The following is a 57671-nucleotide window of genomic DNA, read 5'->3' on the forward strand; positions in this document are numbered from 1 at the left end:
CAACAATAACTGTTGCCTTTTGTGTTTCTTTTAATGCTGGGGAAAGCGTGATTTGAAATTCGCCTTGAGCATTTGCTGTACCAGTACCAATTACTTTACCATCAGCATCTTTTATTTGAACTTTTGCATTAGGCTCAGTTTGTCCTTCTACCGTGCTACCTTCTTTATTGACTTCAATTAAAGGAACATCTGGAGCAAAAGTATCCTTTCCGGCAATAATTTTAGTTGGTTCAGATTTATTGCCTGCAGCATCTTCAGCTATAACTTTTCCACCCGTATCACTCGTCAATGGAGGAGTAAGCTTTAAAGAAAAAATACCATCTTTATTTGCAGTTACAGTACCTAATACCTTATCACTAGCATCATAAACAGTAATTTTTGCATTTGCTTCGGCTTTACCTGTTACTAATGAGCCATCATCACTCAGCTGAGTTTGGGGAGCATCTGGAGCGATTGTATCTTTTGGACCTGTAATAGAATAAGCACTAGACTCTCTACCACCTTCACTTTGAGCTGAAACATTTAATTTATTTCCATCTGTTAAAGGTTTATCGAGCTTAATCGTAAAATTACCACTTGCATCTGCGTTACCTGAAGCAATTACATTTCCACTTAAATCTTTAATATAAATTTTTGCATTAGCCTCTGCCTTACCAGTCACTGTAACCGCATCGTCTGCAAGTTTTACTTCGGTTGGTTTCGCAGTGTTTGGGACATCAACAGGTGAATCATCTTTGTCGTCTTTATCAAAAGCCCAAAGGTACAAACCTTCAGCGGCTAAAACTGCTAAGCCTGCTTTTAGGACATTACCCATCGAAAAACTTGGATCATTATCAACTGCCATTGTTGAAGCTGGTTGACTAGTACTTGTATAGGCTAAATCTGTGACATGATTTAAACCTGTATAGTCGATCACCTTACCTTGTGCATCGAATTGGGCTTCAACAAATTTTCCGTGTTCAGTCGGAAAAACAAGTGAATGGTCTGTTGTATTTGTTGCTTCATTAAAGAAATTTTCTAAAACAAGGGTTTCACCATTTTTTAAATGGATGATAAGACTTCCACCTTGCTTTTCCATCGATGCTATATCTTTTTGACTTACACCAATTTGAATGATTGCTGGTTGCTTTAAAACTACTTTATTGAGCTGACCATCTTGTAGAACGTCCAAACCCTCTTTGGATGCCACAATTATTCTTGTCATTATTTCCTATCCTGAATTTCAATTATATTTTTAAATGTCTAACTTTTTAAATGATTCATCTAAAAGCTATTTTATTGCTGTTTAAAATATCAAAACCATGTGTTTATCACAATTCAAAAAGCATGTTTATCAATAATTATTTTTGACTTTTAATTAAAATATCTATTTCTGATAAAACTCATATCAACCTTAAATTTCACCGTGTTCGAGTATTTACTAAATCTCTCATATATTAATTCCATCATTTACATTCGTAAGTAAAAGAAGCTAAAGGTGCCTATCAGAATCAAAAGACATAAAGCAGCAAATTTAGTTATTTTCGCATCTGATAAGGTCATTTTTAGCATACTCCAGCCCTGAAAACGTTTTGCAAAAATACTATTTAGAATAAGAGTTGAAACATGCAACAAAACCAAAGCTAAAAACAAGTTTGCAAAAAATTCGTGTAGGTCTTTCAAAGAAAAATTAACATGCTCAGTCGCATACCCTAGACCCACCACAATTGGAATCACGAGAAATATAAGTACAATTGAAATTTGAAAAAGTGCAATGCTAGCTGAATGAATTGAATTTTTTGAAAAAATACTCTTAAAGTTTGCATGACTTAAGGATTTTTTGATCGCATTTATCGCTATGTTACTTCGTTTTTTAATACCGAATGGTGTTGTACTTGAAATATGTGGACTCAAAAAATGCCAGATCACTCTCACGGAAATACTAATAAGAAGTACGTAACCAAACATCATATGGACTTGGTGTAGATCTTCATTATCTCCTGTGAAGTAAGCACCAACAAAACCAAGCATAATAATGATATGTAAAATACGTATGAAAATATCAATGTGTGGCCATGTTTTTGACATCACAAAAACTCAGAAGTGAAAGATTAACTATAACTCTGACAATAGAAACTTAAACAAATATTAATCAAATTTCTTTCATCACTCACATAAAAAAAAGAGCACCTATGTAGGTACTCTCTATTTCAAAATCTAGCTTAATTAAAATCTAGTATCACGCATTTGCACTAAGGTTGAATTGGCTTTGGCCAACGTGTCTGCAACTTTATTCATTACAGCCGGAATCAAGCTATCTGCCATTTGAGCCGCTTGCAAACCTAACTTTTCACCTAATGTTGCTTTCTTACGTGTATTAATCACATAAACATCATGCTGTGGTAATAACGCTAATAGATACTCATCAGATGTTTGTAATTTATCAACAAGATTTAAATCTAGCGCATCTTCACCATACCAATGCTCACCTGTAGCGACTTTATCAACATTAAGTTGTGGACGGTACTTCTCTACAAAATGTTTAAATAACACATGAGTTTGTTGAAGCTCTTCTTCGAACTTCGCTTTACCTTCAGGGGTATTTTCACCAAACATCGTGACAGTACGCTTATATTGCCCTGCTGTGTAAAGCTCGAAATCCACATTGTGTTGTTTTAAAAGACGGTTAAAGTTTGGAACTTGAGCAACCACACCAATTGAACCAACAATAGCAAACGGCGCCGCAATAATTTCATTTGCAATACATGCCATCATATAGCCGCCACTTGCTGCTACTTTGTCTACGCAAATCGTCAAATGGAAGCCCGCATCGCGTAGACGTACCAATTGAGCTGCTGCTAGACCATAACCATGTACCATGCCTCCTGGGCTTTCAAGGCGAACCACAACACGGTCACGGCCTGCTTTAGCGGTTGCTAAAATGAGGGTAATTTCTTCTCGCAAGTTTTCAACTGCTGAGGCCTGAATATCACCCTTAAAATCTAAAACAAAGATTTTCTGATTGTTTTTACGGCGAATTTTAGCTTCTTTAGCAAGTTGTTGAGCCAATTGTAAAAGTTCTAAACGGCTTGCAGTTGTTTGTGCAATTTTTTTTCTCTGTTCATTTACACGTGCATTTAAATGACTCACACGTATTTCTGCAGGGAGTTTAGGCAAATGGAATAACATAAAATTCTAAGCTCATAAGTTATCTTTTATAGCCTTAAGATGTGGTCCTTTTGATTAAAATTCAATAGCGTTTTTGCAAAATAGAGTCATTTTCATTTATAAAATAAAAAAAGAGCACATGGCTCTTTTTTTATATGGAAGACTAATTAACCGAATCGTCCAGTAATATAAGCTTCCGTTAACTGATGGTCAGGTTGAGTAAAGACTTTTTCAGTTGAGTTAACTTCAATCAAATCACCTAAATGGAAATAAGCAGTACGATCTGAAACACGTGCCGCTTGTTGCATTGAGTGAGTCACAATTACAATTGTATATTGCTCTGATAGATCAGAAATCAATTCTTCGATTTTTGCTGTTGCGATTGGGTCAAGTGCAGAACATGGCTCATCCATCAAAATCACTTCAGGACTTACTGCAATTGTACGAGCAATACATAAACGTTGTTGCTGACCACCTGATAAACCAGTACCTGGTTGATTCAAACGATCTTTCACTTCTTCCCATAAACCCGCTTTACGCAAGCTATTTTCAACAATTTCTTCAAGATCATATTTATCGCGCGCGAGACCATGAAGTTTAGGGCCATAAGCTACGTTATCAAAAATAGTTTTAGGGAACGGGTTTGGCTTTTGGAATACCATACCAACCTGAGCACGTAATAATACGACATCAAGGTTTGGATCATAAATATTGTGGTTATCGAGTGTAATTTTACCTGTCACACGGCAACCATCAATAGTGTCATTCATGCGGTTTATCGTACGAAGAAAGGTCGATTTACCACAACCTGACGGTCCAATAAAAGCAATAACTTCGTTCTTGTAAATATCAAGGTCAATACCTTTAATCGCTTCAAAATCACCATAATAAACATGGGCATCTTGTGCACTAATTTTGATTTCGGTTGAGTTCTGCTTTTTTGAGGTTTGTGGTTCAAAATGCGAAACATACGAAGTGCCATGATTCTGCGATTTATCTGTAAATTGAGATTGTTCAGTGTTCACTAACTTATCCTTTTCTAAGGAATTCGTAATATCAATAGTATTCATTATTTATCCTCTATTACCAACGCACTTCGAACTTTTTACGTAACCAAATTGCAAGACTGTTTAAACCAATCATTAGTGCAAGTAGTACGATAATCGCAGCGGCAGTACGGCCTTCGAAGAAGTTACGCAACTCATTACCTTGCCATAAGTAAACTTGAACAGGTAATGCAGTTGATTGATCAAATGGTGTTGTTGGAATACTTGCAACGAATGCACTCATTCCAATTAAAAGTAAAGGTGCCGTTTCACCAAGCGCATGAGCAACACCAATAATTGAGCCTGTCATAATGCCTGGTAAAGCTAATGGTAAAACGTGGTGGAAAATAGTCTGGAACTTTGAAGCTCCCAAACCAAGTGCAGCTTGACGAATAGAAGGTGGCACTGCTTTTAATGAAGCACGCGTAGTAATAATGACTGTTGGTAATGTCATCAAACTTAAAACTAAACCACCGACTAACGGAGCAGATAACGGTAAATGCATCCAGCCAATAAAAATTGCCGCACCGAGTAAACCAAACACAATTGAAGGAACAGCAGCAAGGTTATTGATGTTAACTTCAATAATGTCTGTGACAATATTCTTTGGAGCAAATTCTTCAAGATAGATTGCGCTGGCAACGCCAATTGGAATCGCAATAATGATCACAATCAGCATCATGAATAATGAACCCATAAATGCGCCAGCAAGACCACTAATTGCTGGTGAACTACGAGAGTCCGGATTCTTAAACAAGTTCAAATTGAACGTATTTTCAAGAACACCTTTTGCTTTTAGTTCATCTGCAAGTTTACGTACTTCTGGTTCAAGTTGCTGCTGATCATCTGGCAATGAGCGGTCAATATTACCTTTTAACCAGACATCAACATTGGCATCGCCCAAGAAATTAATATTTTCTTTTTTACCAATGAGTGAGGGGTCTGCAAAAACCATGTCACGTAAACGATAAGCCTCTGAACTTGCATAAAGACTACTTAAGTAATCACGCTCACTAGCAAGTGCCGGGTCTTTGGCAATCATTCCATTTACAATAATGCCATCCCAATCCACCATACCCATTTTAGTTTGCCAATCGACATAACGCTCTTGGTAATGAGCAGGTGTTTCACCTTGAGTACGTACAGGTACTGGACCTGCATCAATGACTTTCGGATCGAAGTAAATTGGAACATTCATGCTCGTTTGCCAAAAAGCAGGTAAACCTTTTGCCAAAATACTGCTAAACAACAGCGCAACGAATGCAAGACCAATGATGACCGCCGATAATCCAGCATAACGAAAAGCTTTTTCTTTACGATGACGTTTAGCCAAAGATTTTTGGATGACCTGTTTACGTCGTTCACGTGATTCAGCAGCAGCTTTTGGATCAAATACGTTCTGATCCATAGGAGACGATGTATTTGATGTACTCATTCGTATTGCTCACGGTATTTACGCACAATGTACAGTGCAACAATGTTTAAACATAAGGTAATCACAAAGAGTGTTAGACCTAACGCGAATGCAACCAAAGCTTGTGGGCTGGCAAAGTCAGTATCACCAGTTAACTGTTTTACGATCGTAACGGTCACTGTCGAAACAGCTTCAAATGGATTTGCATGTAAAAGTGGGCTATTCCCTGCTGCCAAAACCACAATCATGGTTTCCCCTACGGCACGAGAGACAGCTAATAAAAAGGCACCAGTAATACCCGGTAAAGCAGCAGGTAAAACGACTTGACGAATTGTTTCAGACTTCGTTGCTCCAAGTCCTAAAGAGCCGTCACGCATTGCACGAGGTACTTGGGTAATAATGTCGTCTGATAAAGAAGAAACAAACGGAATAATCATAATCCCCATCACGAAACCAGCAGTTAAAGCACTGGTCGCGTTAATTTCAAGACCAACGTAAGCACCAGCTGTCTTGAAAAATGGTCCAATAATCATCATGGCAAAAACACCATAAACAATTGTTGGAATACCCGCTAAAACTTCAATTGTTGGTTTTGCCCACGAGCGCAACCAAGGAGAGGCATATTCAGCTAAATAAATGGCAATCATTAATCCAATGGGTACGGCAACTAATAAAGCAATGCCGCTGACCATGAGTGTGCCCCAGAGTAATGGCAATAAACCATAACTACCTTCAGCATTACCCGAAGTACTAAAGCCTGGATTCCACTCTGTCCCGAAGAAGAAATCAAGCGGGCTTACAAAACGGAAGAAGTGCATTGCTTCACCAAACATCGACATCACAATACCGATGGTTGTTAAAATCGCAACACCAGAACATAAAATCAAAGCAACATTAATCGCACGTTCAACTTGGTTACGTGCACGATATTGTTGATTAATCTTTTTCTTTGCCCACACTAAACCTAATAAAGCTGCACAAACGACAACAGCAAATTTGGCAAAAGAGCCAATGGTTTGAAATTTTGCAAACTGTTGTGCAGCAGCTAATTCATAAGCTGCTGGCTTATCACTTACTCCAAAACCTGAAGCAATCGCTTGAACACGATCAATCAAGACACTTCTGCCAGCTTCATCAAGTGATGCACTTACAGATGCAGGAATATTATTAAAGATAATGTGATTTAAAATACTTGGTTCAACCAAGCTCCAAATGATCAAAATTAAAAAAGCAGGGATACCGCACCAAAGACCAACCAGTGCACCATAATAACCAGGACGAGAATGTAATGTCGCCGAGTTGCTTCCCTTACCTGCTAGGCTACGGCTCTTTCTCAGCCCAAGTTGATATGCGATTGCCACAAGGGCTAACAACACACCGATAAGTAGCAGATTCATGTACTCTCCACTGTTTTCTCAATTGTCATAATTTGGAAAAAACAAGTTAGACAAAAAGGCTGATGAACTCTCAAGATCACCAGCCTTCATTCAAACTAACTTATTTAACAGTTTTACCTGCTTTAAAGTCAGCCAAAACTTTTGCACGTTCAGCATCAGACATTGCGATTAAGCCATCACGTTCAGCTTTAGAACCTTTACCTGTTGCTTTTTTGCTTACGAAATATTCTACATATTGCGGTAAGCCTTTAACTGATTTTAAATGTTCGCCTTTCACGTAGAAGAACAATGGACGAGACACAGGATATGTACCGTTCAATACAGTTTTCTCAGATGGAACAACGTTATTTACTGTTGCTACACGTAACTTGTCACGGTTCATATCATAGAAACTTAAACCAAACACACCTACTGCACTTGGAGAAGTCTTTAAGCGAGCTAGAGTTTCTGTATAGTCGCCAGCAATTTCAATTACACGGCCATCTTTACGGAAAGTAGAACATGCTTTCTTCTGAGCATCTTTATCTAAGTTCTTGAAGTATTCATATGATTCACAACCAGCATCAACCATTTTCTCTTGGAAAACTTCACGAGTACCGTGGTTAGACGCAGGAATTACAAGTGTAATTGGTTCATTTGGAAGTGATTTGTCAATCTGGTTCCAGTTTGTATATGGGTTTGGAACCAACTTACCTTTTGAAGGTAACTGTGCAGCTAAAGCAGCAAATACATGGTAAGGTTTTAATTTATAAGCTGCTTTGTGTGAGTTAGACGCAAATACGATACCGTCGTAACCAATTTTAATTTCTTGAATTTGTTTTACACCAGCTTTGTTACAAGCTTCAATTTCAGTGCTTTTAATTTTACGAGAAGCGTTAGCAACGTCGATTGTGTTATCGCCAACACCTTGACAGAATTGTTTCAAACCAGCAGAAGAACCGCCAGAACCAACTACAGGAGTTTTAAATTGAGGAAATGTATTACCGAACTCTTCAGCTACAACGCTGGCAAATGGTAGTACAGTTGAAGAACCAGCAATTTGAATCGTATCACGAGCTGCATTTGCAGTCGTTGTTACAGCTGCCCCAGTTACTGCTAACGCAATTGCGATTTGACGTGGATTTAAGCGCATTCTGTTCTCTCTCATTAATGCAATAGGTTGTACGTCACTTTTTGTTGAGTGCTTGTACGCTCTTCGATAGCTGCATTGTGAATAGAAAATATGACAATTAAGTTACAGTATGATGACGCTTTAATGATTTCGATATTGTTAATTGTCACATTATTATTTTTTATCTGTTATCAAATATTTAATTCAACTTGAGCGGATATTTTACTCTGTATATTAGTCTCTATTATGACACTGATTAAAAATATAGATTTTAAGTATTCATAAAATATAAAACCAAAAGATATTATAATTATTTTAAAAATCGATAATTTAACTATATTTTTACTTTTACTACTAAAAATAATTTTATTACTAAAATTCTGATCAAAAATTACGGTAGATAATAATTTCTTTGTAACATGAAAATATTATGACAAAAGATAAAGGGTTACCTACCGTATGTAAGGTAACCGCAATATCGTTGTAAATTTAATGGATTAATTCGATTGCACTTCTGGCATTGCGACCATTTTTTTACGATATTTTAAGAAATACATCAGTGCTAAAACAGCAAGCCAAATTGGGCCTAAAATAACGGCCAATCTCATATCTGGCGTCATTGCCATAATAATAAGAATAAAGCATACAAAGCTAATGGTTAAATAATTACTCCATGGACTCATAATGCTTTGAAATTTGGTTTGACGTTTTTGCAATTTCATTGCTTTGGTAAATTTCAAATGTGTGACTGAAATCATAAGCCAGTTAATGACAAGTGCAGCCACAACCAACATCATAAAGAGTTGAAAGGCTTGTCCAGGAATTAGGTAATTTACGACCACACATATTGCTGTGATTGATGCAGAAACAACCGCTGCCGGAACTGGAATACCACGGCTATTTACTTTTTTCAAAATTGCCGGAGCATTGCCCTGCTCTGCTAAGCCATGCAGCATACGGCTATTACAATAGATACAGCTGTTATAAACTGAAATAGCAGCAATCAAGACCACAAAGTTCAAGACATTCGCAACACCATTACTGTTTAATGACTGGAAAATCATAACAAATGGGCTACCACCTTCTGCCACCATATTCCAAGGGTAAAGGCACAGCAAGATCCCAATAGCACCGATATAAAAAATTAAAATACGATAAACAATCTGATTTACTGCTTTAGGAATAGTCGTTTCAGGTTTTTTCGTTTCAGCAGCAGCAATACCAATAAGTTCTAGACCACCAAATGCAAACATAATAACAGCTAAAGCCATGACAAAACCGTGAATCCCGTGCGGGAAGAAACCACCGTGTTGCCATAAATTTGCAATACCTGCTTGCGGACCAGCAGAACCTGTAAATAAGAGATAAGTACCAAAACCAATCATGCTTAAAATTGCAACAATCTTAATGCAGGAAAATAAGAATTCGGATTCCCCAAAAAATCGGACATTCACTAAGTTAATGCCGTTAATTAAAATAAAGAAAAATAAAGCAGTCAGCCATGTCGGAATTTCAGGCCACCAAAACTGAATGAAGGTTCCAATTGCACTGAGTTCAGCCATGCTTACCAGCACATACAACACCCAGTAATTCCAGCCAGACATAAAACCAGCCATTTTGCCCCAATACTTGTTCGCAAAATAACTAAAAGAACCACTTACTGGCTCCTCTACAACCATTTCACCTAAATGACGCATAATTAAGAAAGCGATAATTCCAGCAATCGCATATCCTAATAAAATTGAAGGACCTGCCAGTTTAATCGTTTGAGAAAGACCTAAGAATAACCCTGTTCCGATCGCACCTCCTAGCGCGATGAGTTGAATATGCCGATTGGATAAGCCTTGTTTTAACTCGTGCTTATTGTTTGCATCCATAACATTATCTCCAATGTTGGTGTCACTTCCTGTACACCTTTATTCAGCACCATATCCGAAGGCCAGAAACCGACCTTCGGAAATACGTTTGCTTTAATATGAGTCCATTTAATTTTAAGAAGACTTGTCCTATCTTCTATTTAAAACGAGCTTGCATCCTTACATTTAATAGGCTGGGAACGCTCCTTTAAAATTTCGTAGCCACGATCGCCGTAATCAAAACGCGCGATGACTGAAGCAAATTTTTTCAAACTTACTGGTGCATCCATTGCTGGTAGTTTTAATTCAATAAAAGTTAACTGATCATTTAAATGAACATTGTCTAAAACACTTCTAAGCTGTCCGGCAGTTTCAACCACATAAGTGGTATGGCCTTTTTTACCGTTAAATACCGCAGGAATTTCGGTGTATTTCCAGTTTTGCACGTCGTTATAAGCTGCGTTTTCACCCATAATTAAGCGCTCAATGGTGTAGCCGCCATTGTTCAGCAAGAAAATAATAGGTTTTAAACCGTGACGGATAATTGTAGAAAGCTCTTGTACCGTAAGCTGGAAAGAACCATCGCCAATAAACAAAATTTGACGGCGTTCAGGAGCTGCCAACAAGCTACCAAGTAAAGCTGGCAAGGTATAACCGATTGAACCCCAAAGCGGCTGAGCAATATATTTAGCTGTAGCAGGAAGTTTTAAACCAGACAAAGCTGAGTTTGAAGTTCCTACCTCACCAATAATCACATCATCTTCTTTTAAGAAACCTGAAATGTAGTTCCAAAGTACATCTTGGCTTAGCTTTTGTTGGGCTGGAGCTTCAATTACTTTCTGTGGCTGTTTTTCAAGAAGAGGCATTGATGATTTACGTGGTGCAACTTTTTTATTTAGCTCAACAAGTAACTGTCCAATTTCAATACCCGGAAAATCCTGACCGAAAATGTTCAGACCATAAGATTTAATTTCGATGTAATTCTTGGTCTCAATTTGATGAGTAAATACAGCTGAACCAACATCTGTAAAACGTGCACCAATACCAATTAGGCAGTCAGATTGCTCAATAATATTTTTTACATGCGGTTGGCTTGCCCCACCTACATACGTTCCGATATAACGAGGTGAGCCTTCATCCATAATATTTTTTGCAGTATTCATGCCCGCAAATGGAATTGAGCATTTTTGAGATAAATCATTTAAAAGTGAAGTTACACCAAAAACTGAAGCTTCATTATCAATAAGAAGAGCTGGACTTTTTGCATTATTCAAAATGTCACAAAGTTTGCTTACCACACTTTGCAATAAGTCTGGCTCAACAGATGGATAACTTAAATCAAGTGGGCGGTCAGTAACTTCAATTTTAACGTGAGTAATATCTCCCGCTAGCTGGATGTGCACAGGACGGCGTTCAAGGAAACACTGACGTAATACACGATCAATTTCAAAAGCTGCATTGGCAGGAGTTAAACGTGTTTGAGCAACTGTGAACTCTTTCATACAGTTCATAATATTGTCGTAATTACCATCGACAAGCGTATGGTGAATTAAAGTACCCTTTTGAACTGCATGTAAAGGCGGAATACCTGAGATATGAATAAGAGGTACATTTTCTGCATATGCACCCGCAATGCCATTAATCGCGCTTAAATCACCTACACCATAAGTGGTTGCTAAGGCAGAAAAACCGTTAATTCGTGCATAACCATCTGCTGCATAGGCAGCATTTAATTCATTACAATTTCCGATAAATTCGAGTTCTGGATCTGCTTCAACTTGTTCTAGATATGAAAGGTTAAAATCACCAGGTACACCAAAAAGATGTTGGATACCCATTTGTTTTAAACGAAGATTTAAAAAGTCACCGATTTCTATGAACATTGCTCTATATCCTTTGAGACCAATTTTTATTCCATAGAAAAATAATATTTCATCTACCTTTTAGATTTCGTGCATAATGAAAACGCATTTCAATAAAAATACATGATTTGTGTATCATAAAAGGATTTTATGCAATGGATAAGTTCGACTGGCAAATCATTCAGGCACTACAAAAGAATGGACGGCTCACCAATCAGGAAGTTGGAGATTTAATCGGTTTATCTGCTTCTCAATGTTCTAGAAGAAGACAGCTACTTGAGCAAAAAGGCATAATTTTGGGTTACACCGCCCGCATCCAGCAACAAGCGTTAGGGCTGGAAGTCACAGCGATGATTCACATTAATTTAAGAACACATGAGGCAAAATCTCAGCAAGCATTTCAGGAACTCATTGAAGCGGAAGATAACATTCAAGATGCATTTTCAATTAGTGGCGATGCGGATTTTATTTTAAAAGTCGTTGCTGAAAACTTAGAACAGCTCTCTCAATTTGTGACTGAAAGATTACTTTCTTATAATTTTATAGGTCATATAAAGTCTTACATTGTTCTAAAAAAAATTAAAGAACAGAATCATTTTTTAATCAAACCTAAAAGTCACGGTTACCATCACACGACTTAAGCAGGTTAGTATTTAATAAGATAATTTAAAATAAAAAGGCGGATCTATGATCCGCCTTAAAATCAATATTTAGACTTTACTGATATGAACTGTTTGCCCGATCGTATTTTCAAGTAAACCTTCTAAGCCAAACTCAGCACCTAAGCCTGACATTTTCCAGCCCCCAAAAGGCGCATGAGGCAGGACTTCTGCATGGGTATTAATCCAAACAGTACCGCATTGAAGCTGTGTAGCATAAGTTTGAGCAGCTTTTAGATCAGAAGACCAGATTGAACCACCTAGACCAAATTCACTGTCATTGGCACGGGCAATTGCATCGTTAATATCTGTATATTTTAAAACAGGTAACACAGGACCAAACTGTTCTTCTTGCACCACACGGCAAGAGTCAGAAACTTCAGTCAAAATAGTAGGAGCAATAAAGTAACCTTGCTCTGGTAACTGCTGCTGACCAGAAAGTGCTTTTGCACCCTGCTCTATGGCTTCAGCAATAAGGGTTTTCACCTTGTTATATTGCATGTGGTTTTGCACTGGACCAAACGTTGTAGAAGATTCCATACCATCACCCACAACTTGAGCATTAGCAATTTCAGCTAACTTTTGAGATAAAGCTTCATATTGGCTTTCATGCACGTATAGGCGCTTTAAGGCGGCACATGTTTGACCAGCGTTTAAGAATGCCATGTTAAAAATCTTAGCTGCAATTTCATCTATATTTGCATCAGGTAATACAATACCCGCGTCATTACCACCAAGCTCTAAAGTTAGGTGTTTTAACTGTTGAGCTGCACCAGCCATGATGTGCTGACCTGTTCGAGTTGACCCCGTAAACACAACTTTTTGTACATCTGAATGAGAAGAGAGTGCTTCACCAATCTCACCAGCACCGACCACAATTGAGATCACGCCTGCTGGAACTTCTTGTTGAATAATTTCACATAAACGCAAAGTTGAGAGTGGCGTGTATTCAGAAGGTTTGCTAATGACCACGTTACCTGCACGCAAGGCAGGCATGATATGCCAAACTGCAATCATCAGTGGCCAATTCCAAGGAGTAATTGAAGCCACTACACCCAATGGTTGGCGATGACGCTCAATACGCTTGGTTTCACTGTCTTCAATCACTTCAACAGGTAAATCCATAGCAGCGGCATAGCGAGTCCAACCAATTGCACCCTGCACTTCCATTTGCGCTAGTGCCAGTGGCTTACCTTGCTCAAGCACAACCAGCTCTGCGAGCATTTCAGCGTGCTTTTCAATACCATCTGCAATTTTGTTTAAGATTGATTTACGTTCATCGTGTGAAACTTGTTGCCAAGCTTTAGATGCTTGTTTAGCTGCACTTACTGCTTGATTTACTTGCTCAACCGATGCTTTTGCACAGCGTGCTGCAGTTAGACCTGTAGCAGGGTTAATAACTTCTAGTTCACCCTGTTCACCTGAACAAGATTGACCGTTAATAATCAGTTTAAATTCATTAAGCACATTAACTTGTTGCATTTCTTCTTCCTTGTCTTAATTGTAATTACAGCCACTTACTTTTTTCAGTTAAAACGGGATGATTTCAAGTAAGTACGATATTGATATATCAATGTGACCAAAAATATTGGGGACATACCAATACAATAAGAAATTTGCATAAGATAGATCATGCATAATTATTTTTGTTTTTGAAAAATATGCATGGTTTGTGCATATTTTTATTTACTCATACACATTTTGAATAAAAGAATCTGTAATAAAAAAGCCCAGCAAGAAGCCGGGCTTTTTTCGTTATCAACTCAATTAGTCGATTGGTGGTACATAATTACCAGAAGCAATCGCATCTTTAATGCGGTCAGCTTCAGCCAATACTTGACCTAAAAGGTTTTTAACATTTTCGAATGTCACAACTGGGCTTAATGTGGTCATTTTCAATGACTGCACATTACCCACTTTTGTTACACCGATATTTGCTTCACCACGTGCAAACAATTCGTCTGCTACGTTTTGGTTCAAGCTATCGATAAACTCAACTGGATAGCCTTGTGGCACAACACGAAACAATACTGAAGCAAACTGAGGTTCAACTAAAAGCTCTAAACCATCAGTTGCCTTGATGTAATCTGCAACTTCACGAGTAAGTTTTACACCATGGTCGATCATTGAACCGTAAAGGTCTTCACCAAGTGATTCAATTGTCATCCACAATTTCAATGCATCAAAACGACGAGTCGTTTGTAATGACTTAGAAACAAGGTTTGGTACACCATGCTCTTCATCATAAGCAGAGTTCAAGTATTCAGCTTCGTAGTGCATAAAGCGATAATTCGCTTCATCTTTCAACAAGAACGCACCACAGCTAATGCTTTGGAAATAATGCTTATGGAAGTCGAGGGTAATCGAGTCAGACAACTCAATACCATCAAGCATTGCACGATAGTCATTTGACAGAATCAATGCACCGCCCCATGCCGCATCGATATGCATCCATGAACCATATTTCGTTGTGATTTCACGAATTTTCTTCAATGGATCAATTGCACCAGCATCAGTTGTACCTGCTGTCGCAACAACACAAGCAACCACTTTGCCTTCTGATTGCAAATGCGCCATCGTTTTTTCGAGAGCATCTACATCCATTTGTGCATTTTCATTCACAGGAACAGTCACAACTGACTGGAAGCCCATGCCCATCATTGCCATGTTCTTTTGCACAGAGAAATGCGCATTTTCAGAACAAATAACTTTGACGTTTTTCATTGCTTCAGCTGGAATACCATCACGCTGTACAGACCACGGATTACCGTTTTCGTCTTTCCAGTTTTTCGAAATGCACCAGTCACGAGCAAGTAACACACCCATTAAGTTAGATTGAGTACCGCCAGAAGTGAAAACACCTGCCTGACCAGAACCATAACCAACTTTTTGACGCAACCAATCAATCAGCTGAACTTCCATTAATGAACCGGCTGGGCTTTGATCCCATGAGTCCATAGACTGGTTAGTTGCATTGATTAACACTTCCGCAATCTGGCTCATCACCATGGTTGGGCAGTGTAAATGTGCTAATGAATGTGGATGATGTACTTTTAAGCTTTTATTTAAGAAAAGCTCAATCATACGTTGAAGTGATTCTTGTACACCCATACCTTCTTTTGAAGGTTGGAAAGAAATTGCTGAACGCAATTCTTTAATGCTACCGCCTGTGTACATCTTTTCATTTTGCAACCATGCTGAAACGGCTTTTACCGCTTCGCCCATTGCTGACTCATAGTCAGCAATGGATTGTGCATCATTGCAGAGTAACGCTTTACGATGTTCTGCAAAATCCACCATACTTATGCGCCTCGTACTGCAACCAATGCTTCTGCAATTGCTTTCTTAAAGCGAGCAACTACTTCAACACACTCTTCTTGAGTGATGATAAGCGGGCAAAGTAAACGAATTACTGTACCGTTACGGCCGCCTTTTTCAAGCAATAGTTTATTGTTGAAACAAGCAGTTTGAATTGCAGCAGCTAATTGTGAATCAGCAGGATGCGAACCGATACGATCAGCTGGTTTACGCTCGTCAACAATCTCAACACCGATCATTAAACCGCGACCACGTACGTTACCGATACATGGGAATTCTTGAGCTAATTTTTTAAATTCAGCTTGTAAGTAATCACCACGTTCTTGCGCATTTTGAGCAAGATTTTGTTCAGTAATCGTTTTTAATACGACAAGGCCTGTACCCATAGCAAGTTGGTTACCACGGAAAGTACCCGTGTGACCAGCAGGCTGCCAAGCATCAAATTTACGTTTAATACCTAATACTGCAAGTGGTAAACCACCACCTACTGCTTTAGACATTACAACAACATCAGGTTCAATACCTGCATGTTCAAATGCAAACATTTTGCCTGAACGTGCAAAGCCAGCTTGAACTTCGTCTAAAATTAAAACGATGTTGTGCTTTTCAGTCACTTCGCGGATTTTTTGCAACCATTTTACTGGAGCTGTAACTACGCCGCCTTCACCTTGAATCGCTTCAAGAATAACAGCAGCCGGTTTTGTTACACCGCTTTCAACATCTTCGATAAAGTTTTCAAAGAAGTAAGTTAAAGCATCAACACCAGCTTCACCACCTAAACCAAGTGGGCAGCGGTATTCATGCGGATATGGCATGAATTGCACGCCTGGCATTAAACCGTTAACTGCATTTTTTGCACTTAAGTTACCAGTCATAGCAAGTGCACCATGGGTCATACCATGATAACCGCCAGAGAAACTGATTACTGAACTACGGCCAGTGTAAGTCTTAGCAAGTTTAATTGCTGCTTCAGTTGCGTCTGCACCAGCAGGACCACAGAACTGCAAGCAATATTCTTCTTTACCACCAGGTAAATATGCTAACAATGCTTCAGTGAATGCATCTTTTAAAGGTGTGGTTAAGTCTAAAGTATGCAATGGCAAACCACTTGCCAATGTATCTTGAATACTTTGAATCACCGCAGGATGATTATGACCTAAAGCCAATGTACCTGCCCCAGCTAAACAATCAAGGTACTCTGTACCTTCAACATCAGTAACCCAGCACCCTTGTGCTTTCGCTATCGCTAACGGTAATTTACGTGGATAGCTACGAACATTTGATTCCATTTGACTTTGGCGAGTCAAATAATATTCGTTAGTAGCATTAGTGGCAGGGTTAACGGAAGTAACGCTCATATCGGATTACCATCTCTGATAGGGGTAGAAAGAAATAAGTCTGGTGACGATTGGTCCTTTGACTCGGTGCTTTATAGAACTAGTAAAGACACTTATTTTATATCTTGTAACTAGGAGCGCGATGATACCTAATTTTACAAGAAAAAAAACGTCTTTTATGTACTTTACTCATCTAATCTTATTGAAAAAATGTATCATCCCAATAGTTAAGATGAATTATCATCATACTATGTGACAACCTAAAGAAAATATTCTTTTTTTATATTACTTTGATTTTTTAAGTTACATTGACACACTTTATTTTTAAGTTTTTATTTTTAAAAGATTTTATATTTACCAAAATTTAAAAAAACTGATCTAAATATTACAAATACGCCACAAAATCTGCAAAAGTTATGCATAACTTATGTTTAACATTTCTTAATGAAAAAAATTAAATTTATATTAATTTTTAAAGGAAAAATTTATGCGTACTTTAGCTGTCTCAACCCTTCTTTTAGGTTCTCTCCTTAGCCCTTTAGTTTTTGCTCAGGATGATAATGCTTTGAACTATAATATTGTGAATGTACAAGCTGAAGCTTCTCGTCAAGTTTCTAATGATGAAATGCACGCAACTTTATATATTGAAAAAAGTAACAAGCAACCAGCCGAACTTTCAAATCAGATTAATCAATTGATGAATCAGGCACTCGCTGTTTCTCGTAAATATCCGCAAGTCAAAGTGGAAACTGGTGCTCAAAGCACTTACCCAATTTACGATAACGACAGTAATAAGCTAAAAGAATGGCGTGGCCGTGCTGAAATCCGTCTAGAAAGTAAAGACTTTAAAGCGGCAAGCCAGTTAGTCAATGAATTGCAACAAAGCTTCCAAACTCAATCGATTAATTTTACAGTTTCAGATGAGCAACGTAAAAAAGTTGAAAATGACTTGATGGTTGAAGCATCTAAAAACTTTCAACAACGTGCTCAAATGTTGACTCAAGCATGGAATAAAAGCCAATACACGCTCGTTAACTTAAACTTAAATACCAACAATTATTTTCCTCAGCCTGTAATGAGAGCAAGTATGGCTAAGTTTGCTATGGCGGAAGCTGCACCAGCTCAAGACATGGCAGCTGGTGAGTCTAAAATTACTGTGAATGCAAACGGTTCAATTCAGTTTAAATAATTTGTTTCTCAAAAAAAGCCCTGAACTAATCAGGGCTTTTTTGATTATTTTTTAAACGGTAAAGCATATTTAAAGATTCGGCCGACAACCTGTCCAAACTGTTTAGCTAGACTCGCGTTGTTATAATTTAGACCATATTTTTTACATACAGCTTCAACTTTTGGAGCCATTTGGCGATAACGGCGCGCAGGCACATCAGGATATAAATGATGCTCGATTTGATGGCTTAAATGTCCGCTTAAGATATGTAATGCTTCTGAACCTTTTAAGTTTGAAGAACCACGAATCTGGCGCATATACCAGTGACCACGGCTTTCTTCCTGCAAAACAGACTTTGGAAATACTTCTGCATCTTTAGTAAAGTGACCACAGAAAATAATCGTAAACGTCCAGATATTACGAAGACCATTCGCAACCAGATTTCCTGTCAATACAGGTAAAGCTGCTGGCCCTGCAATTAATGGGAAAAAAACGTAATCTTTGAAAAGCTGGGTACCAATCTTTTTATTTACTGGTTTTAATTCTTCCAAGAATTTAGCCATGCTCTTACGCTTGTAAAGAACGCGACCAATTTCAAGGTTCTGAATCGCTACACCCCATTGGAACAATAAGCAAAATGGAATGCTATAAACGGGTTGAAGCAAGAAACCAGGCTTCCAACGTTGCTCTGGGAATAAGCGAAGTAAACCATAACCAATGTCATCATCGATACCTTTAATGTTGGTATATGTGTGATGTTTATAGTTATGCGTTTGGCGCCAGTTATCAGAAGTACCGACCGTATCCCATTCGTAGGTTTGACCATTAAATTTAGGATCGTTCATCCAGTCGTATTGGCCATGCATAACATTATGACCAAGTTCCATGTTTTCCATAATTTTAGAAAAGCCTAATAGGCCTGTTCCTAAAATCCATGCTGGTGGGAACCAACCTGCAAATAAACAAGCTCGGCCTAAAAAACTACTATAGCGAACTGCTGCATAGACACGGCGGATATATTTAGCGTCTTTTTCACCCAAATCATCCAATACTTCTTGTTTGATCTGATCAAGCTCTTTTGCAAATGCGTCAAGTTCTGCTGGAGTCAAATCTCGATTTTTAGGATTTTTAAAATATTCGACTTTCACTGGCATATTCATAAAAGTTCTCTCTTAAAGATCAATAACTAGATCAGATTGTGCTGAGTTCACACAAATTTTGAGTAATTGGCTTGGTTCGGTATTTTCACTACCGTTGAGTAAGTTACGTGTAGAACCTTGAGCTTTACTACAAACGCACTTATTACAAATTCCCATACGGCAGCCATGTGTTGGCTTAAGGCCTTCATGTTCAAGACTCACCAAAATTGATTCGCCTTTTGGAATTGCAATAACCTTATTAGACTGGGTTAATGTGACATTTACATAACCAACTTCAGCCGTACTATCACGCGTTAAGCTAAAAGCTTCTGTTAATACAGTTGGTGCTTTTTCAAAAAGCTGTTCCACTGTTGAAACGAAGCCAGAAGGTCCACATGCATATATGGTGCTATTTTCCAAATCGTCTACTAATGCTAAATGCTCTGCATTTAAACGTTCATCATTTGGTGTTTCTTGTGTATAGAAAACCTGATAACTAAAATTTGGAAATTGCTCTGCAACTTTTTCAAAGTATTCAACAAAAGCTGCATCTGAGCGTTGCTTTACCCAATATAAAAGCTGTACTTGAACTTTATCTAACTGCTGGCTTTGTTTAATTGCAGTGATTAAGCTCAACATTGGGGTAATACCACTACCCGCAGCTAGCATAATTAATTTCGGTGTATTGATGTTTTGTTGCATGTCACCATAAGGCTGACCAAGCTCAAAAACATCACCAATTTTGCTTTCAGTCATAAACCAGTTACTGACAATACCATCAGCCACTTTTTTAATCGTTAAGCGTAAATGTTGTTCATCAATTTGCGTCAAGCTATAAGTACGTTCATAACGACGACCAGCAATTTCAACAATGACAGGATGATGTTGACCAGCAACACCTACTTTCACTAAACGGTTACATTTTAATGTAAGACTCACCATGTCATGAGCGACAAATTCTTTTTTTACAATTTGAACAAGCCCATGTTTTACCGACCATAAAGGATTAACTTTTTGTAGCCAGAAGTTAGCCATTTCTTTATCAAAGATGGCTTGTGTCAATGAATTGAATAGAGAATTTCTCTTTTCGATTACTTGCATAATAGATGGACGCTCTGTCGCTCTTTTTTAATTATTATACACATGTATATATATTTGTATATACACCCGTACTTTTAATTACAATTTCACAAGTTCAGCTTCTAAGGCTATAATCCTGAGAGTTTACAAATATATTGAACAGCATGACCCAATCTTCACTTTCTCAGAACCTGAATGACACACCTCAACAACAAGATGTCATTGAAATTAAAACAGCTACGCGTTCTGTGGGAAGAAAAGCGACAATTACTAAAGAAGAACTTTTTCAGGCTGCTCTCAATCTGATTGGCCCACAAAAGAGTATTGCTTCATTAAGTTTACGTGAAGTAGCACGAGAAGCTGGCATTGCGCCAAATAGTTTCTATCGACACTTTAAAGATATTGATGAGTTAGCAATTTCTTTAATTGACCGTGCAGGTATCGTCTTACGTAAAATTATCCGGCAGGCTCGCCTACGCGCCTCTTTACAAGAAAGTATTATTCGCAGTTCTGTCGATATTTTTCTTCAACAGCTCGATGCAGATGAAGGTAATTTAAGTCTATTACTACGCGAAGGCTTTACAGGCTCTACTTCTTATAAAGCTGCTGTTGATCGTCAATTAAACTTCTTTCAGCAAGAACTGCAGGAAGATTTAATTCGTCTGGAGCGTTTAAATAACAATCATCTGTACCACCCTGAACTCGTTGCAAAAGCAATTACTCAACTTGTGTTTCACATGGGTGCCAAAGTGATTGATCTTCCAATTCATCAGCGTGCAGAAGTGGCTGAGCAAACCATGATTATGATTCGAATGATTTTAGAAGGTGCTCGTCATTTGGATGAAGCCAAGATTCGTTAAAATTATCTAATAGATGGCTTGTTGATTAACAGGCCATTTTTACATCTAACTCCTCTATTTTCCAATAAAAATATAATTCACCGATTGAAGCGAATAGCTTGCGAGAGTATAAATAATTATTCCATTTGCTCTTTCTCCTATATTCCCAACGATCTCAGGGATCAACATGCAAAATTTGAATAATCATCAAAGTCTGATTGCAAGCTACATTCTTATGGGCATCTTTTTGCTTTCGGTTATCCCATTACATCTATTAGCCAGTTTTTTTGCAGGCTTCCTTATTTATGAAATTATTATTAGCTTGAGTTCGGTTGTTGAACGTTACATTGATGGTCAAAGAGCCCGTATTTTCATTAGTATTTTATTAAGTATTATTACGATCTCACTCATTGCCTTTTTCTTTACAAGTTTAATTAGCTTTGTAGTTCATGATTTAAAAGGTGTAGGCATCCATAATATCAACAGTAAAGTCGATCAGACACTACTGCACTTACAAGCTGAAATTAGCAAATATCTTCCGGGTTATATTCCAGATAGCGTGACAGAATTAAAAGATGAAATTTTCGCGTTTATGAAAGATAACGTGACCATATTGAAAAATACCAGTTCAGATATCTTACATAATTTCGTGACGATGGTTATGGGTCTCATTATCGGTATTTTGGTGGCTATACATGGTTTTCATCGCCGCACTCCCCAACCTGTTTTTAAATCTCTTCTGATCCAACGTATTCAGAAACTATCAATTTCATTTAAAAATGTTGTTTTTGCACAAATAAAAATTTCAGCAATTAATACGCTACTCTTTATTTTATTTGCATTTGTTTTATTACCGCTTTGGGGAGTGCACCTTCCTTTTGCCAAAACGCTTACTATTTTGACCTTCATGTTTGGACTGATTCCAATTTTAGGTAATCTTATTTCCAATACATTGACGTTCATTGCTGCTCTTACTGTTTCACTTGGACTCGCAGGTGCAGCATTACTTTATCTCGTTCTGGTTCATAAACTTGAATATTTTATTAATGCTAAAATTATTGGGCATAAAATCAATGCAAATGCATGGGAGATTTTATTAGCAATGCTGGTATTTGAGTCAATTTTTGGCTTAGGTGGTCTAATCGCAGCTCCAATTTTCTATGCATATTTAAAATTAGAACTCAAAGATGCTGGCCTCATTTAATTCAAAATCGATGTATAAAAAAAGCGCCCTCTAGGCGCTTTTTTTATTTGAAGTTTATTATGGCTTAACCACAACTAATACTTGAATTGCTTCTGGTGTAACAGTTAAACCATCAAGCAAGCTCAAGCCTTCTTTTTGCAGCTTTTGTAAACGTTCAATTTCATCTTGACGAATACTTGGATTGAACTGTTTTAGATAGGTTAAACGGTCAATTTCATATTGCCATTTATTGCCATAGTGTTCTTTTGCTTGCTGCTGAAGTTGTGGCAAATCAACTTTCGCGATATCCAACGCTTGTTTATAACGTTGCTCAATAATATCACGGCGAGCTTTAACCACCTGACGACAGCTATTGCCATCTAAGTGATGTAAATATGGTTTCAAAATTGCTGGATCAATTTTTTCAGACAAATCTTGACCAGTTTCGCTTAATAGCACACGAATTAACTGCTTAGGCAAGCTCGATGGTAAGTTCAACGCCTTAGGCGCAACTACATCGACTTTAAACCACACTTCAATTAATACTGAACCTTGCTTTAACGCATTAGACTTGAGTACAGCAACATTGGTACTACCAAATGATTGTGTACGGATCATTTCCATTACACTTTCAATGAATGGGTGCTCTAAAGTTAAATATTGAGCATCTTCACGAAGCTGAGCCTGATCACGATAGAAAGTAGCGGTCATGCCTTCTTCGTCTAGTGCCAAACCTTGCACTTGCATTTGGTCTGTCGGACGAATAATTACAGTACCGTTACTTTGCTCATCAAAGTCGATATTGGTTGAAGACATGAAACGCTTCACAAACATTGGTAGCGTTGTGTTGTCATCATAATCTTCTAAAGCCTGAACAATCTCTTGCGCCACGATAGGACGACAAGAATTATATTCAAGTAAACGATCTCGGCCCGCTTGAAGTTCAGCTTCCAAAGCTTGACGTTGAACATTCACTTCTTCGAGCAAATCTTCAAAAGTTTGACCTTGGTCTGCAAGTAAACAATCTTTTAATTCAACAATAAAGTTTTCTTGCAGCGTTTGCGCTGTCGGAGAAATATTACTGAAAATATTAAGTGCTTCATTGTACCAACGGAACATACGCTCTTGAGCTGTTCCTACAAGATATGGCACATGAATCTGAATACGGTTTTCTTGACCAATACGGTCTAGACGTCCAATACGTTGCTCTAAAACATCTGGGTTCGCTGGCAGATCAAATAAAATTAGATCACTGGCAAATTGGAAATTACGGCCTTCCGAACCAATTTCAGAACACAGGAGAATCTGTGCACCATAGCTTTCTTCAGCAAAATAGGCAGCCGCTTGGTCACGTTCAAGTAAGCTCATGCCTTCATGGAACATTGCAGTACGAATGCCTGCATGCAAACGCAATACATTTTCTAGAGCTTCAACAACTGGTCCACTACGCGCAATTAAAAGCACTTTTTTATGCTTGAGATCTTTGCGCAGAATTTCCATTACCCATAGCACACGTGGGTCATTTTGCATCCATGAACCATCAAGTTGTGCTTCTTCTGGCCACATTTGCTCACGCAGTTTCCCATCTTTTGACCAATCTTCTGGTGCTGGTAATGGTGCTGGCTGACAATCACGTCCTGGGAAGCCTTGAATTGCTTCACGCGTATTACGGAATAAAATACGACCCGTACCGTGACGGTCTAATAATTCGTGAATCGCTCTAAAGCGTTGGTCTGGCTGGTCTTCAATACTGTGACCTAATAAGCCCTCTAAAGCAGATAAATGCTCTGGAGCTAAAGGCTGATCAGACATGAGTACTTCAGCAATTTTTGCAGTCTGCTGGTATTGAGTTTCTTCATCTAAGAAGCGCTCTAAACTGCTAAAACGCTGTGGATCAAGTAAACGTAAACGTGCGAAATGACTTTCTACACCAAGCTGTTCAGGTGTTGCGGTAAGCAATAACACCCCAGCGGTATTTTCAGCGAGCTCTTCAATTAAATCGTAGCGATCATTACCGCCTTCTTCTTCGCTCCACATCAAATGATGTGCTTCATCGACCACGAGCAAATCGAAGCCAGCTTCTATGGCTTGCTCACGTAAATCATCATGGTCAACCATTAAGTCAACGCTGGCAATAATGCATTGCTCAGTCAAGAACGGGTTAAGTTCTGGATCATGTTCTTTAATAGATGCGGTACGTGTTAAATCAAACAGAGAGAATTGCAAGTTAAAACGACGGCGCATTTCAATCATCCACTGATACTGTAAAGAATCAGGGACTAAAATAAGAATTCGTTCTGAGCGACCGGTTTTAAGCTGTTGGTGGATAATTAAACCAGCTTCAATTGTTTTACCCAAGCCCACTTCATCGGCAAGTAAAACACGAGGTGCAAAACGTTTACCAACTTCATGTGCGATATAAAGCTGATGTGGAATTAAACCAACACGCGCCCCAACCATCCCACGTAGAGGGCTATTCTGCATTTGTGCTTGCATAAGCATCGCTTCAATACGCAGGTCATACCACTCTTTATAGTCGACCTGACTTGCGAGCAAACGATCTAAAGGCTTCGACAACTGAATTTGCGCACCGATTCGTGTTTCATTCAGCGCTTTACGATCTTGTTCGCCATTTTCTAAGGTACGGACAACGTTGTAACGCAAAACACCATGTCGATCTTCAACAGACTCAACAATCCACTTCTTGCCTTCTTGATCTTGAACTTCATCATTGGTGTTAAAGATGATACGAGATAGTGGAGCATTGTTACGTGCATAGACACGTGTCTCATCACTTTTGGGGAATAAAATGCTGACAGATCTTTCATCTACATCAATAAGCACACCTAAACCGAGTTCAGTTTCTGTGTCTGATAGCCAACGTTGACCAATAGCATACTGCTGCAATTTTTCCACCTTTCTCTCAAGTTCGCACTACATATTGTACGATGCAAATTAGCTTATTTTTGCATCTTTTTATGTAGTCTTTAAAGCAAAATTTTGAAGCAAAAACCAATTAAATGACTTTGCTACAAAAAATCACGCATTAAAATTTTTACATTAAAACGGTACAGGACAGTCAAAAGTTAATGTTTCTGCTGTGACAGGATGATTAAAACTTAACTGTTTGGCATGCAAACATAAACGCGGAACAAGTTGCTGCTCCGGTGTTGCATACAGCGTGTCACCTACAATTGGATGCCCAAGATATTGCATGTGTACACGGAGTTGATGGGATCGGCCCGTAATTGGTGTTAATTTCACACGAGTTACAGGCTGTCCCTGAATCTGAAAATGTTCTATTGCCTGCCAATGTGTTAAAGCAGGTTTGTTGTGAGAAGCGTCGACAATATGTAAAGGTGGTCGGCTTGGATCATAGATGACAGGAATATCTACAGTCCCCTCACCCTCTAAATGACCTGCGACAAGCGCTTCATATATTTTTGAAGTCTGACGATCCTGAAATTGACGTGCAATTGCACTTTGACCGCGCTTTGATAAACCAAATACTAAAATACCTGAAGTATCTCGGTCTAGACGATGAATGAGCAAGGTTCTAGGTTCAATCGCAACCAACCTTGTCAAAACGCTATCATGTAAATCACCTTTACCAGGAACACTCAAGATGTCCGAAGGTTTATGAATCACCATAAAATCATCATCACGATAGATCAGATGTTCACTTAGAAAATCACTCAAAGTTGTATTCCCAAGGCAAGATGAAAAACAAGCGGGCAATAATAAAAAGCTTACGTCCGAATTACAATGCCGTTCGGGTAAATTAACAGCATAATTTGCAAATATTATGGATCACTTGAAGTCTATAGTTAGTCAAGGCTTCAATAACTGCATAATATGCTGCAATGTCGGTGCTTGCATTACCTCTTCAGCGCTCAAGCTCGCACCATTCGCACGCCACACTTCGACCAGATAATTCACAGCAGACTGATCTAAACCGTAGTTTCGTAAATCAATTTCAGGATGAATCTCCATGGGGTGTCGCCCCACCTGTTCAGCAATTGCCAATAAGATTCCTTTATCCGACAAAATATATTCAGACGGCGCACTTAACGACCATAGGCGCATTAAGGTCTGTGTATTTAAGTGTTTTATATGGTCAAAACTGATCTTTTCAACCCATTGAATGTGCTGCTCTAAATTAGCTGCCAAGATCGCATCATTTACAATAGCTACATAATCGGTAATAGATAAAACAAGCTGCATGACTTGTTTAAACAGAGGTGACAAATCACCTGCCATCACAACTTGGGCTTTAGCATTTGATGACATTCGCTGCCCCAACTGCAACATGGTTTGTTGAAGCTGAGATGCATCAATAAAAATAACTGGAATTTCGAGTGCCTGTGCTCTTTTACTTAGTAATTCTAAATGATCGGCTAATGGCTGGTTCGCCCAGTCAGGTGATTTTTCAAGTTCATTTAGCCCAACCACGAGCAAAATACTTTGCGTAGACTCAATTGACCAATTTGAAGTATTTGCTGCTAATTGGATTTTTCGAGGTAAAGGATAAAACATTGTTCTCAACAAGTAAAAAATAGCTCAAATTAAAAAGCCCGTTTTAAACGGGCTTTTTTGCTTACTTCATTTCAGCGAAAGTTTCTTTGGCAGCCTGAATCGTATATTCGATATCTTCATCAGAGTGAGCAGATGAAATAAAGCCTGCTTCAAATGCTGAAGGCGCTAAGTTTACCCCACGCTTTAACATGCCATGGAAGAATTTTTTGAAAGCTTCAATATCACACGCCAACATTGAGTCAAAACTTGTAATATCTTCTTGGTCGGTAAAGTAAAGACCGAACATTGCACCAGCTTGCTGAGTTTTAAATGGAATACCTGCTTCATTAGCTGCGGCTTGTAAACCTGCAAGTAATTTTTCAAGTTGAGCAGATAAATTGCTGTAAAAGTCTGGTTGACGCAAATGTTTAAACATTTCGATACCCGCACGCATAGCAAGTGGGTTTCCAGACAATGTACCTGCTTGGTATACGCCACCTAAAGGCGCGATACATTCCATGATTTCACGCTTACCACCAAATGCACCAACAGGTAAGCCCGCACCAATAATTTTACCTAAAGTTGTTAAATCAGGTTTAACGTTATAAACCGATTGAGCACCACCTAAAGCAACGCGGAAACCTGTCATCACTTCATCAATAATGAATACAGATTTATATTCATCACACACATCACGAATGGCTTGTAAGAAACCGTTGATTGGTTTCACCATATTCATGTTACCCGCGACAGGCTCAATAATAACGCCAGCAATTTCATGACCAAATTTAGCAAAACATTCTTTTAATGCAGCAATATCGTTGTAAGGTAACGTTAAAGTGTGTTTAGCAAAATCAACAGGAACACCCTTTGAAGTCGGCTCACCCTCACCTAAAGTAAGTAAGCCCGAACCTGCTTTTACTAAAAGTGAGTCAGAGTGACCGTGGTAGCAACCTTCAAACTTCACAATTTTGTCACGGCCAGTGTAACCACGCGCTAAACGAATAGCCGTCATGGTCGCTTCTGTACCAGAGTTAGTCATACGCACCAATTCAATTGATGGCATGATTTCACAGATAATATCTGCCAACGTTGTTTCATGTACAGTTGGTGCACCAAAACTTAAACCATCTTCTGCGGCTGTTTGTACTGCTTTAATAATTTCTGGATGAGCATGACCTAAAATCATCGGTCCCCAAGAACCAACATAGTCAACATAACGCTTACCATCTACGTCCCATAAATAAGCACCTTTTGCTTTCTCGATGAAAACAGGTGTTCCTCCAACGCCATTAAAGGCACGTACCGGAGAGTTCACACCACCTGGAATGTGTTTGCTGGCTTGTTTAAATAACTGTTCTTGCTTTGGAGATAAACTCATGGAAATGCTCGTCTTAAATATCTAAAAAATAATTTTGAAAGCTTAAGAAAATAATTGTGCCCAGGCCTGTACACGGGCAGGAATTTCAGCAGTTGATCGGCCTAATATATCACTAATGACTGCACAGAGGTCAGCCCCAGCCTCAATCACAGGTTTTGAGTTTTCAACAGTTAAACCACCAATCGCACAAATGGGTAAATCATATTGAGCTGCTGCTTGCTTAATCACTTCGATACCCACATTACCTGCTTCAGGTTTTGTAGAGGTCGCGTAGACTGCACCAAATGCAATATAAGTCGCGCCATCTGCAATTGCTTTTTGTGCAAGCTCTAAAGAATTTAGGCAAGTACGACCAATAATGACACCTTCTGGTAATTGCGATTTTGCATCAGTAATTTCGCCATCACTTTGCCCTAAATGCACACCTAATCCAAACTGAGTGGCCAGTTTTAGGTCATCATTAATCACAAAAGGAACTTGATATTTTTCACACAATAGTTTGATGTGTTCAACTTCAGCAGGTTGATCTGCTTTGTCTACTTTTTTACGACGATACTGTAAAATTGCGACCTGACGAGTTGCGAGCGCGGCATCTAATTTTTCTAATAATAGTTGGATTGGGTCATCGTTGGTAATGAGATATAAACCGCGCATACTCTACTCTCGCTTTAAAAAACTTCGCTAGTATAACGGATTTATAGGACATCATAAGTACCGATTGATATAGGCTTACCAGTACCAATCGGTATATTTAGAATAGAAAGTAAAATTAACTTGGTATTTTGTCATGCTTGCGATCAGTCAAACTCAAACGACCACGTGCAACATCAGACAACATTCGCCAATCAGAAATAAAGCTGTAGAAAGGTTGTTTAAAACTGGCTGGCTTATTTTTTTCAAACACAAAATGTCCAACCCATGCATTTGCGTAACCCGCTACCAAACCATAAAGCACATATTTGGCCTGTTTCTTACGAATTGCTTTTGAAAAAAAGTATATGCCAATACTGCTGCCCACCACATGTAAACGTCTGCTCATGATGTTACGGTGTTCAGTTAAATAAAAACGATAAAATTCCTGATAGTTTTTAATCGGCAATTCAAACTCTGGCTGAGCTTCATGGCTAAAGTTTACTGGTGCATTCACGATCATCTTCCTGATTTTTATTTGATCAAAACGTCACCTGATTGTACACCTAAATAAAAGCCTACCGACATATGTTTGATTGTAACTTTCTCTATCAAAACCATTATTTTTAGCGCTAAGCGATTATACTTATTCAAGATAGTTTAAATACCTGATTCAGGGAGATATATTATGGTCGAAGTCGAACTAAAGTTTCAGTTACCTGAGTCGAAGAAAAAAACTGTCCAGCAATACCTAAAAAAACACAAAGCAAAGAATATTCACTTACAGGCCAAGTATTACGATACCCCTGATCGATTACTCGCAAAAAATGGCATGGCCCTTCGTTTACGTAAAGAAGATGATCAATGGGTACAAACATTTAAAGCCGCAGGTCAAAGCCACCTACACCGTGTTGAAGAAGAAATTCATTTAGGTGTGTGTGACCAAGAACCTGACTTAAACCTTGAGTTATATCAAGATAATAAAGTCGTAACTGATTTAATTAACGCGGTTTTAGGAACGCAAGCTGAAAAACTAAGTTTGCAGTTTGAGACGGATGTACAGCGCACTTATCATGTGTTTGAAGCAGATAATACGGCTATTGAAGTTTGCTTAGATGATGGGGCCGTAAAAACAGCAGATACACAAAGTATAATTTGTGAAGTCGAATTTGAACTTAAGCAAGGCGCAGTAAAAACACTAATTCAATTTGCACAGCAATGGATTAATCGTTACGCCCTTTGGCTTGATGTAAGAAGTAAAGCTGAGCGTGGCAACCTATTAGCACTAGGGCAAGCTGCCTCACCTGCTGTTCATGCCAAAGCTCTGAAACTAAATAAAGATATTACTGCTGAACAAGCTTTAAAAAAGATTGTCGAAAACTGTTTGGAACAGTTCTTGCCAAATATGGCTGTCATTGCCGATGGCGTTGCTGAAGCTGAGCATATTCATCAGGCACGTGTAAGCTTACGTCGTTTACGTAGTGCGCTTAAGCATTTCGCTGGTTGGTCAGGCGAGCTAAATCCACTTTGGGAAGAACAAATTGCTGAGCTTTTCCGTAAGCTCGGAGACACTCGTGATGAAGATGCTATTCGTACCGAGGTGTTACCTGTCATTCAACAACATGGTTCGCCTGAGCTTTTACTACCTGTTTCAGTCCAACCCTCAAAAGAACTCTCAACAATCTTTACCTCTGCGGACACGATTAAGCTATTACTTGATTTATTAGCATTTGCTTATTCAGAAGAAGATTCAGAGAGCAAAACTGGTGGGTTAAAAAAACATATTAAAAAGAGTTTAGATAAGTTACATCATAAAGTGATTAGCCATGCTGACCATTTCTCTGAGCTTGAAGTTGTTGAACAGCACAAAATAAGAAAGCAAGCTAAGCAGTTACGTTACTGTGTTGAATTTATTTCAAGTCTTTATTCAAACAAAAAAGTACAGCAATATTTAAAACAGCTACAACCTGTACAAAATACCTTAGGTCACTATAACGACTTATTTATTGCGGAAGGGATTTTCAATAAAGCTGTCGAAAATGACTCATCTTTCTGGTTTGCTCTAGGTTGGGTAAAAGCCAAACAGCCGCAGCTACAAAAGCGTTCAGCAAAAGCTTTACAAACGTTTAGTCAGACTGAAACTTTCTGGTAATTTATAAAAAGTCGCTGTAAACATGCAGCGACTTTTTATCTGTATTTACCAAATACTTTCCATACACCGTTATCTGCTAATGGATCGTTATAGCTATCACTGCGCTGCTTTCTTGGTTTATCACGGGCATCGACCAATTTAAAATGTGGTTCAACTCCTAACACAATACCATTAGTATAAAAACGTGAACGGGTATATTCACTTTGCCCGTGCTGAAATACATAGGTTCTTAAATCAATGAATTCACGGTGAGCAACTAGAGCCGCGGTATCGTCGCTCTGCAACCATTCTTGCATCGTAAAAATCTGATCAGTTTCGAACTGCCCGCATTTTTCAATAAGACTTGCAACACCACGGAAAGTTTTCGATTCTTTTGCGCGTGTTTTATTAATCCGAATTCGATCTACATGAAAAAAGAAGAGCGGTAAATTTAAATGACTTGGCAAATGAATGGCATCTGGTAATTCATCTTCCATAAATGGCTGAAAAAGTTCTTGTGCCCTTTCAATTAGACCTTGCCATTGGCGATAATAATTTTCGACTTCTTCTTGCAAGCCATAATAAATCGGCAGTCCTTCAACATGCTCTAAATATTGAGGTGGAAAAACATGCTGGCGTAATAAAGCAATATCTGTTTTTAAACTTTGAATAGCAATCGCATCTTGCATATTAAACTCTCCAACCAACACTTAGGCTATTTACAGACTAAGTCAAAGGTTTTGTTTCCGCAAGCGTTTGCCTATAATAAGCAGCTCTATTTTTGCGGGAATAAGTCATGTCTCAAAAGATTAATGCAACAGATATTACTGAAGAAGAAGCGTTAAATGCGGTTTTCTTTGAGCGTGCGGATGAATTCATTAAACAAGCCAATGATTTTTGTCGCCCGCCAAAAGGTGAAAAGCCAGATCCAGCCGAACTGCGTGGTCAAGTAAGTGCAGCTATGTTGTTTGCTAGTGCTCGTTTTAACACGTGGGTAGCAGCAAATAATTTTAAAGATGGCGAAGAAATGCGCGCTGCTAAAGATCAAGTGATGGCTTACCTTGTGCAACAATTTCAAATGATGCTTGAAGATAACTTTGATGAGTACTGTGAACAGTTTGAAAATTATTTACGTTTCCGTAAAAATGAAGATTTTCATGCGCATAAACATGATCATTAAGATGATTTAAACATCCCAATAAAAAGCCACAATTGAGTGGCTTTTTATTTGCGATAAGACTTTATTTTTTTGCTGCCTGACCATATTGATCAGCCATCACTTCGACTAAATGTTCAGGTTTAATATACTTTTTAATTACTGCATTTACGTCTGCAACAGTCAGTTTAGTCAAGTTCTGATCATGTCGAATTCGGTCTTGCAATGTTTTGTCTGTTTCAAGCTGTAGATTTAACATTCCATGAATATTACGTTCATCTTCTAATGCCGTAACTCGTTTCTTCATGATATCTGCTTTAGCGGCTGCAAGCTCTTGCTCAGTCACGCCATTTTTCAACAAGTCATTCAACACTTTATGTATTGATGCAGACACTTGCGCTGAGCGCCCCGAAGTATAATTTGCACTAATGCTTAAGGCGCCAACATTCGTATCACGGTCAAGTTGCAGCCCACTTCCAAAACCATAGACTAGCGCATTTTTCTCACGAAGCTCTTGAGCCAAACGTGATGAAATTTGAGATTCGCCTAAAATATAGTTAAGTAAAATTAATGCAGATGCATCTGGATGGTTTTTCCCAACTGGAATTGAAAGCACACTCTGATAGCTACCAAATTCGCGCTGCTCAGACAAAACATGAACTTGCTGAGCTGGAAAATCAACATGATTAATCAAGATTTTTTGATAAGGCTGTTTACCATTCCAACGACCAAATTCCTGATTAAGTAATTTCTGCATTTTTTTCGCATCAAATTTACCCGTAATGGCAATTTGAGCATGGTTCATTGCAAAGAAACGCTCGTACAACTCTTTTACTTGCTCTTGAGTTGCATTTTTCAATTGCTGTTTTGCCAGTTCAGGTTCAAAGTGATAACGCAAATCACCCGGTTGATATTCTTCAAGCAAACGTGAAAGTGTTAAGCCAGCTACTACATCTGGTTCGGTATAAGGGCGATCAAGGCTCGATAAACTTTGTGATTTAATTAAATCAAATTGAGATTGCTCAAATTTTGGATTTTTCATCACATCCAGAACAAACTCGAAAAACTCATCAAATTTTTCTGATTTAGACTGAATATTAATGGTCATGCCATTGCCGTCAGCACTTGCATAAGCCGCGCCACCCGCATCAATCGATTTATCGGCAATATCTTGCAAACTGTATTTATCAGAACCACGAAGCAGTAAGTATGAGGTTAAATCAACTACCGTCCCTTTATTAAATAAAGATTTTTCTGTTCCGAAGTCCATTGTAATCGTCGCATAAGTACGATCATCACGTGTTTCAACTGGGAATAAAGCGTACTTCATTCCATTTTTTAGTTTTCCACGGATAATCTTTTTCTCATTGCTTTCAACATATTGCTTAGAAGTTTTTAAAAACTCCGCGACTTCTTGTTGATACACCTTTGGATCTTTTAAAGGCTCTGCCTTTGCTTCTACCTGATCTAGAGTTTTAGGTGCCTCTTTTGCATTTTGTTGTTGAGCTTTTTTCTGATCTTCAGGTGTTGGCAAAATATCACCGTCAATACGATGCTCAGCCACAAGGAACTGTTTTAAAGTTTGATTCACTTGGTCTAACTTAACGTTTTCTACTGAATCTAAATCTTTAAAATATTGATCCCATTGCCCACCAGCGACCGTGTAATCACTTAAACGTGACCCAAGTGCTACTGCATCTTTAGTAATTAAATCGCCTTGGGTTTTCATTAAACTCTTAACACGATTTAATTCAACTTCAGTAAAAGGCTTTCCTTTCTCAATACCAGCGAGCAGAGAGCTTTCAACTTTTTTAGGGTCATTACTTGGTGCATAAATGGCACCCAGAAACACCACATTAAAATCTTGGTCTAACCACGTACTTGCATCAACATTTGTGGTAATGCCCGTTTCAACCATGTTCTGGTATAGGTGACCACTTGGCTGCATGGTATATAACAAAGGCGCTAAAGCGAGTGTCGGCTGAATTTTGGTATTTTTACCATTCATATAAATATGGAATTTAGCGAGATCGCTCCCCTTTTTCACCACAAACTGACGATTTTTTATTTTTGTAGAGTCGAGCACAGGAATCTGTACAGGCTTAGGAACATCACGCGCCGCGATTGGGCTAAAGTATTGATCAATAGTTTTTAAGACATCTGTCTTATCGAACTTACCTGAAATCACCATGACTGCATTATTAGGCGCATACCAGCTACGATAGAACTGATTCAATTCAGGCATTTTAATAGATTTAAGTTCAGGTAAATCACCAATCGGTAAACGACCTAAATATTGGTTACCATAAGCTGACTTCCACATTTGATCCATCAGGACAGCAAAAGGCTGATCCATACGGACTTCACGTTCGCGTTTTACGATTTCGATTTCAGAAGGAACAAATTTTTCTTGTAGAACTAATTTATCCATACGTTCCGATTCAAGATATAACACTTCATTGAGCGCAGTCTTTTCCGGACGAACAATATTGGTATATTTGGTCGAGTAATAATCGGTACTGGCGTTCGTCATCAATGTATATTGATCTAGACGACGCTGGAATTCTTCCCCTTTAACATTTTTTGTCCCTTTAAAAGCCAAGTGTTCAAGCAGATGAGCTAAACCGCTTTTACCTTGCGGGTCATTTAATGAACCAGTTAAATAAATGGTATTAATAAAGATTTTATTTTCTTTGTCGTTCGGCGCAAGTACAACCCGAAAACCATTATCTAATTTATATTCCTCAATATTTTGCTTGCTTTTTACTAGTGTGGTTTGTGCAAAAGACGCAGCGCTCAAACCAAGAATACATAGGGAGAGAGTCAGTTGTTTAAACTGCATAAACATATAAATACCAATTAATTTGAATAATAAAAAATCAATAGTTGTGGGACTATAGTAGGAAATTTAAGCTGACATTAATAGTAAAGTTTTGAAAAAAAAGCCGTTTATTTAAACGGCCTTATATTTTAAAGAAAAATTTCAGCTTGCATATAAAGTTTTCCGTAGCCTGAAATTTCAATACGCTCTTCAGACAGGATATTGCAATATAAAATCCCACCGCGGCTAGAAGCCTGATAAGCCGTAATATTATTTTTGCCCAGTTTTTCTGCCCATAGCGGCACTATTGCGGTATGAATTGAACCTGTAACAGGGTCTTCATCAATACCCGCGACAGGAGCAAAATAACGCGATACACAATCATATTGTTGCTCTGCCTTTGATGTTATTACAACGTCCATCCCTGCAGTTGTAATTGCAGTTCTCTTACCTAGAGCTTTGAGCAAACTCATGTCAGGCTGCTCATCTAACACATCTTGTACTGATTCATACTCAACAATGTAGGCCTGAACATTTTGATAAACTGCTTTAAAAGGTTTGGTTAAAGCTTCACGTAAAATAGCTGGATAATCTTCAACTTGGTAAGCTTTACGAATTGGAAAATCCATTCTGATTTTACCGTCTTCATCTTGGTGAACCACAAAAAGACCTAAGTTTCGGACATGAAAATTAATGGTCTTTTTATCAGTAAAATCTTTAAAGATTACAAAAGCGCTAGCAAGTGTGGCATGTCCACAGAAATCAACTTCAACCGTTGGCGTAAACCAACGAATTTCATAATTTTCAGCGTCTATGATTTTTACAAACGCAGTTTCAGACAAGTTATTTTCAAGTGCTATCTTCTGCATTAAATCTGCATCTAGCCATTCTTTTTCAACAATCACAGCAGCCGGATTTCCACGAAATAGCTCTTTTGTAAAAGCGTCGACTTGATACATTTTCATGATAGTACTCTCTTTTGTAATAGACTCATTTTCGAAAATTATTTAAAAGAAAAACAGATACAGTTTTTTAAAAATTAACATCACAGCGGCAATTTAAGCATATAAAAAAACGGCTCATCTAAAGTGAATGAGCCGTTTAATACTAATTCTTAATGATGTTGAGTTAACTCAATTTCATCTTCACTATTTAATATATCTTTATCAGTCTGACCCATCAATTGACTCGTAACTACGCCGGCAGTCATTGAACCATTTACGTTTAATGCAGTACGTCCCATATCAATTAACGGTTCAATTGAAATAAGAAGTGCAACTAAAGTCACAGGTAAACCCATGGCAGGAAGCACGATTAGCGCAGCGAAAGTCGCACCGCCACCTACTCCAGCAACCCCAATTGAACTTAAAGTCACAATACCAACCAACGATGCAATCCACATTGGGTCTAGAGTATTAATCCCCATGGTTGGCGCAACCATCACCGCGAGCATTGCTGGGTATAAACCTGCACAACCATTTTGACCAATCGTTGCTCCAAAAGAAGCTGAGAAACTCGCAATAGATTCAGGAATACCTAAACGGCGAGTTTGCGTCTCAATGCTCAGTGGAATACTGGCAGCACTTGAACGGCTGGTAAATGCGAAAGTCAGAACAGGAGCAACTTTTTTGAAGAATTTAACTGGAGAAACACCTGTCAGGGTCAAAATAATGGCATGCACGACAAACATGATAGCTAGACCTAAATAAGATGCCACCAAGAAACCACCAAGGTTTAAGATATCTGCGACATTCGAACTTGCTACAACTTTTGTCATAAGTGCAAAAACACCATACGGTGTAAGTGTCATCACTAGACGAACCAGCTTCATTACCCAAGACTGCAAAGTCTGAATTGCAGTTAAAATACGCTGGCCTTTCTCGACGTCATCTTTCATCAAGTTGAGCGCCGCAATTCCTAAGAAGACAGCAAAAATAACCACACTAATAATTGAAGTTGGGTTTGCACCAGTTAATTCAGCAAATGGATTAGTTGGAATGAAGGAAAGAATAAATTGCGGTACACTTAAATCGGTAACTTTGCTTACATAATCTGTATTAATCGCAGTTAAACGCGCAGTTTCAGCCGCACCTTGCACCAAACCTTTTGCAGTTAAGCCAAATAGGTTTGTAACAAATACTCCTACCAGTGCGGCAATCAGTGTTGTAAAGAGTAAAGTACCGATTGTATAAAAACTGATTTTGCCTAAAGATGAGGCTTGGTGTAATTTTGCAACAGCTCCCAAAATAGACACAAATACCAAAGGCATAACGACCATTTGTAAAAGTTTTACATAGCCGTTTCCAACGATATTAAACCAGCTAATAGATTCAGCAAGAATCGGATGGCCACCGCCATAAATCAAATGTAGTCCTAAACCAAACACTACACCTAGAACTAAGCCAGCCAGAACTTTTTTCGATAAGCTCCAGTCTGTTTTACGTGTTTGGGCGAGTAAAAATATTAACCCGACAAAAACCACAATATTGATGATTAAGGGTATATTCATTCCCAAACTCCAAATTATTGCTTGTGTCATCTTTCAAGGGGGCATATTTGACCATAGCCGGCCTATATAAACTACCCTTTTCAACAATTTTATAGCATCAAGATGATTACAAACTTGCGTGAGAATATAAAATGACTTTTAAATACATATATATCACTTTTAATTTATAAATTAAGTGAGATATTTATGTATAAAAATCAGCCTCTACTTAAGCAACCTTTAATTCAAATTGTTGCTCAATAAAATAAATAAACTGCTTTAAATTGGTTCCCCATGTTTCGGGTAACTGGGCAACTAAATATGTAGTGAAAAAAGCAGATTCCGTATTTAGTCCAAAACAATTGACTAAAACTTTATCCGCAACTTTTGTGAGATATGATTTCGGTAATAGGGCAAAACCAACACCCAACTCTACACAACTCACGATTCCGTCAAGGCTTCCCATTTCCATAATTTGCGAAGGCGGAATACTAAAGTCATTCAAGAAAAGCTCTATGGCATGTCGATATGAACAACCTTGCCGAAATGCAATAAATCTGGTCTTTGCAAGGGTTGCCTTATCTGGAAAACTCTGTTGTTGCTTAGGACAAACCAAAACCAGCTCTTCATGCCACACAGGAAAACTATATAGCTCTGGAATCGCATGTTTAGAGGCAACAAAGGCGCAATCTAATTCACCCCTATGCACAGCATTTAATAAATAACCTGTTGGATGAGTTTGAAGCTCAATAGGTAAAGTCGGATATTGCTGCATAGATTGATTGAGCAACTGTGGCAAACGTATTGCTGCGGTTGTTTCCATGCTACCCAAGCGAATGGTTTCATTCGGGTCAATATCACCTTCTTGAAAGATTTTCTTAGCTTTATCGTGCAATGCAATCATTTGAACAGCATAACTATGTAGCTGTTGTCCGGCATTCGTTAAAGTCACAGGATTATTACGATTGAATAGAATAACCCCTAACTCTTCTTCAAGTTTTTTTATATGGCTCGTGATATTCGATTGAACCGTATACATTTTTTGTGCAGCCAATGAAAAACTTCCACTCTCTGCAACCGCTAAAAAAAACTCTAGAGACTTAAGCAACATACCACTATCTCAAAACAAGATAATTAATATCATATTAAATCATTTTTAATGATTGATAAACTCGCTTTTAATAATAAAAAAATTGAGCGTCTTCTCATGTCTACATTTTATCGAATGAGCTTAATTGTCTTTTTGGCAACTTGTTTGGGAATTGGTGTTTTTAGATTTTCCTATACTGCCCTCATGCCCATCATGATCGAGCAGTACCACTGGACCCATGATTTTGCCAGTTACTTAGGCAGTGCAAATTTATTGGGATATCTCATGGGTGCCTTATTGGCGCTGTTGAGTATTAAAGAAAAGTACATCCCATCCCTCATCGTACTTTCGGCTATAGCTGGTAGCCTTAGCCTACTATGCTGTTCATTCATAGATATGCCTCTGGTGTGGTTCATTTTCTGGCGCACAATTTCAGGTATTGCTGGCGGCTTACTTATGATTTTGGCACCTAGCTTTGCAATGAAATACATTCCCACCACGCAAAGATTAAAAGTTAACTTTTTAGGATTTAGCGGAATTGGTGTGGGGGTTTTATCTGCCACCATTATTATTCCCCTACTTAAAAATATGCCCGTGCATTATGTTTGGGGTATTTTTGCAGGTATTTCTCTCTTAGGAAGCTTAACTCTTTATCGCTTATTAAGTAGCAATACTGCCCAAATGATTAAACCGCAATTTACTACTTTACAAGCCTCACAAAAATCACATTTAGGTCTGGTCATTATTATTGCCTATATGTGTAGTGCCTTTGCCTATATTCCACATTCTTTGTTTTGGATGGATTATTTATCTGGAACTCTGCATTTTCCCTTACAGCAAAGGAATGTATTTTGGGTTCTCTATGGAGTGGGAAGCTGCATTGGTGCATTTGTCGCTTATTGCTTAAGCCGAATAGTGGGATATATACAGGCCATTAAATGGTTATATGGCATTTACTGCCTAGCCGTTGTTTTGCCTTTCCTTTCACAGACCACTTCTTTACTGGCCTTATCTTCGCTTCTGACAGGCTTACTCATTCCCGCAACCGTATTTATTAGTTCTTATAGTCTGCTACAGATTTATGAGCAACGTTATCAAAAGCTTTGGAGCCTTGCCACCATTGGGTTTGCTAGCACTCAGCTTTTAGGTGGGGTTGTCATAAGTACTTTGCATCATTTGCATTGGTCTTATGCCCATCTCTTTCTTTTGGGTGGAATCGTTCTTCTTTTTGCGGTTTGCCTTTTACTGCCTGTACGCCCTTCTTTCACCTCAACTCTCGGAGAAACCAAATCGTGAAAACTCTGTTCTTTCCTTTATTTCTAGTTGCTTTCGTTCTTGTTATTCAAGCCCTAGACCAGAGTTATCAAAAGAAAACTGGTTTTATTAAAACTCCGAAACATCCCGAATTTATGCAATAAAGAAAGCCCTCAACTGAGGGCTTTTTAATAGAAGACTACTCTCCCATGTGTTTGATAATCGCATCACCAAATTCAGAACAACGTAATAAGGTTGCACCCGGCATTAGGCGCTCAAAATCATAAGTTACGGTTTTAGCTGCAATGGCTCCAGCAATTCCTTTAATAATCAGGTCTGCAGCTTCTGTCCATCCCATATCACGTAGCATCATTTCCGCAGAAAGAATAATAGAACCTGGGTTTACTTTATCCTGACCTGCATATTTAGGCGCAGTGCCATGGGTCGCTTCATAAACTGCTATTGCCCCACCAATATTTGCACCAGGTGCAATACCAATGCCGCCTACTTCTGCTGCCAAAGCATCAGAAATATAATCGCCATTTAAATTAAGTGTGGCAATAACAGAGTAGTCAGCGGGACGCATGAGGATCTGTTGTAAAAAAGCATCTGCAATCACATCTTTAATGATGATGTCTTTACCAGTTCTAGGATTTTTAATTTTAACCCATGGACCGCCATCAATTAGTTCTCCACCGAAACGATCTAGAGCCAATTCATAGCCCCACTCTTTAAATGCCCCTTCGGTGTATTTCATGATATTACCCTTGTGAACAAGGGTCACAGAAGGCTTGTCATTTTCGATTGCGAACTGAATGGCTTTACGGACTAAACGCTGTGAACCTTCTTTCGATACAGGTTTAATTCCAATACCACAGCCTTCAGGAAAACGGATTTTTGTGACACCCATTTCTTCTTGAAGAAACTTAATCACTTTTTTAGCTTCTTCAGAATCGGCTTTCCATTCAATACCTGCATAGATATCTTCCGAGTTCTCACGGAAAATCACCATATCTGTTAATTCTGGGTGCTGAACAGGTGAAGGAACGCCTTCAAACCAACGTACTGGACGTACGCAAACATATAAATCCAATTCTTGGCGTAAGGCAACGTTGAGTGAACGAATGCCTCCACCCACTGGTGTGGTTAATGGACCTTTGATTGATACAACAAATTCACGAAGAGCTTCGAAAGTTTCTTCCGGCATATAGTTGCCATAAATTTTATTGGCTTTTTCGCCGCAATACACTTCCATCCATTCGATTGAGCGCTTGCCACGGTAAGCTTTTAAAATAGCAGCATCTACGACTGCTTTCATGGTTGGCGTAATATCCACACCAATACCATCACCTTCAATGAAAGGAATAATTGGATGATTTGGTACGTTCAGTGATAGGTCTGCATTTACTTTAATTTTGTCGCCGTCAGCAGGAACCACGATCTTCTGATAACCCATTGTGTAAATTCTCCCTTTTATAATACTTAATTAACTAAAAATAATTATCGATAAACAATACTTTCAACTTTTATTAACGCATAATAGCTTAATCGAATTTAATTCTTTTTGAGATTTATGTGGGAAATAAGCAAATTTCACACTTAAATATAGCTCAATGTTTTCTCTAGTTATTTGAAAGAAGAAGCCATTTTTTATGAAAATTGTCATTCTCAACAAGCCTTATGACGTTCTCTCCCAGTTTCGTAAAGACGAAGCGCATATGACCGTCTCTGACTTTGTTGATGACCCGACTTTACGCTTGGCAGGCCGTCTTGATATGGACTCTGAGGGTTTAGTCTTTTTAACCGATCATGGTGGTCTTAACCAGTTCATTACCAATCCTGCAAATAAAAAATACAAAACGTATTTAGTTCAAGTTGATGGCGATGTAACTGAAGAAGCGCTTGAGCAGCTTCGTAAAGGTGTAGAACTTAATGATGGCATGACTCTTCCAGCGACTGCCGTTAAAGTAAGTGAACCTGAGTGGTTATGGGAACGTAACCCACCTGTACGTTATCGTGCAAATATTCCAACATCTTGGATCGAAATTTCAATTTGCGAAGGTCGTAACCGCCAAGTTCGTCGTATGACTTCTGCGGTAGGTTTTCCAACTTTACGTTTAATTCGTACTAAAATTGGTTCAATTGATTTAGTTCAACTCGGTTTAAAACCTGGGGATGTGAAAGAAATTGAGCCTTTGCTTTATCCTGACTTTAAAGATGTTCCTGCGGAAGAGCCTTATCGTTCACGTTCATATGTGAAAAAACCAGGTGGTACTGGCGGCAAACCGATGGTTCGTAAAAATAAAGATGGTTCTGCAAAAAAGTCGGGTACAAAACGTATTTGGCAAATGGATGAAAGTGAAAAGCCACGTCGTAAGACTAATGGTACAACTCGTCCAAATACCAAAGCACCACGTGGTCGCGGACGTAATAGTCGTTAAGATCTAAATTTTCAAAGCTCACTTCGGTGGGCTTTTTTAATGCCATTTATTTTTATGAAAATAAAAAAGCCGGTGTTTATACACCGGCTTTTGAGCTATTCACTAACGAGTTAGTGATTAAGCACCAACAGTTGCAAGAGCTGCATTAAATGTAGCACTTGGACGCATTACAGCATCTACTTTTGCTTTATCAATTGCATAGTAACCACCGATGTCAGCTGGTTTACCTTGTACTTGAGCAAGTTCAGCAACAATCTTCGGTTCTTCTTCAGCTAAAGTTTTTGCAAGTGAAGAAAATTTAGCTTTTAACTCAGCATCTTCGTTCTGTGCAGCAAGTGCTTCTGCCCAGTAAAGTGACAAGTAGAAATGGCTACCACGGTTGTCAATCTCACCTGTACGGCGTGATGGAGACTTACCATTATCAAGTAACTTGTCAGTCGCTTCATCAAGAGTCTTCGCAAGTAACTTAGCACGAGCATTATTTTCTTTAATGCCCATTTCTTCTAAAGAAGCAGCTAGAGCAAGGAACTCACCAAGCGAATCCCAACGTAAGTGGTTTTCTTCAACAAGCTGCTGTACGTGTTTTGGTGCTGAACCACCTGCACCAGTCTCGTACATACCACCACCCGCCATAAGCGGAACGATAGATAACATTTTCGCAGAAGTACCAAGTTCCATAATTGGGAACAAGTCAGTTAAATAGTCACGTAAGATGTTACCAGTCACAGAAATAGTATCTAGACCACGTACTACACGCTCAAGTGTGTAACGCATTGCACGAACTTGAGACATAATCTGGATATCAAGACCAGTCGTGTCATGATCTTTTAAATACGTTTGTACTTTCTTGATCAATTCATTTTCGTGTGGACGGTACGGGTCAAGCCAGAAGATTGCAGGCATGCCTGAGTTACGTGCACGAGTTACTGCAAGTTTTACCCAGTCACGAATCGGAGCATCTTTAACCTGACACATACGCCAGATATCGCCTTCTTCAACATTTTGAGTCAATAACACTTCACCAGTGTCAAGATCGGTAATATTTGCAATACCAGCTTCTGAAATTTCAAAAGTCTTGTCGTGAGAACCGTATTCTTCAGCTTTTTGAGCCATCAAGCCAACGTTCGGTACAGTACCCATAGTCTTCGGATCGAAGTTACCATGCCACTTACAGAAGTTGATCATTTCTTGGTAAATACGGGCAAATGTTGATTCTGGCATAACAGCTTTAGCATCATATTGCTTACCATCAGCACCCCACATTTTACCACCGGCACGAATCATTGCTGGCATAGAAGCATCAACGATAATGTCGTTTGGTGAGTGGAAGTTTGTGATGCCTTTTGCCGAGTCAACCATTGCAAGTGCAGGACGGTGTTCTTGACAAGCATGTAAGTCTTCAATGATTTCTTCACGTAATGAAGTAGGAAGAGTTTCGATTTTTTCGTATAACCCAGCCATACCGTTATTAACGTTAATGCCTAATTCGTCAAATAACTTACCGTGTTTTTCGAAAGCTTCTTTGTAGTAGATTTTCACACAGTGACCGAAAACGATCGGGTGTGAAACTTTCATCATTGTTGCTTTAACGTGTAAAGAGAATAAAATTCCTGCTTCTTTACAATCATCAAGTTCTTTTTCATAGAAATCACAAAGTGCTTTCTTGCTCATGAACATTGAATCAATGATTTCGCCGTCTTGTAACGCAACTTTCGGCTTAAGAACAATGCTCTTACCACTGTTCGTGATAAGTTCCATTTTCACATTACGTGCGCGATCAAGTGTCATTGATTTTTCACCATGGTAGAAGTCACCTTCTTCCATATGTGAAACGTGAGTTTGTGACCACTGTTTCCACTCGCTCATTGAATGAGGGTGTTTTTTCGCATAGTTTTTAACTGCTGCTGGAGCACGGCGGTCAGAGTTACCTTCACGAAGAACAGGGTTTACTGCTGAACCAAGGCACTTACCATAACGAGCTTTGATTGATTTTTCTTCTTCGGTTGCAGGATTTTCCGGATAATCAGGAATTGCATAGCCTTTTGATTGAAGCTCTTTGATACATGCAGTTAATTGCGCAACAGACGCACTAATGTTCGGGAGTTTGATAATGTTAGTATCTGGATCTTGTGTAAGACGACCAAGCTCTGCAAGGTTGTCGGATACCTTTTGCTCTTCACTTAGGTAATCAGCGAATTCTGCGAGCACACGTGCAGCTACAGAGATGTCACTTTTAATAATCTCGATGCCAGCTGGCTTAGTAAAGGTCTCAATGATCGGCAGTAGCGAATAGGTCGCCAATAGTGGCGCCTCGTCAGTCAGTGTGTAAATAATAGTTGACTTTTCACCAGCCATATATAGCCCCTTCCGTTTGATTGAGTATTGAGGACCGAGCTTTTGGCCCAGTGCCTACGAACCGATATGCTTAAATAAAACCCTGAGAGTATCGGCTCTCATTGCCTTCCAGTCAACGAAATATCCAGTGATAACGACATTTCGCAGCGAAATAATACATAATTCAAATATATAGATAATTTTCTGATATCTAAGTCATTGTAATATGCACATTCAGATCACTTTTCAGGCATTAAACATCATTAAATTACATGAGATATCTTTCAGTGTTCTGACAATTATTATACTTTTCATTCAAAATAAACTCAAAGGCAAAACGGATTTCATCTTTTGGAAGTACTTAAAAGTAAAAACCGATGTGCAAAACATCGGTTTTTTATAAACTATTTAGCTTTAATCTAAGCTTTTAACCATTTTTCAGTTTTAGCTTGATCTTCAACGATGAGTTCAACTTCGGTTAAATCAGATGTAGCGCAATCGACTTCAAAAGATATTAACTCATCACGACGGAAAGCAAATACAGTATAAGTTCCGCCCTGCTTTGCATACTTCTCGATAAGCTTAGTGGATGCTTTTAAACCATCAATTGCAATAATCACATCATTGGCAGAAATACCTGCTTTCGCTGCTGCACTATCACGGCGGGCACTTTGCACAAGCACACCTTCTGGCTTATCGACAAGTTTTAAACCTAATGGCAAAGATTTGTCAGTTTTAACTCTATAGCTTAAGCCAAACTCAGGAAACAATTGATCAAGCGGTAATTCATCAGTCGTGTTAATCAGATGATTAATTTGTTCAATCCAATTATCACCCGTCAGTTCTTTACATAAATCAAAAATGGTTCTTTCGTTTACTTGCATACCATTTTGAGTATTTTCATATAATCGACGCATTAAAGCATCAAGACTAGAACCACGTAAACGTAAACCTAAATCTAGGCACAACGCAACTAAAGCCCCCTTATTGTAGTAACTCGTACCCGCGTTATTTGAGTTTTCATCCTGACGATAAAATTTAATCCAAGCATCAAAACTTGATTCGGCCACTGTTTGAACAAAACGGCCTGGATTTTGTAAATAGCGATCAATTTGTGCTTTAAGTAAGTCAAGATAAGACTTCTGAGAAATTACGCCACTACGTAATAAAATCAGGTCATCATAATATGAAGTAAAGCCTTCAAATATCCAAAGTAAAGAGGTATAGCCTTCTTGATGCAAATTATAATTTGCAAAGTTTTCTGGACGGATGAACTTCACTAACCATGAATGAAAATATTCGTGACTACATAAGCCTAAAAAGCGTTGATAGTCTTTAGAAGGTTCAGTTGGTTCATTCGATTTCGGTAAATCGTCACGCGGTGTAATCAGACTTGTACTATTACAATGTTCTAATCCACCATAACTATTCCCTGTTGCCATCGTCATAAAGGTATAGTTTTTAAATGGCGCTGAACCGAACATATTTATTTCGGCTGCACAAATCTTTTCAATGTCGGCTTTTAAGCGATCAACATTGGCATTATGTGAGCCAGAAATTACAAACTCATGTTCAATATCATGTGTTTCAAAACTAAAACGTGTTTGATCAGCCAATTCAAACGGGCTATCAATCAATTGATCATAATGATCGGCTTTTAAAGTAAAACGACCTTTGACTAGACTTTTTGAAGCCAAACCTGTCGCTAGCTGAAAATGTTTTAATTCATCCGGCAAGAAAACTTCAACTTCACAAGCAGACTGTTCTTGTCCTTCTAAAGCTAAACATACGCATGCTGGATTAATATATAAACGAGTCTGATCGACATATGCACCACGTACAGACAAATCATATGCATATACATCATATTCAATCGTCATTAGCTCATGATCAGTATTAAATAAACGCCAACGATTCTTGCTCGTTTTTTTAATATCCAACAGACGTCCAGCTTCATCATAAGCTTTAACGGCTTCAATATGTTTTGAGAACTCTCGAATTAGATAACTACCCGGAATCCACGTTGGCAGCCAAAGTTCCTGATTCGGATTGGCTAAAAAACGAATTGTCACGTGAACAAGGTGTTGTTTGTAATCATCGAACTCAATTTGATAATGCAACATAAATTCTTCAATTTAAAAATAAGAACGGCTTAGCATTAGATTATCACTTTTTTGTATCGTCTTGCGTACATGTATTTTTTGGCAACAATTTCCACTAGCCTTCCATTAAAAAAAGGCATAGCATGCTGTGCATCTGTGTCCCGTATTTGCCAGTAAAAGTTAAGGTCATCCGTGAAATTTTTTCTATCTCTTTTTACCCTATTCAGTCTTTTCTGCACCACCCTAACCAATGCTGCGCTACTCAATATTGCACCTGAAAGTGTTGAAGCCGCTGCATGGACTATTGTAGATACTCAATCGGGTCAAATCATTGCCGAGCATAATAGCCACGTGCAACGCGCGCCAGCATCTTTAACTAAAATGATGGTTGCCTATATTGCTTTAAAAGAGATTAAAGCTGGAAAGCTGAAAAAAGAAGAAATCATTACTGCAACACCAGTAGTTGGTGTGGTGCAGTGGGATGAATCACAAATGTATCTTAAAGCTGGTGAACAAATTTCTGTTGATCAGTTATTGGCAGGGTTAATTGTTATGTCTGCAAATGATGCAGCCGTGACCTTAGCTGAAAAAATTTCTGGTGATGTTCCCCATTTTGTACAACGTATGAATCAGGAAGCTCAGGCTTTGGGTATGAAAGATACCCATTTTAGTAACCCTCCTGGAATTACGATGCCGGATCATTACACTACGGCACACGATTTAAGCTTATTAGGTCAGGCCGTAATTAAAGAAACGCCTGAATATTTGCATTATTCAAAAATGCCAAGCTTTAGCTACAATCAACGTTTTCACCATGCGACTAACCTTGCTTTGAAGTATGACCCATCTGTTGATGGTCTAAAAACTGGCTACACTAAAGCAGCGGGTTATAATTTGGCATTAACGGCTTCACGTCCTTCATTTTCATCAGATTTAGCTCAAAGACGTTTATTGGTCATCGTTTTAGGTACACCGAGTGCGGTGAAACGTGCTGAGATTGCAGATAAATTAATGAATCTTGCCTATACCTATACACGTGATGAAGTCATTATTCCTGAGCAAAAATTAATTGCCGAGCTGCCTGTAGTAAAGTCGACTTTAAAAATGTTTAAGGTAGCGACAAAGCAACCTACGATTGTAACGACTTCTTTATATGCTGACCCAGCACCAATTGACTTAAATAATTTTGATAATATCACTCAGCGCGTTCAAGTACTTGATAGCAACCTTCAGCCAAAGGTTATTGCTCCGCTCGAAACGACTCAAACACGTGTAAACATTGAACTCAATGAAAAACAATTAACTGCACCGTTAATGAAAGTAATGAGCTTAGCAACAGTATCGATTTATCAAAATAATCAACTGATCCGTAGTCTTCAAATCGAAGATAACGTACATATTGAAGAAGCCAATATTTTCCAAAAAATTGCAATGTGGTTTTCTAGCCTCTTCTCAATTTTTTCATCAAGTGAACATAGTGCTGTAAAACTCTACCCGGTAGATTCGCACTAAAAACATCAAATTGTGCACAGACGCACAATAAATTTTATAAATAAAAGATGGCATAATTTAGCCATCTTTTTTTATAGAAAAATAATTAGGTGAAAAAATGGCCCAAAATTTACATCATATTGTAATTGTTGGTGGTGGTGCTGGTGGCTTAGAACTGGCAACACAACTCGGTGAAACTTTTGGGAAAAGTCGTAAAGCAAAAATTACATTGGTCGACCAAAACCTCACCCATATTTGGAAACCTTTGCTTCACGAAATCGCTGCTGGCTCTTTAAATCCACACGAAGAACAAACTAACTATTTTGCACATTCAGAAAAACATCACTATGAATTTGTGCTAGGAACATTAATTGGAGTCAATAAAGATAAAAAATTAATTGAACTAATGCCCCCTCAAGTGTCTAAGGACCAACAGAATCATCCGCAAGAGCTCAGTTATGACACACTTATTTTAGCGCTTGGCTCAGTATCAAATGACTTTAATACCACGGGTGTGCGTGAAAACTGTCATTTCCTCGACAGCAGAAAGCAAGCCGATGTTTTCCAACAAGATTTACTCCATCTTTATATTGAAGCTCAAAATCAACCTAATCATCGAACTTTAAATATCGGAATCGTTGGTGCGGGGGCAACAGGTGTAGAGCTTGCAGCCGAGTTAATTGAAACAACCAAAAACTTTTATCGATATGGCTTAAAGAAGATTCACCCCAACCAAGTCAAAATTACACTCATTGAAGCCTCTGAGCGCATTTTGCCTGCTCTGACGGATAAAACTGCTGAACATAGTGCCGAGCAACTCAGAAAAATGGGCGTTGAAATTTTAACTCAACACCGCGTTGAAAAAATTGATAAGCATTGCATCTACTTTAGTAATGGCAACCAACTCAAAAGTGATATTACCGTTTGGGCAGCAGGCGTAAAAGCACCTAAGGTATTAGAAAGTTTTACAGACTTTAAACGCGATAACATTAACCGTTTAATGGTCTATGCAACGTTGCAAACCTATTCTGATCCAAATGTATTTGCGTTTGGTGATTGTGCTCATTGCCAGCTTGATGCAAGACATCCTCCCCTTGCTCCGCGTGCTCAAGTTGCGAGCCAACAAGCAAGCTTTTTAGTCGATGCTATCGCTGCCCGCTTAAACAATCGTTCACAACCTATGTTCACGTTTAACGACAAAGGTTCCCTCGTGTCTTTAAGTCGTAATAAAGCCGTTGGAGAATTACTTGGCGATGTAAGTGTGCAAGGTTATATTGCAAAAACCATGTACGTATCTTTGTATCGTTTACATCAAGCAACGATTCATGGATACACTCAAGCTGGACTACTCACAATGAAAGATTTACTTACAAGACGTGTACGTCCAAAAATTAAGCTGTATTAAGTTGAATTTTTTAAGTTCGTCCCTATTTATATAAAAACGCATTAGAAAAAGTGCCAAAGATTAAGATTTTGTAGTCTACAAAATTTATTTTTCACTTTATGATGTACGCTTTAATTGATTGAATGGATCAAAAACATGACTGCTATTGCAAATAACCACGTGGTTTCATTCCACTACAAATTAACAAACGCTGAGGGTGAAACACTTGATCAATCTCAAGGCGAACCACTTGCCTATTTGCACGGTGCAGGCAATATCATTCCTGGTCTTGAAAATGCATTAGAAGGTAAAACTGTTGGTGACAAATTTACTGTTAATGTACCAGCAGCTGAAGGTTATGGCGAATACAACCCAGACCTAGTACAAGAAGTTCCAGCTCAAATGTTCCAAGGTGTTGAAAACATTCAACCTGGTATGCAATTCCAAGCTCAAACAGATGACGGCGTTCAGATCGTAACTGTTAAAGCTGTTGAAGGCGACAACGTTGTTGTAGATGCTAACTTCCCACTTGCTGGTCAAGATTTAACTTTTGAAGTTGAAATCGTAGAAATCCGTGAAGCTTCTGAAGAAGAATTAGATCACGGTCACGTACACGGTGCAGGTGGTCACCACCACTAATTCATCTTTAGATGAAGATAAGAGCAAAGCTTCGGCTTTGCTTTTTTTATGTATTTATTTTTATATAATATCTTGATAATAAACCTCTAACTCACTCAACTTTATAAGGGTATCTTTCATGTCAAACGTAAATCAGCTGATTTGGTTTCGTCAGGATTTGAGAGTTAGAGATCATGCTGCTTTATGGCATGCTTGCCAGCAAGGACCTTCGATTGGGTTAATTATCTTGTCGCCTGAACAATGGAAAATACATCACGATGCACCTATAAAAATTAATTTCTATTTACGTCAGCTTCAACAACTTAAAAAAGAATTAGAACAGCTTAATATTCCACTTATCATTCAAGTCATTCCCTACTGGAAAGATATTGCAGATTATATTTGCGAACTCACACAACAACTTCATATCGAAAATGTTTACTCAAATATAGAAGTAGGCGTGAATGAGTTAAAAAGAGATAAAACTGTACAGCAGGCTTTAAATCAAAAAGGTAAAGAACTCTTTTTATTTCATGACCGTACGATTTTTCCTTTACGTTCCATTCGTAACCAGTCACAGCAACCCTATCAAGTTTTCGGTGCATTTAAAAAAGCATGTTATTCGAAACTAGATATCAGCGGTTTGCCTCAGTGCTATCCAATTCCTGAAAAGCAAAAAGCTAATCCAGAGTCTGATTCAAATATAAAAAGTTTAAGTCTAGAAGATATCGAAGCTTTTTTTGACTCATCTATTTCTAAAGAGCAACAAAACTTGTGGCCGACTGGAGAAGATTTTGCTCTGGAGCAGCTCGACGTATTTATTGAAGATCATTTATCTACTTATAAGTTAGAGCGTGACTTTCCAAATGTAAAAGGAACTAGCCAACTTTCTCCATATTTAAATCTTGGAATTTTGTCTATTCGTCAATGTTTACAAGCTCTTTTCTGGGCTGAACATGGCAACTTCCATCTTGCAAACGAAGGTCAGCAGACTTGGTTAGATGAACTGCTTTGGCGAGAGTTTTATCAGCATATTTTATTTGATTTTCCACATGTTTCTAAACACATTCCGTTTAAAAAAGATACTCAGAAAATTAAGTGGAATCATAATCCAGAGCACCTAACCGCATGGCAAACTGGCCAAACAGGTATACCGATTATTGATGCGGGCATGCGTCAGCTACAAAAAACAGGATGGATGCATAATCGTGTCCGCATGATTACTGCCATGTTTTTGTGTAAAAACCTACTTATCGATTGGCGAATAGGTGAACAATGGTTTATGGAGCACTTAATCGATGGAGATTTAGCAGCGAATAATGGTGGTTGGCAATGGTGTGCATCAACCGGAACTGATGCTGTCCCCTATTTTCGAATTTTTAACCCTATTGCTCAGTCTAAGAAGTTTGATCCAAACGGAGACTATATTCGTCAATGGGTGGATGAGTTAGCTCATCTAGACAATAAAATGATTCATGAACCCTACTCAAGTAAGACTCCACTTCAGTTGAATTATCCGAAGCCAATTGTTGATTTGAAAGAAACTCGCATGAAAGCAATTGAAACTTTCAAGAGTATTTAGATAAGACTTGCGTCTTATCTGTTTATTTTTGATTAAAAAAATACGAGAAATTTGACTATATTGTGACTTTACTCTAAAAATAATACTAAAAGGATTTATAAAAGGACAAACACAACAATAAATTCAAAAAGCATCACAGCTCATTATAAAAGTATAAAAATTAACATTACAAAAAAGGTAGCCAGAGGTCGCATGCAGCAAAAGAACCCGGGAAGAACACTCGTCTTATGGATTATCGCAGCTCATCTATTTATGGGGATGGTGGCATATGAGTGGCTGCCTGTAAGTTTTAGAGGAAGTTGGATTTTTATTCTTATTCTTTTAATTTCTGGTGCTTTTTTAGAAGTCGGTGCATCTTTAATTGTAGGTTTAATCGCTTTCGTAGGCGTTGCAGTATATTTTCTGCTTGATCTAGGCGCGCAAACACATATTGAACGTCAACTCCTTTTACTTTTTATTATCCCTCTCATTCCTCTTTTTCTGAGTGCTGTACGCCACAATATTGAAATTAACGTCCAAAAATATCGTGATATACAAAGTTATGATCGAAATTATCGCCGTGATATTTTCCCGCTCAGCGCACTTAAATATTTTCAACGTAGTTTCTTTAAGCTTCTTGACCACCATCACATACAGGATTATGAAGTCTTTGAAATCAGGATTCTCAACCGAAGCTTAATTAAAGAAATGTTAGGCGATGATGTATGGAAAACCACTCAAAATGAAATGATTAAAATTTTGAGCCAGCATCATCCGCAAGAAATTGTTTTCCAGTTTGCTGATGATGATCTAGAAACCATATACAGTATTGTTATTCGTAAACAAAAAACAGAAGAAGAACCTGAATTTATTAAAAAGTTAAAAGAAATTATGACTTTGCGGCTTGAAGTCGAATATAAAGTTATTCAGATTCCACCTGAAGAGGAGATTACTTAATGTCTAATCTTCTTAATATTTGTGGAATTATTATAGCCTCTAGTCAATATCCAGATGGCACTTTGCAACAGTTCTATCGTCAATATTATCATTGCGAGATTAAATCTGAACAAACAAAAACTGAAGTTCAAAGCATGGATGACCTTTCCATGTTTTTCACATCACAGGACACATGGTGGCCTATTTTTACAATTGACCAAATCAGTTCAGATAGTTTTCAAGGGCTGATTCATAAAGGAATAAAGCCAGGCATCATACTACCAGATGAAGTTTTTAGCTTTTCTCACTATTTCTTATTAAAAGAAGCAGTGAGTCAAGGTGCTATTCCTATTGCTCTTTTTAAATCTGAACAACCCCAATATTTTGCAGCCAAAGCTACATTTTCAACTGCAATTGGCTTACGACCTATGGCTGCTTTTGTTTCAACAGGTTGGGATGAAAACTTAATTTCCCAGACGGCTGGCAGCTATATTGTTAAGTTTAATCCAAAGGAACTTCCTCTACCCTCTAGAGAGATTAAACAAAAGCAGCACTTATTTTATTCAGCCAAAAATTTTAATGGTCATGTTTCTGGTTATGAAATTATTATTAATCCTCCTGCCGATCTACCGACTACAAATATTCGATATCCTCAACTCGGTATCTCATGGAAATTTAATAATATTAAATACATAAGCACGCCTGAACATGTAAACACTAGTTTTTTTGGGTATATTTTTATTGGTTTAAGCACAGTCGTAGTTCCTCTCGATCTTATTTTAACCACAACCTATCCTGACCTACTTGGTACTTTCGGCAGCTATATTTCTTGGATCTCCTTGGTCATCGGGGTGATTTTATTGTTATTGCTGATCTCATCTATTATTAGGAGGGTTAAATCAAATGGCTCCCATTGATATTCTCTTCCTATTTGGTTTTTTAGGCATCTGGATTCCTCAAGCATTTTGGGCATGGCTAAGTTATCAGGCTTGGAAATACTCAAAAACAGCAGAAAAAGAGTTACAGAACCTACCCGTACCCGATAGATGGCCCGTTTTGAGTGTTTTGATTCCTGCCTATAATGAAGGCGTAGTGATTGAAGATACTTTACATGCAATCGCGCAACAGGATTATCCAGCCGAAGCATATGAAGTTTTGCTGATTAATGATGGTTCTAAAGATAACACCCTAGAAATCGCCGAAAATCTAGCGCAGATTTATCCTTGCATAAAAATTGTCAATGTTCCTAAAGGAATGGGAGGCAAAGGTAAATCTAGGACACTGAATAATGGCCTACCCCATGCCAAAGGTGAACTCATTGTTGTTTATGACGCAGACAGCACACCTGAACCCGACTGCGTAAGGTTATTAGCTCAAACACTACTTGCAGATAAAAAATTAGTAGCCGTAAATGGCAAAGTAAGAACCCGTAATTGGCAAGATAGTATTCTGACTCGATTTATTGCCATTGAGTTCATCTTTTTCCAATGGATTTTCCAAGGCGGGCGTTGGCAACGTTTTGAGCTATCCACATTAATGGGTACCAACTATGTCATTTGGCGTGATGCATTAGAAACCTTAGGTGGTTTTGATGAAAAGTCATTAGTCGATGACACTGAAATGAGTTTCCGAATTTTTATCGGCCAAAAACGAATTAAATGGGTTCCCTACGCAATTGGTTGGCAACAAGATCCGCCATCTTTAAGTGTGTTTGTTAAACAGCGCTCACGTTGGACTCAGGGTAATTTTTATGTAACTCGTAAATATTTACCCGTAGCGTTAAGAACCCCATTTCCTATTGGAATTGAAATTCTTAACAATATTATGTGCTACATACTTTTCGTACCTGCTTTATTCTGGAGTCATATTACCTTGACGCTTGGGTTACTAGGTATTGCAGGCATTTCAGTTCCAGGTCCATTTACGACGTTGTGGGGACTCTCATTTTGCCTATATGTTGCACAAATGTGGTTTACCCTTTCCCTCGAAAAAGTTAAACCGGAACTCTACTTTTATTCAGTTTTATCTTACGTAAGTTACTCACAAATATTTCTATTTATTGTATTTAAAGCTGCATATGACATGCTTAAAAATAAAATACAGGGTAATTCCCTTCAATGGTACAAAACGGAACGTAGCAAGGAGAAAAAATAAATGAAAAAGACTTTTGATCTTTATAAAACAGCTCAAGTGCTCCTTGCCAGCACCAGTCTTATGCTCGCCATGTCTGCTCATGCGTATACATGGAAACTCGACGATATTAGTACCTCAACCAAATATACAGTCGAGCCACATTTTTTCTATATTGGAAAAGGTGCCCAGTGGCAAAACATTCAATTTTCAAGTGATTATTCCACTGAAAGTGATACAACCTTATTAGTTAAATATGATGACAAACTCATTTATAACACTACCCTGAATGGGGACGGTCAATTCAAATTTGATATTCCTCCAAGTCAAAGTGGCTTCCACCGTTTAGATTTTATTATTCAACAATATTCTAAGCCTACTAATCTTAATCAAATAAAAGAAACCTTCTGTTCAGAAGATATTGATCATTTAACTTACTTCAGTAATTCTCAAATCGACTTTACTTCAATCAGAAATAATTATCAGCTTAACTACTTACCAGATGCATTATTTAATCCACAAACGAGACGACTTACGCCATTTGTTGGCATCTTAAAATATAATCGCAAAGAAATTATAGAAGCATCTATGCTCGCTAGATTAGCAAGTTCATGGACTTCAATCACGCCGATAGAATGGGTTGATTCAGGACAAATTAATTTAAATGATGAAACAAATTTTATTATTGAAGTGATTCACTCAGCTACGCCCCTCAAAGGAGGTGCTTTAGTACAAATTGCAAAACCAGCAGATGGAGTAGCCACTCTTTCAATTACTTATCATACCCCACAAGAACTCTCTGCTGCTGTAAATGGCTTAATTAATCCCTCTTATTTACAGCAGCTTGATACTGGGAGTGCAATTTTTCCCACAACGATCTCCAATCCCGCTTGGGCACAATTTAAAAAAATTAATACACTTGCCGATTTAGGCATTGAAGACTTCAGATTAAACCACGCTGAAAAGAACTTATTCCTTGATTTCCCAGCAGTATGGCAACCAACCGATATCTTGCAAGGACAAATTGCACTTCGCATTCAAAGTGGTTTATTGCAAGGTTCAAATATTACGGCTTGGATTGATGGCGGACTTGCAGGCAGCATGAAAACAGCTGACCTTGCTTCCGATCCCGTAAACCGACAATTCAACATTTTTGCAAAAGCTATTTCTAATACGACCAATTTTAATTTAAAGCTTGAAAACTCGGTGATTGCTAACTCTCAGTGTTTACCCAATGCCCATGGCTCACTCTGGATTGATACAGCCAAATCGACTTTAAAACTGCCGCATAAACTCAAAAATGGCGTAGCGGCAATTTCAATGACTTTAGCAACAACCCCAACCATTGCAATTGATGATCAATCGGGTGCTCTAAATATCGCGATTGTATTAGGCCAAACTGCGAAAAAAATGCTTTTAACACAAGGACCAATGCCACTTAACCTAGTCCGGTATTCACCAAGTGCACCACAATCAGTAAATGTTCGTGTGAATAAAGATATTTATCAGCAACAGGTATTAATGCACCAAGATATTATTTATGCGCCTGCTGCTGTTAATGGTTTTATTGTGAGTTATAACAATAATCGCTTTGACGTGATTACCGACTCAGAAGGTGGTGCACAAAGCTTTATGCATCTTTGGGAAAAAATCCAACATAAAATTCCAAATAACGTGACAAAAATGTTAGTTTCAGAAAATGGAAATATTTATGTTTTACAAAAACTTATTGTCGGAAATCAAAAAGCGCCTTTAGTTCAACAATCTTCTTTCTTCTTATTAGTTGTGATTATCTCTGCAATCATGATAATAATTATCTTCTTGTGGTACTGGTTAAGACGAAATAATGAAAAAACAGATACCAATTAAAATAGCTGCTTTTATCATTTTAATTATTTGTAGTGTCATAGCTTATGCGGGGTTGTTCAAACATCAAGGACAAGCCCCGCATATTGAAGGAATTTTCTGGCAGCCCGACAATAACACTACTCCACCAGAGGGAAACTGGCACTATTTGGGTGTTAACACCTTTGTTCCCCAATGGTCTGTTGTTGAGTCTAAATCATGGTGGAAAGAATCAAACTTTCCTCAATGGGAAAAAGCAATTAATTTAGAAAAAATTAAACAAGAGCCTTGGGCTAAAAATCTAATATTGGGTTTAGCCGGCGAATATAATGAACCTAAAGCTCGGGCAAATGTTACTGAGTTAGGGGAAAAATCTGCCCAAATTATAAAAGAGCAAAAAACTGCACCTAAAGGTTATTATTTTCCGGTAGAAGCAGATCCGACGTGGTTAAGAGTAAGTGCTTTAGGTCAGGTTTTAAGTAAACTTCCAGTACCAGTTTGGGTCAGTATTTATAGTGGTGAACGCGAACCCGAACATTATGATTTATGGGTTAAAAGCTGGTTACCAGAACATAACGGCGTTTTCTTCCAAGACGGCGTTGGCGTAGGTGTACGGTCTCCTCAGCAAGCCAAACATATTTTAGATCAACTTGAACAAAAGCTTGGAAAAGATAAAGTAATTATAGTACTAGAAGCCTTTAGAGTTAAAAAAAATGGGCAATTTAGAGCTGCATATCCTTGGGAAATTATTTCTCAGCTAAAAGCATATGAAGGAAAAACTGTCTATATTTTTGATGGTCCTCATTA

The 57671-nt window shown here is 38.3% G+C and carries 46 protein-coding genes (2 of these 46 only partly in view); 18 read left to right on the forward strand and 28 right to left on the reverse strand.

All coding sequences use genetic code 11. The features are described from left to right. The 9 genes from blp2 to ACS125_RS17520 all read right to left on the reverse strand — a co-directional run. Positions 1-1204 carry the 5' portion of an Ig-like repeat protein Blp2 gene (blp2, locus tag ACS125_RS17480; RefSeq protein WP_443273593.1) on the reverse strand. 983 nt of this gene lie to the left of the window's left edge, so 1204 of the gene's 2187 nt are visible here — the first part of the coding sequence; it begins with the start codon at positions 1202-1204; the stop codon falls past the left edge of the window. A 245-nt stretch (positions 1205-1449) separates the two neighbouring features. Continuing rightward, the gene (locus ACS125_RS17485) at positions 1450-2067 is read right to left on the reverse strand and encodes a cytochrome b/b6 domain-containing protein (protein WP_443273595.1); all 618 of its coding nucleotides are present in this window, start codon (positions 2065-2067) and stop codon (positions 1450-1452) included. A 138-nt stretch (positions 2068-2205) separates the two neighbouring features. Beyond that, on the reverse strand, positions 2206-3168 hold the full coding sequence (gene sohB, locus ACS125_RS17490; RefSeq protein WP_004790871.1) for a protease SohB: 963 nt from the start codon (positions 3166-3168) through the stop codon (positions 2206-2208). A 146-nt stretch (positions 3169-3314) separates the two neighbouring features. After that, on the reverse strand, positions 3315-4217 hold the full coding sequence (gene pstB / locus ACS125_RS17495) for a phosphate ABC transporter ATP-binding protein PstB (RefSeq protein ID WP_004790869.1): 903 nt from the start codon (positions 4215-4217) through the stop codon (positions 3315-3317). A gap of 13 nt (positions 4218-4230) precedes the next feature. After that, a complete protein-coding gene (gene pstA / locus ACS125_RS17500; protein WP_174731976.1) occupies positions 4231-5628 on the reverse strand; it encodes a phosphate ABC transporter permease PstA in 1398 nt (465 codons plus the stop codon). After that, positions 5625-7004, reverse strand: coding sequence for a phosphate ABC transporter permease subunit PstC (pstC, locus tag ACS125_RS17505; RefSeq protein WP_004790865.1), 1380 nt, complete (start codon positions 7002-7004; stop codon positions 5625-5627). The genes pstA and pstC overlap by 4 nt, the downstream gene beginning before the upstream one ends. A 100-nt stretch (positions 7005-7104) precedes the next feature. After that, positions 7105-8136 carry a substrate-binding domain-containing protein gene (locus ACS125_RS17510; protein ID WP_004790863.1) on the reverse strand — a complete coding sequence of 344 codons (1032 nt, stop codon included), beginning with the start codon at positions 8134-8136 and terminating at the stop codon, positions 7105-7107. A 476-nt stretch (positions 8137-8612) separates the two neighbouring features. Then, entirely contained in the window at positions 8613-9992 is a 1380-nt protein-coding gene (locus tag ACS125_RS17515) for an amino acid permease (RefSeq protein WP_004790861.1), read from the reverse strand. A gap of 140 nt (positions 9993-10132) precedes the next feature. Next, positions 10133-11854 carry an alpha-keto acid decarboxylase family protein gene (locus ACS125_RS17520; protein WP_107882820.1) on the reverse strand — a complete coding sequence of 574 codons (1722 nt, stop codon included), beginning with the start codon at positions 11852-11854 and terminating at the stop codon, positions 10133-10135. A gap of 134 nt (positions 11855-11988) precedes the next feature. Here ACS125_RS17520 and ACS125_RS17525 point away from each other — a divergent pair, with 134 nt between their 5' ends. Next, complete coding sequence (locus tag ACS125_RS17525) at positions 11989-12474, forward strand: Lrp/AsnC family transcriptional regulator (protein WP_017387914.1); 486 nt, start codon at positions 11989-11991, stop codon at positions 12472-12474. 69 nt (positions 12475-12543) lie between these two features. On the opposite strand, the gene ACS125_RS17530 is transcribed toward ACS125_RS17525, so the two are convergent. The 3 genes from ACS125_RS17530 to ACS125_RS17540 form a co-directional block, all read right to left on the reverse strand. Then, positions 12544-13974, reverse strand: coding sequence for an aldehyde dehydrogenase family protein (locus ACS125_RS17530; RefSeq protein WP_443273601.1), 1431 nt, complete (start codon positions 13972-13974; stop codon positions 12544-12546). 285 nt (positions 13975-14259) lie between these two features. Next, entirely contained in the window at positions 14260-15792 is a 1533-nt protein-coding gene (locus tag ACS125_RS17535) for a pyridoxal phosphate-dependent decarboxylase family protein (protein ID WP_013197139.1), read from the reverse strand. Positions 15793-15794: 2 nt separating this feature from the next. After that, on the reverse strand, positions 15795-17168 hold the full coding sequence (locus ACS125_RS17540; protein WP_004790853.1) for a diaminobutyrate--2-oxoglutarate transaminase: 1374 nt from the start codon (positions 17166-17168) through the stop codon (positions 15795-15797). Positions 17169-17634: 466 nt separating this feature from the next. Here ACS125_RS17540 and ACS125_RS17545 point away from each other — a divergent pair, with 466 nt between their 5' ends. After that, positions 17635-18336: an SIMPL domain-containing protein gene (locus ACS125_RS17545; protein ID WP_151766895.1), complete on the forward strand. Its 702-nt coding sequence runs from the start codon at positions 17635-17637 to the stop codon at positions 18334-18336. A 44-nt stretch (positions 18337-18380) separates the two neighbouring features. On the opposite strand, the gene ACS125_RS17550 is transcribed toward ACS125_RS17545, so the two are convergent. Further along, entirely contained in the window at positions 18381-19475 is a 1095-nt protein-coding gene (locus ACS125_RS17550; RefSeq protein WP_004790847.1) for a fatty acid desaturase family protein, read from the reverse strand. Between the two features lie 12 nt (positions 19476-19487). Further along, entirely contained in the window at positions 19488-20555 is a 1068-nt protein-coding gene (locus ACS125_RS17555; RefSeq protein WP_443273605.1) for a ferredoxin reductase, read from the reverse strand. A 143-nt stretch (positions 20556-20698) separates the two neighbouring features. Between ACS125_RS17555 and fabR the strand changes: the two genes are divergently transcribed. Together fabR and ACS125_RS17565 are read left to right on the forward strand one after the other, a co-directional pair. Beyond that, positions 20699-21394, forward strand: a complete 696-nt coding sequence (gene fabR / locus ACS125_RS17560) for an HTH-type transcriptional repressor FabR (protein WP_312821042.1) — start codon at positions 20699-20701, stop codon at positions 21392-21394. Between the two features lie 166 nt (positions 21395-21560). Beyond that, complete coding sequence (locus ACS125_RS17565) at positions 21561-22577, forward strand: AI-2E family transporter (protein WP_443273608.1); 1017 nt, start codon at positions 21561-21563, stop codon at positions 22575-22577. A gap of 57 nt (positions 22578-22634) precedes the next feature. Here the strand turns inward: ACS125_RS17565 and rapA are convergent, their stop codons facing one another. The 6 genes from rapA to ACS125_RS17595 form a co-directional block, all read right to left on the reverse strand. Next, a complete protein-coding gene (rapA, locus tag ACS125_RS17570; protein WP_013197132.1) occupies positions 22635-25472 on the reverse strand; it encodes an RNA polymerase-associated protein RapA in 2838 nt (945 codons plus the stop codon). Positions 25473-25616: 144 nt separating this feature from the next. After that, positions 25617-26255, reverse strand: a complete 639-nt coding sequence (locus tag ACS125_RS17575) for an RluA family pseudouridine synthase (protein ID WP_262456704.1) — start codon at positions 26253-26255, stop codon at positions 25617-25619. Positions 26256-26387: 132 nt separating this feature from the next. Further along, complete coding sequence (locus ACS125_RS17580; protein ID WP_443273611.1) at positions 26388-27092, reverse strand: acyl carrier protein; 705 nt, start codon at positions 27090-27092, stop codon at positions 26388-26390. 61 nt (positions 27093-27153) lie between these two features. Continuing rightward, positions 27154-28452, reverse strand: a complete 1299-nt coding sequence (gene hemL, locus ACS125_RS17585; protein WP_443273614.1) for a glutamate-1-semialdehyde 2,1-aminomutase — start codon at positions 28450-28452, stop codon at positions 27154-27156. Positions 28453-28494: 42 nt separating this feature from the next. Next, a complete protein-coding gene (gene thiE, locus ACS125_RS17590; RefSeq protein WP_443273617.1) occupies positions 28495-29106 on the reverse strand; it encodes a thiamine phosphate synthase in 612 nt (203 codons plus the stop codon). Between the two features lie 115 nt (positions 29107-29221). Next, positions 29222-29605: a DUF962 domain-containing protein gene (locus ACS125_RS17595; RefSeq protein WP_111854442.1), complete on the reverse strand. Its 384-nt coding sequence runs from the start codon at positions 29603-29605 to the stop codon at positions 29222-29224. A gap of 165 nt (positions 29606-29770) precedes the next feature. On the opposite strand from ACS125_RS17595, the gene ACS125_RS17600 reads away from it, so the two are divergent. Then, positions 29771-31234 (forward strand): CYTH and CHAD domain-containing protein, encoded by a 1464-nt coding sequence (locus ACS125_RS17600; RefSeq protein WP_443273621.1) that lies wholly within the window; start codon positions 29771-29773, stop codon positions 31232-31234. Between the two features lie 35 nt (positions 31235-31269). Here the strand turns inward: ACS125_RS17600 and ACS125_RS17605 are convergent, their stop codons facing one another. Then, positions 31270-31902, reverse strand: a complete 633-nt coding sequence (locus ACS125_RS17605; RefSeq protein WP_004790825.1) for a hypothetical protein — start codon at positions 31900-31902, stop codon at positions 31270-31272. 107 nt (positions 31903-32009) lie between these two features. Between ACS125_RS17605 and ACS125_RS17610 the strand changes: the two genes are divergently transcribed. Further along, positions 32010-32393, forward strand: a complete 384-nt coding sequence (locus tag ACS125_RS17610; RefSeq protein ID WP_443273623.1) for a DUF3144 domain-containing protein — start codon at positions 32010-32012, stop codon at positions 32391-32393. A gap of 61 nt (positions 32394-32454) precedes the next feature. Here the strand turns inward: ACS125_RS17610 and ACS125_RS17615 are convergent, their stop codons facing one another. The 4 genes from ACS125_RS17615 to ACS125_RS17630 form a co-directional block, all read right to left on the reverse strand. Continuing rightward, the gene (locus ACS125_RS17615) at positions 32455-35217 is read right to left on the reverse strand and encodes a M16 family metallopeptidase (protein WP_174728463.1); all 2763 of its coding nucleotides are present in this window, start codon (positions 35215-35217) and stop codon (positions 32455-32457) included. Between the two features lie 122 nt (positions 35218-35339). Next, positions 35340-36155: a PhzF family phenazine biosynthesis protein gene (locus tag ACS125_RS17620; protein ID WP_443273625.1), complete on the reverse strand. Its 816-nt coding sequence runs from the start codon at positions 36153-36155 to the stop codon at positions 35340-35342. Between the two features lie 149 nt (positions 36156-36304). After that, the gene (locus ACS125_RS17625) at positions 36305-37699 is read right to left on the reverse strand and encodes an L-cystine transporter (RefSeq protein WP_443273627.1); all 1395 of its coding nucleotides are present in this window, start codon (positions 37697-37699) and stop codon (positions 36305-36307) included. 208 nt (positions 37700-37907) lie between these two features. Then, complete coding sequence (locus tag ACS125_RS17630; protein WP_443273629.1) at positions 37908-38789, reverse strand: LysR family transcriptional regulator; 882 nt, start codon at positions 38787-38789, stop codon at positions 37908-37910. 96 nt (positions 38790-38885) lie between these two features. Here ACS125_RS17630 and ACS125_RS17635 point away from each other — a divergent pair, with 96 nt between their 5' ends. Together ACS125_RS17635 and ACS125_RS17640 are read left to right on the forward strand one after the other, a co-directional pair. Beyond that, entirely contained in the window at positions 38886-40064 is a 1179-nt protein-coding gene (locus ACS125_RS17635; RefSeq protein WP_443273631.1) for a YbfB/YjiJ family MFS transporter, read from the forward strand. Further along, positions 40061-40186, forward strand: coding sequence for a hypothetical protein (locus ACS125_RS17640; protein WP_238611833.1), 126 nt, complete (start codon positions 40061-40063; stop codon positions 40184-40186). The genes ACS125_RS17635 and ACS125_RS17640 overlap by 4 nt, the downstream gene beginning before the upstream one ends. Before the next feature lie 35 nt (positions 40187-40221). Here ACS125_RS17640 and icd read toward each other — a convergent pair whose 3' ends face one another. Then, complete coding sequence (icd, locus tag ACS125_RS17645; RefSeq protein WP_443273633.1) at positions 40222-41478, reverse strand: NADP-dependent isocitrate dehydrogenase; 1257 nt, start codon at positions 41476-41478, stop codon at positions 40222-40224. Between the two features lie 196 nt (positions 41479-41674). Here icd and ACS125_RS17650 point away from each other — a divergent pair, with 196 nt between their 5' ends. Then, complete coding sequence (locus ACS125_RS17650) at positions 41675-42463, forward strand: rRNA large subunit pseudouridine synthase E (protein ID WP_238611835.1); 789 nt, start codon at positions 41675-41677, stop codon at positions 42461-42463. Between the two features lie 117 nt (positions 42464-42580). Here ACS125_RS17650 and ACS125_RS17655 read toward each other — a convergent pair whose 3' ends face one another. Next, positions 42581-44818 carry an NADP-dependent isocitrate dehydrogenase gene (locus ACS125_RS17655; protein ID WP_443273635.1) on the reverse strand — a complete coding sequence of 746 codons (2238 nt, stop codon included), beginning with the start codon at positions 44816-44818 and terminating at the stop codon, positions 42581-42583. A gap of 398 nt (positions 44819-45216) precedes the next feature. Beyond that, complete coding sequence (locus ACS125_RS17660) at positions 45217-46920, reverse strand: M61 family metallopeptidase (protein WP_443273637.1); 1704 nt, start codon at positions 46918-46920, stop codon at positions 45217-45219. 171 nt (positions 46921-47091) lie between these two features. Here ACS125_RS17660 and ACS125_RS17665 point away from each other — a divergent pair, with 171 nt between their 5' ends. The 9 genes from ACS125_RS17665 to ACS125_RS17705 form a co-directional block, all read left to right on the forward strand. Next, entirely contained in the window at positions 47092-48411 is a 1320-nt protein-coding gene (locus ACS125_RS17665; protein ID WP_443273639.1) for a D-alanyl-D-alanine carboxypeptidase PBP6B, read from the forward strand. Positions 48412-48508: 97 nt separating this feature from the next. Beyond that, positions 48509-49795, forward strand: a complete 1287-nt coding sequence (locus tag ACS125_RS17670) for an NAD(P)/FAD-dependent oxidoreductase (RefSeq protein ID WP_443273641.1) — start codon at positions 48509-48511, stop codon at positions 49793-49795. A 135-nt stretch (positions 49796-49930) separates the two neighbouring features. Beyond that, entirely contained in the window at positions 49931-50413 is a 483-nt protein-coding gene (gene slyD / locus ACS125_RS17675; RefSeq protein WP_005307390.1) for a peptidylprolyl isomerase, read from the forward strand. Between the two features lie 118 nt (positions 50414-50531). Further along, the gene (locus ACS125_RS17680) at positions 50532-51974 is read left to right on the forward strand and encodes a cryptochrome/photolyase family protein (RefSeq protein ID WP_443273644.1); all 1443 of its coding nucleotides are present in this window, start codon (positions 50532-50534) and stop codon (positions 51972-51974) included. Between the two features lie 192 nt (positions 51975-52166). Further along, the gene (locus ACS125_RS17685; protein WP_004643626.1) at positions 52167-52910 is read left to right on the forward strand and encodes a hypothetical protein; all 744 of its coding nucleotides are present in this window, start codon (positions 52167-52169) and stop codon (positions 52908-52910) included. After that, positions 52910-53806, forward strand: a complete 897-nt coding sequence (locus ACS125_RS17690) for a hypothetical protein (protein ID WP_443273646.1) — start codon at positions 52910-52912, stop codon at positions 53804-53806. Before ACS125_RS17685 ends, ACS125_RS17690 begins: the two co-directional genes overlap by 1 nt. Next, complete coding sequence (locus ACS125_RS17695; RefSeq protein ID WP_151964161.1) at positions 53793-55043, forward strand: glycosyltransferase family 2 protein; 1251 nt, start codon at positions 53793-53795, stop codon at positions 55041-55043. Before ACS125_RS17690 ends, ACS125_RS17695 begins: the two co-directional genes overlap by 14 nt. Further along, positions 55044-56888 (forward strand): hypothetical protein, encoded by a 1845-nt coding sequence (locus tag ACS125_RS17700; RefSeq protein ID WP_443273649.1) that lies wholly within the window; start codon positions 55044-55046, stop codon positions 56886-56888. Continuing rightward, on the forward strand, positions 56866-57671 hold the 5' portion of the coding sequence (locus ACS125_RS17705) for a hypothetical protein (RefSeq protein ID WP_174759435.1). Its footprint extends 115 nt past the window's final position; only the first 806 of its 921 coding nucleotides appear in the window; the start codon lies at positions 56866-56868; its stop codon lies beyond the right edge, outside the window. The genes ACS125_RS17700 and ACS125_RS17705 overlap by 23 nt, the downstream gene beginning before the upstream one ends.

Source organism: Acinetobacter sp. PFS20 (assembly GCF_052261015.1).
In the GTDB taxonomy this organism is placed as follows: domain Bacteria; phylum Pseudomonadota; class Gammaproteobacteria; order Pseudomonadales; family Moraxellaceae; genus Acinetobacter.

Coding starts and splice junctions, on each gene's coding strand:
- ACS125_RS17680 (WP_443273644.1), top strand. CDS start 50,532: ATGTCAAACGTAAATCAGCTGATTTGGTTTCGTCAGGATTTGAGAGTT.
- pstC (WP_004790865.1), bottom strand. CDS start 7,004: ATGAATCTGCTACTTATCGGTGTGTTGTTAGCCCTTGTGGCAATCGCA.
- ACS125_RS17515 (WP_004790861.1), bottom strand. CDS start 9,992: ATGGATGCAAACAATAAGCACGAGTTAAAACAAGGCTTATCCAATCGG.
- fabR (WP_312821042.1), top strand. CDS start 20,699: ATGACCCAATCTTCACTTTCTCAGAACCTGAATGACACACCTCAACAA.
- ACS125_RS17695 (WP_151964161.1), top strand. CDS start 53,793: ATGGCTCCCATTGATATTCTCTTCCTATTTGGTTTTTTAGGCATCTGG.
- ACS125_RS17535 (WP_013197139.1), bottom strand. CDS start 15,792: ATGGTGGATTTTGCAGAACATCGTAAAGCGTTACTCTGCAATGATGCA.
- ACS125_RS17605 (WP_004790825.1), bottom strand. CDS start 31,902: ATGCAAGATGCGATTGCTATTCAAAGTTTAAAAACAGATATTGCTTTA.
- sohB (WP_004790871.1), bottom strand. CDS start 3,168: ATGTTATTCCATTTGCCTAAACTCCCTGCAGAAATACGTGTGAGTCAT.
- ACS125_RS17660 (WP_443273637.1), bottom strand. CDS start 46,920: ATGTTGCATTATCAAATTGAGTTCGATGATTACAAACAACACCTTGTT.
- ACS125_RS17620 (WP_443273625.1), bottom strand. CDS start 36,155: ATGAAAATGTATCAAGTCGACGCTTTTACAAAAGAGCTATTTCGTGGA.
- icd (WP_443273633.1), bottom strand. CDS start 41,478: ATGGGTTATCAGAAGATCGTGGTTCCTGCTGACGGCGACAAAATTAAA.
- ACS125_RS17655 (WP_443273635.1), bottom strand. CDS start 44,818: ATGGCTGGTGAAAAGTCAACTATTATTTACACACTGACTGACGAGGCG.
- ACS125_RS17610 (WP_443273623.1), top strand. CDS start 32,010: ATGTCTCAAAAGATTAATGCAACAGATATTACTGAAGAAGAAGCGTTA.
- ACS125_RS17525 (WP_017387914.1), top strand. CDS start 11,989: ATGGATAAGTTCGACTGGCAAATCATTCAGGCACTACAAAAGAATGGA.
- ACS125_RS17485 (WP_443273595.1), bottom strand. CDS start 2,067: ATGTCAAAAACATGGCCACACATTGATATTTTCATACGTATTTTACAT.
- ACS125_RS17580 (WP_443273611.1), bottom strand. CDS start 27,092: ATGTTTTATCCTTTACCTCGAAAAATCCAATTAGCAGCAAATACTTCA.
- ACS125_RS17700 (WP_443273649.1), top strand. CDS start 55,044: ATGAAAAAGACTTTTGATCTTTATAAAACAGCTCAAGTGCTCCTTGCC.
- ACS125_RS17650 (WP_238611835.1), top strand. CDS start 41,675: ATGAAAATTGTCATTCTCAACAAGCCTTATGACGTTCTCTCCCAGTTT.
- ACS125_RS17565 (WP_443273608.1), top strand. CDS start 21,561: ATGCAAAATTTGAATAATCATCAAAGTCTGATTGCAAGCTACATTCTT.
- pstA (WP_174731976.1), bottom strand. CDS start 5,628: ATGAGTACATCAAATACATCGTCTCCTATGGATCAGAACGTATTTGAT.
- ACS125_RS17635 (WP_443273631.1), top strand. CDS start 38,886: ATGTCTACATTTTATCGAATGAGCTTAATTGTCTTTTTGGCAACTTGT.
- ACS125_RS17545 (WP_151766895.1), top strand. CDS start 17,635: ATGCGTACTTTAGCTGTCTCAACCCTTCTTTTAGGTTCTCTCCTTAGC.
- thiE (WP_443273617.1), bottom strand. CDS start 29,106: ATGCGCGGTTTATATCTCATTACCAACGATGACCCAATCCAACTATTA.
- ACS125_RS17555 (WP_443273605.1), bottom strand. CDS start 20,555: ATGCAAGTAATCGAAAAGAGAAATTCTCTATTCAATTCATTGACACAA.
- ACS125_RS17510 (WP_004790863.1), bottom strand. CDS start 8,136: ATGCGCTTAAATCCACGTCAAATCGCAATTGCGTTAGCAGTAACTGGG.
- ACS125_RS17550 (WP_004790847.1), bottom strand. CDS start 19,475: ATGAATATGCCAGTGAAAGTCGAATATTTTAAAAATCCTAAAAATCGA.
- ACS125_RS17530 (WP_443273601.1), bottom strand. CDS start 13,974: ATGCAACAAGTTAATGTGCTTAATGAATTTAAACTGATTATTAACGGT.
- ACS125_RS17600 (WP_443273621.1), top strand. CDS start 29,771: ATGGTCGAAGTCGAACTAAAGTTTCAGTTACCTGAGTCGAAGAAAAAA.
- ACS125_RS17520 (WP_107882820.1), bottom strand. CDS start 11,854: ATGTTCATAGAAATCGGTGACTTTTTAAATCTTCGTTTAAAACAAATG.
- ACS125_RS17670 (WP_443273641.1), top strand. CDS start 48,509: ATGGCCCAAAATTTACATCATATTGTAATTGTTGGTGGTGGTGCTGGT.
- ACS125_RS17690 (WP_443273646.1), top strand. CDS start 52,910: ATGTCTAATCTTCTTAATATTTGTGGAATTATTATAGCCTCTAGTCAA.
- ACS125_RS17625 (WP_443273627.1), bottom strand. CDS start 37,699: ATGAATATACCCTTAATCATCAATATTGTGGTTTTTGTCGGGTTAATA.
- ACS125_RS17685 (WP_004643626.1), top strand. CDS start 52,167: ATGCAGCAAAAGAACCCGGGAAGAACACTCGTCTTATGGATTATCGCA.
- ACS125_RS17595 (WP_111854442.1), bottom strand. CDS start 29,605: ATGATCGTGAATGCACCAGTAAACTTTAGCCATGAAGCTCAGCCAGAG.
- pstB (WP_004790869.1), bottom strand. CDS start 4,217: ATGAATACTATTGATATTACGAATTCCTTAGAAAAGGATAAGTTAGTG.
- slyD (WP_005307390.1), top strand. CDS start 49,931: ATGACTGCTATTGCAAATAACCACGTGGTTTCATTCCACTACAAATTA.
- hemL (WP_443273614.1), bottom strand. CDS start 28,452: ATGAGTTTATCTCCAAAGCAAGAACAGTTATTTAAACAAGCCAGCAAA.
- ACS125_RS17615 (WP_174728463.1), bottom strand. CDS start 35,217: ATGTTTATGCAGTTTAAACAACTGACTCTCTCCCTATGTATTCTTGGT.
- ACS125_RS17630 (WP_443273629.1), bottom strand. CDS start 38,789: ATGTTGCTTAAGTCTCTAGAGTTTTTTTTAGCGGTTGCAGAGAGTGGA.
- ACS125_RS17540 (WP_004790853.1), bottom strand. CDS start 17,168: ATGAGCGTTACTTCCGTTAACCCTGCCACTAATGCTACTAACGAATAT.